This window comes from Marinobacter sp. ANT_B65, assembly GCF_002407605.1.
Classification (GTDB): domain Bacteria; phylum Pseudomonadota; class Gammaproteobacteria; order Pseudomonadales; family Oleiphilaceae; genus Marinobacter.
On sequence record NZ_NXGV01000001.1, the window covers coordinates 572,134 to 628,538 of the forward strand.

Below are 56,405 nucleotides of genomic sequence, written 5' to 3' on the forward strand. Positions count from 1 at the left end.
ACCAGAAACTTACGATGGTTGCGCCTTCGGGTTACAACACGTTGGCGGATGCCAGAGATGCCGGCGTTCCCTCCAGCAACATCATGGAAGTACCAGGCACAACAGAAGCTCTGGCTGCATTGCGTGCAGGTCGTACCGATGCTGTTCCTATTAATGTTCTGGAAGCCAAGCACGCTGCAGATATGGATGAAAATTTCGATATCTCAGACCCTGAGGTTTTCGTGGGCCGTGAGAAGCAGGTTGTTGGTATCGGTTTCCGCCCTGAAGACAGTGCGTTTCGTGAGGCGTTCAACAAAGCCCTGAAAGACTACATGGGCTCTGATGAAATGATGGCAACGGTTACGCCTGATGAGTACATCAAGGCGTTTCTGCCTACAGGACAGACCACCGAAGCTGCCTGCAAGTCTGACTAATCAGGCCCCTGGCCTAATTTGCGCTCATAACCGCACTCAGGAACTGCTGAGTGCGTTCTTTCCGGGGGGCGTCGAGCAGTATTTCCGGCGCTCCCTGCTCCTCAATCTTTCCACGGAAGAAAAAACAAACCCGGTCAGAAATTTCCCGTGCAAAGCCTATCTGGTGAGTCACCATCAGCATAGTCAGGTTGTGTTGGTCGACCAGACTGCGGATCACGCTGGTAACTTCGCTGATAACTTCCGGATCCAGAGCCGACGTTACCTCGTCAAATAACATCACTTTTGGACGCATAGCGAGCGCGCGGGCGATGGCAACCCTTTGCTGCTGCCCACCGGAAAGCCTCGATGGGTGCTGATCGCGCTTACCTGCCATGCCAACCATGTCCAGAAGTTCGAGCGCCCGTTCCCTGGCTTCTTCTTTTGACAGGCCCAGAACATGCACTGGTCCTTCCATGCAGTTGGCAAGTGCTGTCATGTGGGGGAACAGGTTGAAATGCTGAAAACACATGCCGATTTTGGCTCGCATCTGGCGCTGATGAGCCGCATTGGCGCGTACCAGGCGACCGTTTTTCACCATGTGGGTGAGCGGTTCTCCGTCTACATAGATTACACCACTATCGATTGTTTCCAGTGTCATCAGCATGCGCAGAACGGTAGTTTTGCCCGAACCCGAGGGCCCGATTATGGTTACCATCTCGCCTTCTGTGACATCCAGATTCAGCCCGTCGAGTACGGTCAGTTCGCCATATTTTTTGGTCACGTTCTGAAACCGGACCATGGGCACCTTGTCGCCCTCAAGTTTCAGTGGGTATTGGCTCATATCATGTTTCATCTGGTCAGTCCCATTTTGCGGCGCAATGCCTTGTCAAATCGCCGGATGAACCAGGCGGTTGGCAGTGATATAGCAAGAAAAATAAGGCCGACGAGAGTGTAGGGTTCCAGGTAGCGGAAGTTATCGGCGCCAATAGAGTTGGCAGTGTGCATCAGTTCAGCCACCCCGATTACGGACAGCATCGGCGTATCTTTGAGGATGCCAACCAGGTAGTTGCCCATGCCTGCAAGTGCCGGAGGAAGGGCTTGCGGGATGATAATGCGGCGGTAGGTCTGGGAGGTTGACAGGTTGATGGCCCGGGCCGCTTCCCACTGGCCCTTGGGTACGTTTTCAATACCACCCCGATAAACTTCAGAAAGGTACGCAGCATAGTGCAGACCAATGGCGATAAGGCCCGCTGTCCAGGGTGACAGACGCAGGCCAAACTGGGGGCCAACGTAGTAAATGAAGAAGATCTGCAGCAACAGTGGCGTTGAACGCACGAATTCCACCAGTTCGCGCACCACGAAGGTCAGTGTGCGCGAAGGCGTGCGTTGCGCAAGAGCAAACACCAGCCCGAGTATCACGGCTATAACATAGCCGCCACCGGCGGCCAGCATTGTATTACCTGCAGCGACGATCAGGCGGGGCAGAATTTCCCAGGTGAAATCCAGTTTCCAGTCGAGCATGATTCAGGTTCGTCCGATTTTGCGAGCCATGACCCTTTCGAGCCAGCGCATGATGGGTGTCAGCATAAACCGCGCAAAAATATAATAGATAATAAGTGCGGTACCGAACGCCTGAGCTGAAAGGTATGTGTTGTTGTTGATCTGGCGGGTTTCAAACATCAGGTCGGCGACTGAAATCAGGGAGACCAGGGCTGTGCCTTTCAGAATCTCGATCATCAGGTTGCCCCAGGGCGGCAATATAGTGACCAGTGCCTGCGGCAGGATAATCCGTCGCATGCGCTGGGCTGGTGACATATTCAGTGCCTGCGCGGCTTCCCACTGGCCTCTGGGTACAGACTGGATTGCGCCGCGGACCAGCTCGGCACCGTAGGCGCCATAGCAAAGCCCCACCGTAAGAAAGCCTGCGGTGAACTTTTCCAGAGTGAAACCAAAGAGTGGCAGAACAAAGTAAAACCAGTAAAGCTGAACCAGCAGCGACGTGCCGCGAAAAAGCTCTATATAAACGGTAGCGGCAGCGCGTACGGTTTTTGAATGTGCCATTTTCATCAGACCCGAGATGAGTGCTGCGAAAATCGCCACGAGAACTGCCAGTCCGAACTGTCCCAGTGTTATCAGCGTACCGTCGATGAAACGGTCACTGTAGGTTACAAGGAAATCGCGATAGGGCATCGTTATGTGTGGCCTCTGGCCCTCTGCAATAGATCTCCCTATTGTTACATAAATTCGGCAGTAAACGTTACTGCTCTAATGATTCGGCGTCTAAGCTTTTGTGACACTGAAAAAAGCAGGCCCGGAGCTGGTCAGCACTTTGGGTTCAGCCAAAATAATCCTGCATCCATGCAAACAAAGTGTCTGTATTTACATCAGAAATCGCCATCTGTTTAAAATCGTTTCCGGCTTCATCTTCAATGGTTACAAACTGATAGAGCAGAAGCCCCGGCTGCTCGTCGTGGAGAATGAGTGTGATGCGCCTGCGGGTACGTAAACAGTCAAGGGTCATTACGTCAGCAGGAATGCCGGCATCACGCATCCCCCTACGTACTTCTACTATCGGGTTGATGTGCTGGTGGGCCGCCTGGATGCGGGCGTGAGCGTCGCTGGCCATGTCGGACAGGACTTTGAGGGGATCTTCGGACATTCGATTCTGACCAGTCTGAGGGTGAATTGTTGGAGGATGCCTGCCATGGTAGCCCAACCCTGGCCGCTGAAGCGACTTGCAAGGCCTGGCCTGGCTGCTACATGTTACACTGCGTGCCAATAGACTTTTCCCAGCCCGGCAGGATCACAATGAAGAAGACCTTCAAGTTAGACCATCCAAAAATCAAAGTGCCTCGCGTCGTAGATTCGGTCAAGCACGAGATCAGAAAATTCCTCAAAAAAGAACGCAAGAAACCCCTGCCGTCCGGTGCTAAATATTGGGGTTTCGATTGCAAATTCGGGCAGTCTGAAGAAACGGCTGTTGAGGTGGAACTGTCATCGGTAATGGAAAAAATCGATGACCTTGTTGCAAACAACATCATGACCATTTACGTGGAGATTACTGCGAAAGCTGTGACAACTGGTGGAACCTCGCCTGGACAGGAGCACTAGTTATCAACAATAACGATATCTTGCGCCGGGTGCGTTATATCTTCGATTATAGCGATCAGCTTATGGTTTCTATATTCAAACTGGGCGGGCATGAGGGTAGTAAGCCCGAACTGGCTGCCTGGCTGGCGCGTGAAGGAGAGCCCGGGTTTGTATTGTGCCCGGATGAAAAGCTTATCCGCTTTCTGAATGGGCTGATCATAAAGAACCGGGGGGCTAAAAGCCCGGAAATACCGGTGCCGGAAGCGGTACTGACCAACAATGTTGTGCTGCGGAAGCTGAAAATCGCGTTGAACCTGCAGGCGGACGACTTGCTTGAGATCCTTGAACTGAATGGCTTTACTTTAAGCAAGCATGAATTAAGCGCTTTATTCCGACGCCCTGGCCATCAAAACTATCGGGAATGCCTGGACCAATTGCTGCGCAATATCCTTGATGGAATGGAAAAACGCTACAGGAAGCGCTTATAGAGGGGAGCGGAGACTGAGAGCTTTCCGGCAACAACAAGGGTACTCAAGTACCATTGTCCGATGCAGCCGGCTGACTAAAATTGGAAAGACACTCATCCAGAGGGTCGCGCTATGTCCAGATTCTTGCGCATCCAATCAGTAACAGAGGCCTGCCTATGAAGCTCGCAACAGTATCCCACCCATTCGGACTGGACCAGCTCAAAGTAACCGAGGGCAAGGAGCCCGGCGAACCGGGCCCGGACGAGATCCTGGTGCGGATTCACGCCAATTCACTGAACTATCACGACTACGCTGTGGTTGTCGGAGCACTGCCAACCGCAAATAACCGCATCCCCATGGCGGATGGGGCGGGTGTGGTTGAGGCGGTCGGCGAAGGCGTGAGCGAGTTTGCAGTAGGTGATCATGTCGTCTCAACCTTCTTTCCTCATTGGCTTGACGGGCCAGCACCGATTGATAATTTCAGTACCACGCCCGGCGATGGGGTCGATGGCTATGCCCGGGAACGGGTAGTCGGCCCGGCCCGGGGTTTTACCCATGCCCCCAAAGGCTACAGCCATGCAGAAGCGGCGACGCTTACGACTGCCGGGCTTACCGCGTGGCGGGCACTGGTGGTAAACGGTAATCTGAAAGCCGGTGATACGGTTCTTACCCTGGGCACTGGTGGCGTCTCCATTTTTGCCGTGCAGTTTGCAAAGATGATGGGGGCCCGGGTGATTGCTACTTCATCGTCCGATACAAAGCTTGAGCGCCTGAAGGCGTTGGGGGCCAATGAAACCATCAACTACAAAACCACGCCGGCCTGGGGCCAGCGGGTGCTGGAACTGACCGGCGGCCAGGGAGCGGATCACGTTATTGAAGTGGGTGGCCCCGGTACCTTGCCGGAATCCATTGACGCCGTCCGTATTGGTGGCCATATCTCGCTGATTGGTATTCTTACCGGTGTCGCGGGCGATGTTCCCACCCTTAAACTGCTGGCCAAACAGGCCCGCCTGGAAGGTCTGATCGTTGGCAGCAGGGCTCAGCAGCAGGAAATGATTCGCGCCATTGAGGCCAACGATATGCATCCGGTAATTGACAGTTCATTCTCTTTGGACGAAATTGCAGATGCTTTCCGCTATGAAGAATCTGGCGCGCACTTCGGCAAGATTTGTCTGGAGTTTTAGAGGATACGGCCTTTCTCACAGCTTTTCAGATTTCCGGGGCGATAAAATCCGGAACTATGCCCGATGTTGCAATGCAGGCATTCACATCCATGCCTTTGAGCGCTCCGTGCGCTGTCACCAGCATTGTGCTGATGCCGGCGCAGCGTCCGCCGAGAATGTCCGTGTGCAGGGTATCTCCCACCATAAGCAATCTGGAAGCCGGTATGTGAGCCAATTTGCTTCTGGCTGCCTCAAAGGCATTGCTGAAGGGTTTGCCGAAAAACACCGGGGCCAGGCCTGTGGAATCTATGAGGTGGTGAGCATAGTGTCCTGGTTCCAGAGACAGACCGTTCTCACGGGGAGCCACGAGGTCGGGGTTTGCTACCCAGACCTCGCGGGAACGGCGGCGTAAGCTGTCGATCAGGCCATGCTGTAGTTCTTCGGTCCATCCTTCGGAACTCAGCATTAATATGGCATCGGCGCTATCGAGTTTCTCGCGGCTGGCTTGCACAATCTGCCTTGTGATGACAAAGCTACGACAGGGCAGTTGGTCGGCGTGCGCCGATGCAGGGGCCATAACGGCCCATGTTCGCTCCGGTTCGGTTGCAAGAGCGTCGGTCACCAGCATGCGACTGGAAATTAACTGATCCTGTGTGACTGGAAAGCCGAGGTCACGGTATTTCTGCACCAACTGCTGTTGTGGCGCGGTAGCGGCATTGGACAACACCAGGCAGTGCTTGCCCATCGCCTGCAAGTCACGGAAGCGGGCAACTGCCGTAGGTAGGGCCATTTCGCCAGCATTGAGCACACCGAAGGCATCGAAGATAAAACCATCAAAGCGATTTGCAATTGCCTCCAGCGAAGGCACCAGTTCGGGTGTAATGGAGGTAGAAACAGGTACCGGAAGCCGGGGACGAATACGCTGATAGGCATCAAATGCCCAAGGTGTTGAAGGTGATTTCATATGTGGCTTTGGATATGTCATCAGAGCACGGCCTGCCGAACTTTGGCTGACACCCACTCTGAAGCGATCACTGTGGCCAGAATAACAAGGAATATCACGGTTACCTGATTCCATGCCAGCGTGCTCAGGGATGACTGAAGCTGCAGGCCCAGACCTCCTGCGCCTACCAGCCCGAGAATAGTCGACTCGCGGATGTTAATGTCCCAGCGAAAGACCGAAATGCCGCAAAAAGCCGGCAGGATCTGGGGGACAATCCCGTAGTCAATTATCTGTATACCTGAGGCCCCTGTTGCCCGTACGGCTTCCACCTGATTCTCGTCAATCTCCTCAATGGCCTCGTACAACAGCTTGGCGACGAAGCCCACAGAGCGGAGACCAATAGCAATAATCCCGGCCAGAAGCCCCGGGCCTATAATGGCTACCAGCAGCAGCGCCCAGATAAGCGAATTGATTGAGCGTGAGGTCACGATGATCAGCAAGGCCAGGGGGCGCACGAAGTGACGGCTTGGCGTTGTATTACCTGCGGCCAGGAAGGCTACGGGTATCGCGATGATCACACCAATCAGCGTTCCAAGGGTTGCTATGTTCAGTGTGTCCCAAAGCGGCTGCCAAAGATCATTGAGGTAGCCCCAGCGTGGGGGAAGCATACGGCCGCCGATGTCTGATGCCTGTCCTGGTGCGTCCGCTACGAAGGCCCAGATGGTGTTTTCGGTCATAAGGTTCCAGCAGAACACTGTCAGCGCTATCAGCCAGAACCAGCCAATCCAACGCATCAGGTACTGTTTGGAGCTGCGGAATCTCCAGGTCTGTGTATCTGCTCCGGGCATCATTGTACCCACCGTCGGATGTAGGATGAGGAGTATTCCACCACTAGTACAATAGCGATGATGATGATCAGAATGGCTCCAGCCGAATCGTACTCGTAGCGGTCAATGGCTGTATTCAGAGTGGCCCCCACACCGCCTGCACCTACAATGCCGATGACAGAAGATTCCCGGAAATTGATGTCCAGCCGGTACAGGGAAAGCCCGATCAGCCGCGGCATCACCTGGGGCTGGATCGCATAATTGACTACCTGCCACCAACCAGCGCCGGTGGCACGAATGGCTTCGATCTGGGCGCTGTCGCAATCTTCGATTTCTTCTGCCAGCAACTTGGAAAGGAATCCGATGGAAGCGAATGTCAGCGTAAGGAACCCGGCAAACGGCCCGAACCCGAACATGGCAACCAGCAGGATCGCGATAATGATTTCCTGAAATGAGCGCGATACTGTAATGATGCTCCGGCAAAGCATATAGACAGGCGCCGGAGCCAGGTTGCGAGCCGCACCAATGCCGATCGGCACGGAGATGAGTACGCCTGCCACAGTGGAGGTAAGCGTCATGGTCAGGCTCTCAATCAGCCCGGCCTGTATGTCCCGCCAGCGAGAGTTGAAATCCGGAGACAGAAACCCTTGAATGAATCGCCAGCCGCGCTCAAGACCTTCATAAACCCGAAACCAGTCGACCTCCACTGAACTGATCGCCAGAAACAGATAGATGGCGGTGCCAGACAGAATGGTCCAGCGCCAGGCCGGGTTTTTCAGCAGTACCGGGGGGCGCTTCCAGGTTCGGGAAGACGTGACTTCTCCGCTCATGATCGTTCCAGCGCTTGGGTGTTGCTGAACAGAACTTCGTCGTTTTGTGACTCATTGTTCTGTTGCACCTGGTCCCAATCTTCGGCGCCGTAGATGCGGGTCAGTGCGTCGTGGGACAAAGCTGAGGGCGGGCCGTCAAATACCACCTGGCCGGCCTGTAACCCGATGATCCGGTCAGCAAAGTTCTGGGCGAGTACCACATCGTGGATGTTGATGATGGCCGGCAGGTTCATTTCCCTGCAAACGCTCTGGATCAGCCGCATGATCTGGCGGGAGGTTTTCGGATCCAGCGAAGCGGTGGGCTCGTCTGCCAGCAACAGTTCCGGATTCTGCTCCAGGGCCCTGGCAATACCCACACGCTGGCGCTGTCCGCCGGAGAGTTCATCTGCACGCTTGTTGTAGTGCTCGCTAAGCCCCACCCGGTCCAGCAAGCCGAAGGCCTGATCAATGTCAGTCTGCGGATACCGGCGCAGAAAAGACCTCCAGCCGGAGACATAGCCCAGCCGGCCCGACAATACGTTCTCCATTACTGTAAGGCGTTCAACCAGGGCATATTCCTGGAAAATCATACCGATACGCCGGCGGGCTTGACGTAAAGCCCGGCCGTTAAGAGTGGTCAGTTCTGTTTCACCGAGACAGACGCTGCCGGAACTGGGTTCAACCAGGCGGTTGATGCACCGGATCAGGCTGGATTTGCCTGCACCAGAGGGACCAATCAGGCCTACAACCTGACCTGCAGGCACTGAAAAGCTGATATCACTCAGTGCCCGGTCTCCGGTTTTATAGGTTTTTGACAAGGCTTTGAGTTCAAGCACAGTTTGCTGCCATGGCTGATAAAAAAAAGACAGCGGGGCGGCCACATCTTGCGACATGGCCAGCCCGCTGACGAAGGGGTGCGTTCTGAGCCTTTAGCGGCAGTTGTAAACCACGCCGTTGGCATCATCGATCTTGCGAATGACTTCCCAGTGTTCCTTGAACGTTATCGGGATGAACTGAGCTTCACCAGACTTGGAGAACTCCTCTTCCAGGGACGTGCCGTCCCAGTCGAAGGAGAAAAACGCCTGCTGGATCTTTTCCTGCAGTTCTGGTGTCAGATTGTGTGCGACGCCGTATCCGGTAGTGGGGAAGGTCTGGGACTTGTACAGAGATACAATCTGGTCTTCACTGATGACGTCCCGGTTAAGCATCCGGGACATGACAGAGTTGGCGACCGCGGCGGCGTCATAGTCTTTGTTGGCAACGCCGAGAATGGAGTTGTCGTGTTTTCCGGAAAATACCGGAGTAAAATCCCTGTTGGGCACGAGGTCGTAATCCGCTTTCAGGATGGCCGAGGGTGCTTTGAAGCCTGAATTCGAGGTTTCAGAAGTAAAGGCCAGTTCGCGGCCTTGCAGCCCCTCTACATTGGTAATGCCGGAGTCGGGATGGGTAATAATTTCCATCTCGTAGCCGAAAGAGCCATCAGCAGACGCCATAATAGTGAACGGACGGAAGCCGCCACATGCCACGGCTATCGGGTTCGAACCGGTATTGAAACCAGCGATGTGAAGGCGGCCGGCACGCATGGCTTCGATTTGCGCAGCGTTGGACTGAACCGGGAAGAACTGGATTTTTTTGCCGGTTTCCGCAGACAGGTAGTCGAGGAAATCGGACCAGGCTTCAGCGTAGACTGAAGGGTCTTCCACCGGTGTGTAAGCAAAAATCAGGGTGGAAGGGTCGACTTGCTCCGACCTGGCAGGAATGTCTGCAATCAGATCGCCGTCCTGATCCGTATATCGGGAGTCCAGTTTGAATGCGCCCTGCGCGAGCACCGGCGTCATCAGGGCTGCGCATGTCAGTGTTATCAACTTATTCATGTGTTTGTCCTTGGGCCATGAAATCTTCATTAGCCAGATATTAATCAGAGATTGTTATGGTTACGTGACACCGACAAGGGATTGAACCCAAAAGTCTGTGCCACGCAATCTCGTTTAACCTGGAGGGATCGGCTGAACAGATGAATACGACTGAGTGAGACTTCTAAAGCCCCATACAATTGGCATAGTGAGTGGTGGTCGCAGGCCAGTCTGAAAAAATGCCTATTACACCCACTTCCCGAGCTAACACATCAATCACTGTATAAATGTCGCCGTCGTTGTTAATGGCATCGTTGATACTTTGGTAATACCAGCCACCACCTTCATTTAATGGCCCGCTGCGTTCCAATGACCAGCCAATCAAATCAAGGCCTGCTGTCTTGGCGTTGAGTGCATATTCAGACGGAACAATCTTCTGATGGGCGTCCAGATCCAGCATTTTCCAAAGTGCTGGTGCCAGAATGGAAACCCCTTGCTGGGTGAGGCTCTCCATATACGCCATAGATATGTTTTCCGGGTCGTTACTTTTTTCATCCAGAAATACAGCCTGGCGGCCAAACTCAGGCATTTGATTTACCCAGAATACGACATCATCCAACAGGAATGACTGTGGCCATACATCCTCGGGGCTTACTCCTGCAGCGATGTATTCATTGATCATCTGCCGGGCATATTCCTCTTGCGTGTAGTCACCCTCAAAAGGCATTTCGACCACCGGTGTTTTCAGTTCGGGGGTGAACTTAAGGCCTAACTCTTTAATCAGTTCGATGCTTTCGCGATGGCTTAACAGGGTGCCTTCAGTGGCATACAGATTCGTGCGCCAATCGGCGGTGCCGCCAAGATATTCCTGAGGGGTAGTGGCATCTTCATTAAACGCATCCATTTTTCCCCGGAGCGTCTTGAACTCAGCTAGCGTAATGTCACTGGTGCGGCATTCAGCTTCGGCCTTTGTGCCTGCGTTCGGATCTGCGGGCACGAAAGGCTTGGTGCATTTGGCGTTCAGCTCCGGCACGGCCACTATGTTTGTGGTGGTGTGCAGGTCATTCTGAGCGTGGCGGCAGACTAGTTCCCGATCTTTGGTAAAGGCAACATCGCACTCAATAATTCCGGCCCCCATTTTGGCGGCTGCTACATACGATTCGCGGGTATGTTCAGGAAACTGTAATGGCGCGCCCCGGTGGGCAATGGAAAAAGTGGTCGAGGACGGGGGCATGGACTCACAGGCCTGCAGCGCACTCTTCAGTTCACCTTCATCCATATCGTCAACCAGAAAATAAGGTCTGGGTCCAAGCTGAACCAGCGATTGGTTGTTATCGGGAGTACTCGCTTCGGGCACGCTGGCACTGTTATCGCTATCGTTGCAGCCGGATAACATAGTCAGGGTGCCGATGATCAGAGGCAATACAAACGCTATTTTCATAATAGGGCCCTTCTGTTGGATCTCTTGGTTTTGGTTCAGCATCTTTTTAGTCGGCGGGAATGAGGTGGTTTATAAATCTGGAACTGTACAGGCGCTAATATTGCCTGCGCTTAATTAACGTCTGATGACAGTTCACCACCTGGCTCTTTTTTTTGGGCGCAATGTCAGATGCCAAAAATCTCAAGAGAGGTTGCCAGAATTCTGAAGGGAGCTTCGGATTGATCGGGTCAGTCAGGCTTGAATGCTTGATAGCACAGCCTTCAAATATCCAGAACCTTTAAAGGAACGGCAGGGAGAGTGCGGTGGCCACAACGAATCATAGCTCGTAGCTCATGGCCCCCTTTGGCTCCTGAATGAAGTACCCCTGGAAGTTTCGAATACCGTGTTCCCAGAACCAGGATAGTGCTTTGGCGTCCTCTACGCCGGTAACCACAATTTTCTGGCTGGAACTGAGAGCAGCCTTGAGTTGAAGCAATAGGTCCTCCAGCTCCGCAGTATGCTGGGCGCTGGCGCCGAGTGTTGGCTCCAGTTTCACGAAGTCCACGGGGCCCAGTTCTTTCAGAAGCTCCACAGAGGTTGATGCTGAGTCAATGTGCTCCAGAATCAGCCCGCAGCCCATTTTCTGAATCAGGCCTGCGATTTTTCTGGCTCTGGGCACGTCTTTTAATACGGTCGGGCACGAGAGGGCCAGGTAGATGCGGCGCTCGCCCTTGATGCGAGCGTTGCGAATCGCCGTGCTGAGTGTGGTGAGCAGGCGCTCCACATCAGCCATGGGAGAGGATAGTTTTATGCTTATAGAGTGGCTGGCAGACGCCTTGCCTTCCAGATGTGCAAGGTCTTCAATGGCATGTTGGATTACCCAGCGGTCCAGCTCATAAAATGGGCCTCGATCGCTTTGAGCCAGCTCCGGCAGGAACTGCCAGGGCAGGTATACTGCTTTATCCTCGTCCATCAGTCGCACTTGTGCTTCGAAAACCGTGTGGTCGGTTTCCATGTTCACTATGGGCTGGTAATGAAGCTTGAAGGCCTGTGCCGTAACCAGTTCTCTGATACGGTCGTCGAATTTTGATTCGGTTGAACGTACGGTAGCCTGTTGCCATACCAGCTTGTTGCTACCCGACTGCATGGCCTCGCTGCAGGCTTTATCCACCTCCATCAGCGCCTTGTCTTCGTCCATAGTCTGGTTCAGGGTTAGCGCGCCGAGGCTCAGGGTAACCGGGTCAGTGGAATCTTCGAAGGTCCATGCGGGGTTGTTCAGCCTGTGATGGAAGCGCTCAAGGGCACCCTTGCCATCATCAGCGGCAGAAACTGTTACCCGAAACAGGAATTTCCCGCCCCCAAGAGCACAACCCGAATCCTCAACAGCAAGCAGTTCGGCAAAACGTTTTTCCATTCGTGCATTCAGGTTGGCCATGGCCCTGACCCCATATTGCGCCCGCAGGTACTCACGCCGGTCTATGCTTGCCTGAATGAGGTAATGGGTCAGGCCTTCCTGATCGCTCTCGATTCTGGCCAGAAGATCCACGAGCTCTGTCAGGAAGTAGTCCTGGTTCTGCAGACTAAGGGGTTCTTTACGCTGGCTTACCAGGTTGATTCTTGCCGAAATAAGTCTGGCGTTCATCAGATGACGGTGCAGTGAACTCAGGAAAAGTTCATTGTTCAGCGGTTTCTGGAAATAGTCGTTGCCTGCGATACTCTGCTGCTCGAACAGCTCTTTGCTTCCAGGAGAGGCTGACACAAAAAGAATAGGGATGGTCATGTACCGGGCATCCTGCCGAAGCACTTTGGCCAGCTCCATTCCCTGGCAGCCGGGCATGTCGTGGTCCAGCACGATAGCATCTGGCTGGAATTTTTCGATGCGTTCCAGAATGCGTACTGGCTGGCTCAGCCCTTCAACTTCATAGCCTTCTTCGCTTAACATCGACTGGTAATAGGCGAGAAGGTCGGTATCGTCGTCTACCCATAGCACCCTTGGCGGTGTTGAAGCGGTGTTCTCCAGCAACTGTTGAATGCGTTTTTCGAGTACACCCATGTCGATAGGTTTGGTCAGGTAGATGTCGGAGCCGGCTCTTAGCGCTCGCAGCCGGGCCACCATGTCGCTCCTGGAGGACATCATGATCACCGGAGTGTTCTCGCCCGCCCGGGATTTCATTCGCTCCAGCCACCCGACGCCTTCCAGCGGGCCTTGGGGAAAGCTGATGTCCAGTAAAATCAGATGACAGGAATGGCCGTCGGTCCGCTGGGTGTAGGTGTCCGGGTTTTCAAATACTTCAGCGGAATAACCTTGTTGTTCCAGCCAGTTCTTCAGGTGTGCGGCCTGATCCGGATCATCTTCAACCACTGCGATCCGGTAGGCATTGCGCTTCTCCATGACAGATTCCGACACAGTGACTGGCGTATCCTGGCCAGGGATGGTCTGACATGCCGCCTCGATGGCGCGTTCCAGAGCACTGAGGGCTTTATCAACTTCCTGTCGCTCTGTGGCAGAGGCATCAGGTTTTGCCAGTAACGCCTGTAGCTGCTCTTCCAGCGTTCTCGCTGTATCGGTGATGTCAGGAAACTGGAAGGTAGCGCCACTGCCGTTCAGCTTATGAGCGCTTTGGTACATGAACTCCAGGGCTTTGGTGTTCCAGCTGACGTGTACGAGCCGGCTCCAGGAATCTCTGAGTTCTCCCATCCGGTCAGGCAGACCGCTAATGTACCTGCTTCTGAGTTCCTGGAACTTCTGTCCTGAGCTGGTCCCTGACATTCCGCACCTCCTTTACAGTGAGTGGCTCCCGGGGCAAGTTGGGCAGTTATCAGGCGGCCGCATTTTCCCGACAGGAGATTATGAAGCCTATCTTAAATTTCCCCTTTCAGGAAAGTGTCGCAACGCCAGCGAGGTCGCTGGAGAAGCTCAAGTTATTCTTCATGATGTCGATATCATATTGCTGACGAGCCGATCCCAGTATTTGCCCGGGTCGGGATATTGGCTTATATGTCGTTTTCTTATACGCTTCTTTGCTACTAATAATAATGGAGAATTTCCGTGAAGCTTAATCTTTCCTGGCGCCAGAAGTTTCTGTTGCTCATCATCGGGTCATTCACCGGGCTGACCATTGTTGCCGGGGCAATTTTCTGGGGGCTGGAAACAGTTTCATCCTCCTACCAGTCCATTTATGAAGTGTCCCGCTATGAAAACAGCGCCAGTCAGCTTGCCACCAAATGGAACTCTGTAGAAAACGATCTGAATTATCTCTCTGAGGATAACCAGAACGAATTTCTGGCGAAGCTGGATGAGCTCGCATCGGATGCTGAAGCGTTGCGACGTCAGGCCGGGCTGCTGGAAGACCCCGAGAGTATCCGCTTCGCCGAATCCATTCATGCGGATACTGAACGCTATGTGGCAATGCGTCGGGAATGGCTCGAGAAGATGAATGCACTTGGCCTGTCCGACGCCGCGGGGGTTCGCCAGGAACTCGCTAAAGCTATGGTGCAACTCCGGGAGCTGTCATTGAGCCTGGTGGATGATGCTATCCGTGAAATCGGCAGCACCAATAATGCTTACATTACTGCTCGCGACCCTGCCTTGGCAGAGCGCGCAAGCCAGGCCGTTTCGGTGCTGGAGGACATTGTTGTAGAGTTTGACTGGCAGGACAATGTGGTTGGCGAAAGTGTGAGGCAATACCGTGATGTATTCGGTCAGGCTGATGCGATTCTGAAGCAGATCGCAGCCGCTTCAGACGGTGCCACGCAAGCCGGCGACAGCTTGCAGCAGGCTGTTATTGCGCAGAGTGAATCACTGCAGTCCGGCCTTATTGCCCGCACTATACAGAGTGCCGAAAGCGCCGAAGCCTCGGCCAAGATGGTCAGTGTCGGTTCCATTATGCTGTTTGCTCCTTTGCTGGCTCTGGTTTTGTTCCTCACCTCCCGGGCTCTGGTCAGCCAGTTAAACAGGGTGGGTGAGTTGTTGTCGCGGGTGTCGGAGGGTGACCTCAGCAAGAAGTTGTTACTCGGCGACAACCCTAACGATGAATTCAACATTCTGGGCAGAGCCACCAACCAGATGATCGATAACATCGGCACGCTGATGCGGGAGTCCATTGCTGGCACCCGGGATTTGATCGAGGTTCATGGCGAGCTCGAAAAAACCATGGTCCGACTGGCGCAGAACAGTGAAACTGTTGAATCCCAAACCATTCTGGCAGCCACCGCCAGTCAACAAATATCCGTCACCTTGAATGATGTTGCCGAGCGCACTTCGCAGGTGGGTGTTTCTACACAGTCCGCCAACGAGTCGGCACAGTCCGGAGCCCGCGTGGTTGAAGACAGCGTGACCTCCATACGCCAGCTGTCAGGCCTGATTCAGGATACCCACGGCCATGTCAAACTGCTTAACCAGGCCAGCTCCAAGGTTTCTGGCATTATTGGCGTAATCAACAGCCTGGCTGATCAGACTAACCTGCTGGCGCTGAATGCTGCGATTGAAGCAGCCCGGGCCGGAGAAGCCGGACGCGGATTTTCTGTAGTGGCCGACGAAGTGCGCACCCTGGCGCAAAAAACCGTTGCCGCCACCACCAACATTGTCGCCATTATCGATGAACTCAACCTGCAGACCGCCAGCATGGACACCCTGGTGAATAACGGGCTTGAGATTGCCAAAGAAGGTGAGCACCATGCGTCGCAGATTGCGGACGCTATGGGTGGGGTGACCCGTTCCATCAATACCCTTAACTCGGAAATGGATCAGGTTGTTGTTGCCGTTGAGGAGATTTCCGTCACCACAGAAGACATCGCGAAAAAAATGGAGGAGATTCGTGGGCAAAGTGCCGAAACACAAGCTATTGGAACAGAGCTTGGCAGACAGAATCAGCGCTTGTCTGAGCAGGCCAGCGTGATTGCAGAAAGCACACGGCGCTTCAACATCTAGTTTTCACTGACATATTGCTGTTGAGCGGTTCTATGAAGTTTTGTAATTCTGCCGGCGGAGGGCTTTCTCCTTACGCAGCCTACCAAAAGGCATTGGCCTCAGGTTTTAAGGACGATCATGCTCAACGTCAGTCGGCTCTGTGTTTGCAGCGCTGCTATGAGCAGTTGCTGGCGGGGGAGCCGGATATTCAGGGTGTGTATCTCTGGGGGCCGGTGGGGCGGGGCAAAACCTGGCTGATGGACAGCTTTCACCGGGCTTTAACCGTGCCTGCACGAAGGCAGCACTTTCACCATTTTATGCGTTGGGTGCACCGGCGTCTGTTCCAGTTAACCGGGCAGGAAGAACCGCTTTGTCTGCTTGCACAGGAGCTGGCGGACGAGGCCCGGGTGTTGTGCCTGGATGAGCTGTTTGTCAGTGATATTGGCGATGCGGTGTTACTGGGGGGACTGTTCCAGCAACTTTTTGCCCAGGGTCTGGTGCTGGTGGCTACATCCAATCAGGCCCCCGATGACCTGTATAAGGATGGCTTTAATCGCGAGCGCCTGTTGCCGGCAATTGCTGCCCTCAATCAACACATGCGGGTATTGAGTGTTGATGGTGGCCAGGATCACCGGTTGCACCCCGGGGAGCGCCTGCAACGTTATTGGGTTAAGGAACCGCGCGCCCTGGAAGCAGCCTTGAACGAATTGCTCATCGATGGAGAGGTGGCCCATAGTGAGTCCTTTCTGCTGGGGCATCGTGAAATCAAGGTAGTAAGACGCAGTCAGCATGCGCTCTGGTGCCGTTATGACGACCTCTGCGAAGAAAAACTGGCGGCGCAGGATTTTATTGAGTTGTGTGATCGTTTTTCCCATGTTTTTCTAAGCGAGGTGCCCCAGCTCACGGGTGGTGGTCAGCAAACCGCGATCGCTCGTGGTACCGAAGATGGTGTAACCCAGGTGGCAGCTGGCGATCGCCAGTTGCCTGCCTTGACCCATATGGATGACGGAGTGCTCCGGTTCATTGCTCTGGTAGATGAGTGCTATGACCGTGGTATTCCTCTTTACCTTGATGCGGCGGTGCCCCTGGACGAGTTGTACAGAAAGGGTGCATTGGCTTTTCCGTTTCGCCGCACCCTGAGCCGATTGAAGGAAATGCAGCTGCAGCGCTTTGGTCAGTGAGTTGTGTGAGTTGCAACTTGTCAAAAATCTGTAACACACTACATTTAAGGTCATGAATTCCCCGAGATTGCTTCTCGTCGCATACAAGGACAGGCCAGACTATGAGATCGCTCAGTAAATTCAGATACCTGACAATGGTCACTGCTGTAACCGCAGCGTTTTCTGTTTCTGCTCAGGCAGAAACACTCCGGCTGCTTACCTGGGGCGGTTATGCGCCGCAGGATGTGGTTGAACAGTTCGAGAAAGAAACCGGTATTGAGGTCAAGGTAACCCTTTCAAACAACGAAGACATGATTTCAAAACTGCGCGCTACCCGTGGCGCCGGTTTCGATCTGGCTCAGCCAAGCCAGGACCGGATCGTAAGTGCTCAGGCCGATTTCAATATCTATAAGCCGATGGATATGAGCAAGATCAGGACAGCACAGATTATTCCGTCCATGCTGGCTGCGACCGAGAAGAACACTCAGTTTGAAGGCGATGTCTATGGCGTTCCTCACGTGTGGGGAACCAGCGGGCTGATTGTTAACCGTAAGGCTGCAGCCACGGTGAAGGATTATACCGACCTGTGTGATGATTCCCTGAGCGGCTCTGTGTCATATCGTCTCAAGCGGCCAACGCTGATTGGTTTTGCTTTTGCCCTTGGGGAAGACCCCTTTGCAGCCTATAGCGACACAGAGAAATACCAGAGTATTCTGGATAAGGTAGAAGCAAAATTAGTGGGCTGTAAAAGCAATGTTAAAGCCTACTGGTCTGGCGGTGATGCTCTGCTGAACCTGATGCGTTCAGGGGAGGTGTCTGCGGCAATGGCCTGGGACGCAGGTGGCTGGAAGCTTAACTCCGAAAACCCGGATATCACCTTTGTTGCACCAGCGTCCGGTGCTCTGGGCTGGATCGATACCTTTGTCCTGCCTCGTAAAACCAAAGCTGAAGATGCAGCTTACAAGTGGATTAATTTTGTACTGCAGCCGGAAATTGCTGCCCGTATTACTGAATCCGCGGGTAACTTTACGGCCTCAAAGGGTAGCGATGATTTCGTTAATGATACTCTGAAGGCTCAGTTCAAGGAGAGTTTCCCACAAGCCGACCTTGACAATATTAACTGGTACCCTCCTGTTCCAGCCGGTCTGGAAGAAATGGAAGGCAAGGTGCTCGATCGGGTAAAAGCCTCTAAATAAGAATAACCAGGGTTGTACTCTATGTCGGACCAAGCATTCGTTTCGGATGCCAATGCGGAGGTGCAGGACGATCTCGCCTGCACCCTGCTGAGCAAGCATTTTGGTGAGTTTGCCGCTGTCGATAAAGTGTCGTTCAGTATTGCCCGCGGCGCATTTTTTTCCATCCTTGGCCCCTCTGGCTGCGGTAAAACCACGTTGTTGCGAATGCTGGCAGGTTTCCAGAAGCCGGATGCCGGCGATATCCTGATCAAAGGCAATTCAGTACTGCATACGCCTCCGAACAAGCGCCCGGTTAACATGGTATTTCAGCATCTGGCGCTGTTTCCCACTATGACTGTTGCCGGGAACATCGCTTATGGGCTTAAACGCAAAGGTATTCCCAGGCGAGAGCACGAGGCTTTAATCAATGACGTGCTGGATAAGGTTCAACTGCCAGGCTTTGGGGATAAACGCATTGATCAACTCTCCGGTGGGCAGAAGCAGCGGGTAGCAATTGCCCGTTGTCTGGTGCTGAAGCCAGCGGTGTTATTACTGGACGAGCCTCTTGGTGCCCTGGACCTGAAGCTGCGTGAGCAGATGAAAATTGAGCTCAAACGCCTGCAGCGGGAGTTCAACACTACATTTGTGTACATCACTCACGATCAGTCTGAAGCTCTGGTGATGTCAGATCAGGTTGCGGTGATGAATAAAGGCCGGTTTGAACAGGTGGGTACGCCGCAGGAACTCTACTACCAGCCCAAAACGGCCTTTGTGGCGAGCTTTATCGGCGACAGCAACCAGTATGTAGGGCAGGTGGAGGAGCAGGTGGGTGAAACCATCAGTGTTGTGACGGAACAGGGTGTGCGGCTGTTGAGCCGTAGCAGCCAGCCGATGCCAGCAGGTTCGCCCATTACGGTGTTCATCCGCCCGGAAGTGATGCAGATCAGCATGGCGAAGCCGGAGACTGAACAGGATAACTGCCTGCAGGTCACAATTTTGCGCATGTTGTTCGACGGTGCGCGCAGTCAGCTTCAGGTGGAAACGGCCGAAGGCGCTGTTCTCACGGTGGCACTCCCTCAAACGGCGGATTTCCACGCCCTTGAGCCTGGCCGTTCGGTATATGTGAGTTGGCAGGCGAATCAGTGTCTTTGTTTTCCTGTGTCGCCAGAGGCCGTACAATGAGTGCCGAGCCTGGAGGCAGCTTCAACCGGACGCAGTATCGTCTCGGTTTCTGGTTGCTGCTGGCGCCTATTGTCCTCTGGCTTGGTCTGCTGATTATCCTGCCACATATCGATATGGTTCTGGTGTCTCTGCGGGAGCGCGTTGCATCGAGGCAATACGAATTCAGCTTCAGTAACTACACCGCCTTTTTTGCCGAACCCCTGTATTGGAATACCTTTGTCCGCACGGCCGTTATGTCCATTATCGCCACAGTGCTTACGCTGATTATTGCCTTTCCGGTATCGTTTTATATAGCCAAGATGCTGAGCGGCAGGCCTAAGATTGCGCTGTTTATCTTGTGTCTGATTCCTTTCTGGGTGAGCGAACTGGTGCGAACCTACGGCTGGATGATTTTACTGCGGGAAACCGGGCTGGTCAGCGGAGCCTTGCAGTGGCTGGGACTCATCGACCAGCCGGTTGAGCTGCTTTATAACGATGCGGCCATCATGGTGGGGCTTATCTATACCTCCATGTTGTTTATGGTAGTGCCTTTGGTGACCACGCTCGACAGCCTGGATAACAGCCTGATCGAAGCTGGTTACGACCTTGGGGGAAGCAGTTGGCACGTGATGAGGAGCATTGTAATCCCCCATGCCATGCCTGGCATAATGAGCGGTTGCATTGTGGTGTTTATGCTTACGCTAGGGAACTATCTGACGCCGACCTTGCTGGGGGGCAAAGACAGTTTATGGTTTACTGAACAGATCTATACCCAGTTCATTACCCGCTTTAACTGGGAGCAGGGTGCCGCCTTTGGCATTTTGTTGCTGGTGCTATCGTCACTGATTGTCTGGTTAGGTCTGAAAATCACCAAGCAGTCGTTTACACGGGTGATGTCATGATTCCCTCTATATCCAGCAGTCGGTTTTTTCGGGGGGCCTACCTGTGTTATGTGGTACTGTTTTTCATCTTTCTGATCACGCCCCTTGTAGTGGTGGCGGCATTTTCCTTCAATGATTCGCTGTTTCCATCCTTGCCGTGGAATGGTTTTACCCTGGACTGGTACCTCGGCGAGCGTTCGCCCAGGCTCGGTCTGTTCCATGATGACGCCTTGCTCGAAAGTATCGGTATCAGTGTTCAGGTTGCGGTTGTGACAACGCTGGCAAGCCTGGCACTTGCCACCTGCAATGCGTTTCTGTTTGAGAGAGAGCAGTTTCCCGGCAAGAACCTTCTCTATGTGCTCATGCTGATGCCGTTGGTGGTACCGGGTGTGATTCTTGGGGTCTCAATTCTGGTGTTCAGCAGTACTGTGGCTAACTGGTTTGAGGTGCAGTTTGATTATGATATTGAAGCTCTGCGGCCGGGGCTGGTGTTGGTGACACTCGGCCAGTTTGCTTTTATCACCACCATTGCAACTCTGGTGATTTCCGCGCGTTTGAGAAAGTTTGATATTACCCAGGAGGAGGCCGCAATGAACCTTGGCGCCAGTCGGTTGACCGCTGTCGCAACGGTGACTCTGCCATTTCTGAAGCCTGCTCTTTTTGGTGCTGGCATAGTGGCGTTCCTGATGTCGTTTGAAAACTTTAATACGACCCTGATGCTGGTGGGCTCAGACGCACCTCTGACCATAGCCATGTTTGACCGGTTACGGGAAGGCTCTACACCGGTATTGAATGCGGTTTCAGTGTTGCTGATGGCCGGGTCGGCATGCCTGGCTCTGGTCTCTCTCTTTACGCAACGGCTGGAAAAGCAGTGATGTCTTCCCTGAGGCCCGGCGTATGAGCGAGGGCGAGCAGTTTATTAAAACTATCATCGACAGCACGCCGAATATGATGGGTTACTGGGATACGGATTTACGTTGTCGCTATGCTAACAACGCCTTCAGCGACTGGTTCGGGATGCCGCCGGAGAAGATTGTCGGGATCCGGTTTCAGGATCTTGTAAGCCCGCAATTGTTTGCCCTGAATGAGCCTCACCTCCGCGGAGTTCTTGCCGGTGAATCGCAACGATTTGAACGTACTCTGAACAAGGCCGATGGAAGTGTGGGGCACATTATCGGGCACTATATCCCGGATGTTGGTGCCGATGGCAAGGTCAGAGGGTTTTCGATACAGGCCAGTGAAGTAACCGTTCTTAAAGAAACCGAGGCGAAGCTCAAACTGGCCGCGTGTGTTTTTGAGAATACGCTTGATGGTGTTCTGATCTGTGATGTTGACGGGAAGATCCTGTCAGTTAACCCGGGTTTCGTCGCGATAACTGGTTATACGTCTGAGGAAGCCGTTGGGGAAAATCCCCGCATTCTCCGGTCTAACCGCCACGACAAGGCGTTTTATGAAGCCATGTGGAATGAGATAGAAACCCGCGGCCGATGGAAAGGCGAGATATGGAACCGCAGAAAAGATGGAGAGCTTTATCTGCTGCGGATGACTGTCAGCATGGTGCCCGATGATAACGGCGACCCTGTGCGCTATGTTTCAGTATTCAACGACATTACGGCTCTCTGGCGTAAAGATGAACATATCAGGCATCTGGCGTTTCACGATGCCCTGACCAACTTGCCCAATCGTACATTGCTGACGGATCGGATTGATCAGAAACTGTTTAATTCAGCTCGTGAACACAGTCAATTTGCATTGATGTTTCTGGATCTCGACGGATTCAAGCTCGTTAATGACCGGCTTGGTCACCATGTCGGAGACGAGCTTCTGAAAGATGTGGCGAAACGGCTGCTCGTACTGGTGCGCAAGTCCGATACGGTGGCCCGTGTGGGCGGCGATGAATTTATATTCCTCGTTAATAATCCACAGGGGAAAGGTGAAATTGCCGACGTGGCGAACCGTATTGTCAACTCACTCAGTGAACCCACGGAAATTCTTGGTAAAGTGCTTCAGATAGGCGTTTCCATAGGTATTGCCATGTTCCCCTCTGATGGACACACATCTGTTGAACTGATCAGAAATGCAGACGCTGCGATGTACTCCGCCAAAAGCATGGGCAGAAACAATATCAGTTTCTATTCAGCCGGCAGTTCTGCACCCTGACAGGCTAGCTTTCTTCCCGGGAATCCTGCACATATGCCCCGGGGGCAGGCTCAATCACCGGGAGTTTCCCCTTCGCGGTATCACGGGCCTTCACCTCACCACCGCTATATTGCTTAGCCCAGTCTATCCAGTCTGGCCACCAGGAACCTTCAAGCTGCCTGGAGCCTTCCAGCCAGTCATCCGGGCTCAGATTGCTGTCGTCGTTCAGCCGGTAGCCGTATTTTTTCCGGTCAGGCGGATTGATAATGCCAGCGATGTGCCCCGAACCACCGAGTACAAAACGCACCGGGCCGCCCAGGCACCGGGAGCCCTGATAGCATGAGATCCAGGGGGCAATGTGATCCTCTATGGCCGATGCGAAGTAACTCGGCACCTTGATTTTTCCGAGATCAATCGGGGTGCCGGCAAGTTCAATGCCTCCGGGTTCACGCAAACGATTGTGCAGATACATGTTGCGCAGATAGAAACTGTGCATGGCCGCGGGCATTCGGGTAGCGTCTGAGTTCCAGTACAACAGGTCGAAGGGTGCAGTATCGCGGCCCAACAGGTAATTGTTGACGAAAAAGGACCAAATCAGGCTGTTGGCCCGCAGCATATTGAATGCTGTCGCCATAGATGCTCCGTCAAGATAGCCCTGTTTGTTCATGGCTTTCTCAAGTTTACTGACGGCATCCTCGTCAATGAATACCTCCAGGTCACCGACGTCTGAGAAGTCCATCATGCTATTGAGGAATGTTGCACTCTTCACCCTGTCATCGCCCCGGGCCGCGAGCCAGGCCAGGGTGCAGCCGAGCAGGGTGCCGCCAATGCAGTAGCCGACGGTGTTGAGCTCGCGCTCGCCGGTAGCCTGCTCAATGGCATCCATGGCGGCGACAGGCCCCTCCAGCATGTAGTCTTCAAAGCTCTTGTGTGCCATCTCCGGCCCCGGATTAACCCAGGACACCACGAACACTGTGTGGCCGTGTTCCACCCAGTAGCGTATGAACGACTTTTTCTCTCCCAGATCGAGAATGTAGTACTTGTTGATCCAGGGCGGAATAACCAGCAGCGGACGGCGATGCACCGTTTTTGTAGTTGGGCGGTATTGAATGAGCTGCATCAGCTCGTTCTGATAGATTACGTCGCCAGGCGTGTTAGCCAGATTTTCACCGATAGTAAAGGCGTCCGGATCGGACATGCGAAAGGGCACAGGACCCTTGCCCTCATCGAGATCGCGCAGCAGGTTGGCCAGTCCCCGCAGCAGGTTTTTTCCCCTGCTCTGAACGGTTGCCCGCAGTACCTCCGGGTTGCTCAGGATAAAGTTGCTTGGTGCCAGGGCGTCAGTCATCTGACCGGTGAAAAACTGTAATTTTCGCCTGGTGTGGTCGTCCAGGCCGCGCACATCGTTGATGGTGTCCATGACCCATCGATTCGACAGCAGGTAAGCCTGTTTGATGACGTTGAACGCCATGGCCTCACTCCAGATCTGATCACGGAAGCGCCCGTCACATGGATCTGGTTCTGCCACGGAAAGCGGCTTGCTGCGTAAACTACTGGTCAGTACGCCCCACCCGAATCGGGAACTGTCCCTGAGCAGGCGTATCTGGGCAAGGATCAGGGTGTCCGGTTGGGTTACCAGCTTTCCTGCCAGAGAAACAAAGGGTCTGGCCATGCTTTTGATGCTGGCAGGATTGGGGGGGCTGCGACGGAACCTGCGCATAACTGAACGCTTCAGCAGGTTTCTGCCGTGCACGCCAGCGCGCATCAGGGTTTCTGGCACGGTGTCGGGATCGGATTCAGAAGAGGATGTAACTTTAACCGGTTTTTCAGACATGGACACAGTCTCCACTCCGCGCTCACTATGGTCGCGGTCTATCAGAAACGGCGGTAGGCGCATGAACCCAATGCGTCTACCGCGACGCGGTATTACATATACACACCGCCGTTGACGTTAATCTGCTGGCCGGTGATGTAGTCTCCTTCTGCGGCCAGGAATACAACAGCCCGGGCGATTTCCTCCGGTTGTCCAAAACGGCCCATTGGCACTCGTGCAATAATCTGTTCGCGGATATTCTCCGGTACCTGAGCGAGCATCTCGGTCTCTGTAAAACCTGGCGCAATAGCATTGACGGTTATGTTGTGCTTTGCCATTTCCAGTGCAAGGGTCTTGGTAAACGCAATGATGCCGCCCTTGCTGGCTGCGTAGTTTGCCTGCCCGAAGTTGCCGGCCTGGCCGACGAATGAGGTGATGTTGATAATGCGACCGTACTTTTGTTCCATCATGACGTTCAGCACTTCCGAACAGGTTGCGTAGACACTTCCCAGGTTGGTGTCGAGAACAGCGTTCCAGTCGTCATCGGTGAGCTTTCTCATGGACTTGTCGCGGGTGATACCTGCGTTGTTCACCAGGATGTCGATGCGCCCCCACTGTTCATGGACTTTACGTATCAGGTCACGGGCCGCGGGCATCCCGGAAAGGTCTGCCTGGAAGGCCAGTGCCCGGACGCCTGCCGCTTCAAGTTCCTGAACGACCTTGTCTGCGTCGGATTGACGGGAGCAGTAGTTGATTGCAACGTCCGCGCCGCGCTGGGCAAGTTGCAGTGCGATATGCCGACCGATGCCACGAGAGGCGCCGGTGACGATGGCTACCTTGCCTTTGAGGTCTTTCATGACGCTCTCCTTCGAGTGATCTGATCACTGCGATCTGGTTAATTATTATTGTCCATTGAGAGTGCCCCGCCGGCTGTACAGGGGCGGTGCAAAGAGCACTCATAATTCAAGCTAGCAGAGCACCAGAGGTGCTACAAGAAATTAGCTCAAAGCATCCGCTCAGGCTGCGCGGATGAATGCCTTCAATCGGGGGGAAATATCGTTGCGCCAGGCGCTTCCGTTGAAAACACCGTAGTGGCCAACACCAGGCTGCAGGTGATGTGTGCGACGGGAGTCAGGCACATTGAGGCACAGATCGTGGGCTGCATGGGTCTGCCCTGGGCTGGAGATATCGTCCTTTTCACCTTCAATGGTCATCAGCGCGGTATCACGGATGGCCGCTGGATTCACCAGACGCCCCCGGTATTTGAAACAGCCGCGGGCCAGGTGAAATTCCTGAAAGACTTTCTGAATGGTATCCAGGTAATAGGTCGCCGGCAGGTCCATCACAGCCAGATATTCGTCATAGAACTCACGGTGCCGCGAAACCTTTTCGGCCTCATCGTCCCGGATTGACCGGAACAGCCCGCGATATGCATCAACGTGGCGTTTGAAGTTCATGTTCACAAACCCTGTCAGCTGCAGAAATCCGGGATAAACCTTGCGCAAGGCACCCGGGTAGGGGGCTGGTACCGGGTGTACGAGGTTGCGCCTGAACCAGGACAGTTTGTGCTTGGTAGCCAGTTTGCAGGGCTCAGTGGGATCAACGCGCGCGTCTATTGGGCCACTCATGAGTGCCAGAGAACGAGGTGCTGCCGGATGTCCATCCTCTGCCATAATGGCAGTGGCTGCCAGTACAGCTACTACTGGCTGGCAAACAGCCAGTACGTGGGTGTCCGGCCCCAGGTGACTGATAAAGTCGATGACGTAGTCAATGTAATCGTCGAGACCGAAATCGCCCTCTGACAGCGGAACCTGGCAGGCGTCGCGCCAGTCGGTGATGTAAACGTCATGGTCTGGCAGCATTGCTTCTACGGTGCCACGTAACAGTGATGCATAGTGGCCGGACAGAGGCGCGACGATCAGCAGTTTCGGATCATCAGGCCGTGCGACATTGCGCTGGAAGTGTTTTAGCTGTGCAAAGGGTTTACGTTTGACAATGGCTTCGTTTACGTCGACTTGCTCGCCATCGCAAATGGTTGTGTTCAGATTGAAGGCCGGTTTCGGATAGCGACGGGTCAGATCTCCGAATACACTATAGGCGGATGCAATGCTCCGGGCCCCGGGAATTTTGGACAAAGGGCTTCTGGGATGTTGGAGCAGGGTGCTCTGGGCACTTGTCAGTATGCGTATGGGCTTTAACGCGGCGCGACCTATCTCGTGGGCAAAATACATCATTGCATTGTCCTGCTTGAGTTCTGGCTTGAGGCCTTGTCCCGGCGCGCCTGTTGGCGAGCCCGAGCCATTACACTAGCATGTTTTTGGTGAATCGAAATCCTGGGCTGAAAATGTCAGCGCAATGAGCTTTTGGAGACTTTCGCTCTATGCAAACCGCTAACCTTTTTTGGGGCCTGATTTTCAGCTCTGTTGGCATCGGTTATTTTATCTACGGTCGAAGGCAGTCGAGTCTGATCGCCCGCTACTGTGGTATCGCGCTGTTTCTCTATCCGTATCTGGTAACGAATACGCTTGCTCTGGTAGCAATAGGTGTCGTGCTGATGCTCACCCCCAGATTCATTGATCTCTGAGCCCTATGACCACTTATTTCATTCAGGCATTTATCTATCTGCTCGCTGCTGTGGTTGCTGTGCCTCTGGCAAAGCGTTATGGACTGGGCTCCGTGCTGGGCTATCTGGTTGCCGGCGTAGCGATAGGGCCGGTTATGGGCCTTGTGGGCCAGGAGACCAGCACCATTCAGCATTTCGCAGAGTTTGGTGTTGTCATGATGCTGTTTCTGATTGGCATGGAGATCGATCCGAAGAGGCTTTGGGCCAGAAAGGTTCACCTTCTGGGCCTCGGAGGCTTGCAGGTAACCTTGACCGCCGCCGCTGGCATGACGGTGGCCACCTGGTTTGGGCTTCAGTGGCAGACCGCGCTGGCGGTAGGCCTGATCTTCGCGCTGTCGTCTACCGCTATCGTGCTGCAAACCCTGGAAGAGAAGGGCCTGGCGAAGACAGAAGGCGGACGCAATACCTTCTCAGTGTTGTTGTTTCAGGATATTGCGGTTATTCCTATGCTTGCACTGATCCCTCTGCTGGCGTTGCCTGGCCTTAAGGCAGGCTCCGGCCCGGCTGCCAGCCCTGAATCCGGCCTGAGCCTGGTTGATGGTCTGCCAGGATGGGCTCATGCCCTGGTTGTTGTGGGTGCAGTCGCCGCCGTTATTGTTGGTGGTTACTATCTGAGTCGGCCGTTGTTCCGTTATGTGGTGCAATCCAGGTTGCGTGAGATCTTTACTGCTACGGCGTTAATGTTGGTTATCGGTATTGCAGCGCTGATGAGCGTTGTGAATCTCTCGCCCGCCCTGGGAGCTTTTCTGGCAGGTGTGGTGTTGGGCAACAGTGAGTTTCGTCATGAGTTGAAAGCCAGTATTGAGCCCTTCAAGGGCCTGCTGTTGGGGTTGTTTTTTATCACCGTAGGTGCAGGAATCGACTTCGGGGTACTTGTGGCCGAGTGGGGCATCGTTGCTGGGCTGGTTTTAGCGGTGATTGTGATAAAAGCACTGATCTTGCTCATACTGGCGCTGATATTCAGGAATCGTGGAAGCAACGGCTGGTTATTTACCCTTGGGCTTGCACAGGCAGGCGAGTTTGGTTTTGTGCTGCTTGCCTATGGTGTCCAGAGTTCGGTGATTCCGGCAGATATCGCTCAGATTCTCTCGCTGGTTGTTGCGTTGTCCATGTTTCTCACGCCGCTGCTGTTTATTGTTTACGATCGGGTTGTTTTGCCCCGTTACCGACGTTCCACGAACGATGAACGGGAAGCGGACACCATTGATGAGCAGGCACCTGTGATCGTGGCCGGAGTGGGGCGTTTTGGTCAGGTAATCTGTCGGCTGCTGCGGGCCAACGATATTCCTGTTGTGGCTCTCGACCACGAGTTTGAGCAGATTGAAAATCTTCGCAAAATTAACATCAAAAGCTTCTTCGGTGATGCGAGCCGCCCCGGTTTGCTTGAAACCGCGGGTATTGGGCAGGCCCGCCTGCTGGTGGTGGCAATCAATGACAGGGAGCGCGCTGTAGAGATAGTAAAACACGCGAAGAAATTCTTCCCCGGCGTATGGGTATTGGCTCGGGCGTTTGACCGTGGTCATGGCTACCAGCTTCGACAGGCGGGGGCTGACGATGTGATAAGTGAGACTTATCACTCTGCCCTGGAACTCGGCGGTCATGCTCTTACAGCTATAGGTGTTCACCCGATGCGGGCCAGGCAGATGACCTGGGCGTTTGTCGACAATGAGCAGGCCCACAAGGATCAGTTGTTTGAAGCCTGGAAGGAAATCGAGGAAGGTATCAACTTCGGTCCCCGCTATGGTGAGCTTTTCATGAAGCTGGAAGAGGCGTTGAGCAGTGCCATGCACCGGGACTGGGGCGAGCCAAAGCCTGAGGATGTTCCGGTATGGACGCCGCCGGAACACCATTGACCTGGCTGTATAGACTGGCCCGGGATTTATCCGGGCCGGTACATCTTGAATTTCTGTGCTGCATCCACGGTAAAGTAATCAGCTGGGCCCCCACCCCGCATTACCGGTTCTGCCGCAGCCGTATCATAGACTCCATCCTTGAGCAGGTGCTGCGCTATATGCACACCAACTACCTCACCGAAAACCATCCAGGTGTCCACCGTTTTTCCGTCGGCGCCCGCAAGCCGGAGTACTTGCGACACCCTGCACTCCAGAGTTACCGGGCTTTCCGCAACATGCGGTGCCGAGATAATCCGGGATGGCTTTGGTGTAAGGCCTGCGAGGATAAACTCATCAGTTTCAGGCCCGACAGCTGCACAGGTCTGGTTCATGGCGTCGCTGAGCGAGCGGGTAACCAGATTCCAGCAGAACTCCCCCGTCTCTTCTGCATTGCGGACGGAATCTTTGTAGCCAATGCTGGAGAATCCAACGATTGGGGGAGTGTAATTGAAAGCATTGAAGAAGCTGTAAGGTGCGAGGTTGAGGACCCCCTCACGGCTCATGGATGATATCCACCCGATCGGGCGTGGTGCCACCAGAGCGTTGAACGGGTCATGGGCCAGTCCATGACCCTGGGCAGGTTCGTAGAAGTGAATATTTCCTGGCATAAAACGCTCTCGGTTAGTTAGGCGGGCGGGGCGGGGCCACGCTTGTCAGCGTGGCAACCGTTCCCAGACTGTAACCTCAGACAAGGTGTGCTGATGCTTGTGCCGGGTTTCCCGAATTACGAAGGGAACCTTTCTGGGCTCTCCTGTTAACCGGAAGTGCCCGGAGAGGTGGTCCCGCAAGCCATCCAGAGTTGTATAGTTTTCCCCGTCTTTTTTGAAGCCGCCAATCCACTCCTCTTTTGGCGTATGTTCTTCCAGCCAGGTGTAAGGCGAAGCAATAATCAGCAGGCCTCCATCATTAATGCGTTCATGTATGTTGTCGAGGAAGCGCCTTGGCCGGTACAGCCTGTCGATCAGGTTGGCCGCAAGAACCAGGTCGTAACCGGTGAATGTGGGCTTGAGATTGCAGGCGTCGCCCTGATGAAACGAAACTCTGTCTGCGTAGGTGTCGAGACCCAGGCTTTTGAGCGATCGGGTATGGTAGCTGACGAGATCGCCTTCTTCCGTGAGTGAGTATCGAACGGAGCCCCGGTTTGCCATTTCGACACCAAGGTTTATGAAGTTGGCTGAAAAATCGATACCTTCCACCACGTCGAACTGGCGCGCCAGCTCGAAGCTGGATCGGCCACAGGCACATCCCAGATCCAATGCCTTATGTGAGGTCCTTCCTCGCATGGCATCCAGTGCCAGGTCTGCAAGAGCTTTTGAAAAATTCTCAACGCCGAACGAAGAATCACCAAAGTGGAACTCTGCGTATTCGGCGAGAAGCTTGTTGCTTTCATAATAAGCATTGGGTTCGACCGCCTCTGTATCTGAGGTGATATACCGGAACCCTGCGTGCTGGAAAAAATGGCGTCTGAACGCGTAGCGAGCGGACAGGCGGGCTTCGTTGCCGCATGAAATCCATGAGCCGCCTTTGATCAGGTTGTGCTGGCCATCAAAGGTAGGCGCGGTGAAATCGTCGTAAAGCGGATGAACCCTGAAGTTGTCGAACGGGTAGATTGGCGTCTCTGTCCATTGCCAAACGTTGCCCACAACATCAAACCAATCGCCATGCCTGTAATATGTTACCGGGCAGGAAGATGCTCCGTGGTCCAGATGCAGGTTGGCGTTGGCAGGAGAGGGGCCAACCTCTTGTACGCCTGCTTCTGAGCACAACCGATACCATTCATCTTCTGTGGGCATACGAACGGGTTGCCCTGTCTGCTCGCCCTTCCACTCACAAAAGGCTTTCGCTTCGTGGTAGTTCACTTCTGCAGGCCAGTCCCAGGGCATGGGTACTTCTTCAGTCATAAGACGCAGGTGCCAGCCATTATGCCAGCGCCAGAATGTGGGGTGTTTTGCTCCTGCGAAATCGCGCCATGAGCGCCCTTCATTGCTCCAGTACCTGTCCTGCCTGTAGCCCTCAGCCTCAACAAATGACAGGAATTCCTGGTTGCTTACCAGGTACTTGCTGGCCTTGAACTTTTCTACTTCGGCCTGGTGTTCGCCGTATTCGTTATCCCAGCCATAATAAGCATCGCTGTAAGCCTTGCCGATGCGAACTGTACCAGCCGGAACGCTGATCAGGCTGTTGGCTGGCGCCTCCCCTGTTTGTGGGCATGGGCGCCAGTCAGGGTGCGAACGGACTCTGGCAAGATCTTGCTGCCGGATCAGAACCGAGGAGGTTTCAAGATGAATGCGTTCGTGTTCCATGCCCATGATCAGCGGCCACCAAGGGCTCTCCCAGTTAATGGGCATCTCCAGAGGCAGGGTCTCGATCAGTTCAAGCACTATTGCCCGCACCCTGGCACGATAGTCCATTACCTGGGGCACACCGGGCCATTCGTAATGGTCATCGTTCAGATCGTCCCAGCTCATTTCGTCCACACCTATGGCGAAAATTGATTCCATATGTGGATCAACGCGTTCGCGCAGAAGTTTTGCCAGTACGAGTTTGTTAATGAAAAATGTTGCGGTATGGCCCAGGTAGAATATAAGCGGGTGTCGCAGTGGTATGGGCTTTTGATAGAACCCATCGTCATCAACCAGGCAGCTGAACAGGTGAGTGTATGTGTCAAAGGTGTTCAGGAAATACTGAGCTATTTCCTGGCGTTTTTCGCCCGGATTACCAGTGTCCAGCCTGGGCATTCTGTACAGCACAGGTGCATTTGGCCGCGTTTCGGGTGTTTTTTCAGGGGGTTCGGTGCCCTGGATTGGTGAGGTCATGGTCGAACGCGTTCCTTTTCCTGTGTTAGATCAGCTTTTAATACGGTTCTACACCCTGTAGTGGTTCAGCGCTGGGTGTTATTTTACGTGTATGCCAATACTCTGGCCATCACGCAAGCTGAATGCCGGGTGCTCCGTCTGACTGTTTGCAGCACTGTGTATCAAAGCATAGCCTATCGTTGTTCCTTCCTGATTCAAATCATTTGATTGGAATGGAGTTGTTTACCAAAACTACCAAAGGATTGTTGTGATGCCTTCAGCTACAACCGATTTTCGTCCGTGGCCGTCGCTTATTGCTATTGCCATCGGGGTTGCTATCTGGTTAATCCCCACGCCTGAGGGCGTGTCTGCTCAAGGCTGGCTGATGCTGGCTATATTCGTTGCGACGATTGCCGCCATCATTGGCAAGGCGATGCCGATTGGCGCTATTTCGATAGTGGCGATTACAGTGGTAGCCGCCAGTGGTGTTACCAGTGATAACCCAAGCACGGCAATTCGTGATGCCCTGGGTAGTTTCAGCAACTCTCTGATCTGGCTTATAGCTATAGCTATCATGATTTCCCGGGGGCTGATCAAGACCGGGCTTGGAGAACGGATTGGCTATTACTTTATTGCCATGTTTGGCAAGCGAACGATTGGAATCGGTTATGGTCTGGCCCTTTCGGAGCTGGTTATAGCGCCGGTTACGCCCAGCAATACAGCTCGTGGGGGAGCCATTATTCACCCGATCATGCTGTCCATTGCAAAGAGTTTTGGTTGCACGCCGGACGATGGCAATACTAATAAGATCGGCAAGTACCTTGCCTTGGTTAATTACCATGCCAATCCTATTACCTCTGCGATGTTCATTACCGCCACTGCGCCCAATCCGCTAACAGTCAAATTAATTGCTGATGCGACCGGAGCTGCAATCAGTCTTAGCTGGACGACCTGGGCCCTTGCGATGCTCTTGCCCGGCCTCGTTGCTATCGCGTTAATGCCATTGGTGATTTACTTAATGTACCCACCGGAGATCAAATCGACTCCGGATGCGGTGAACTTCGCTCGTGATCGCCTTGAACAGTTGGGAAAACTGACGCGGGACGAAGGCATTATGCTCGGTGTATTTGTTGTTTTGCTATTGTTATGGGCGGATGTGCCGGCATGGATTTTCGGCGCGTCGTTCAAACTGAATGCAACCACGACTGCTTTTGTGGGCTTGTCGATCCTGTTGGTTACGGGTGTATTGAACTGGAAGGATGTGCTGTCCGAAAAAAGTGCCTGGGATACGCTCGTCTGGTTCGGCGCACTGGTGATGATGGCCTCTCAGCTTAACGAGTTGGGCGTTATTGAATGGTTCTCCGGCGCTATCCAGAGCGGCATCGTCAGTACGGGGCTGGCGTGGCCTGCCTCCACTGCACTCCTGATTCTGGTGTTTCTGTATTCCCATTATTTCTTTGCCAGTACCACCGCCCATATTACCGCGATGATGGGAGCCTTTCTGGTGGTTGGCCTCAGCCTGGGTGCTCCGCCCATGGCCTTCGTGCTGATGATGGCTGCCACCTCATCCATTATGATGACTTTAACCCATTACGCCACTGGCACATCGCCAGTTATTTTCGGCTCCGGCTATGTCGGGTTGAGTGAGTGGTGGAAAGCCGGATTTGTAATGAGTCTGGTCAATCTGACCATTTGGGTGGTAGTTGGTGGTCTCTGGTGGAAGTTGCTGGGTTACTGGTAAATTGCCGGAACCGGAACAGCTTTGCCAGAATCAGGTCCGGAAAGGACTGAATGCGTGTGTTGTAGATCATTACGCTCTCGGTATGGCTGCTCCTTAGCAGCGCCAGGTAGTTCTCTGTCTCGCTCATGATGTCCATGAATTTGCTGATCACGGTGTTGTTTTTCAGGTCCGGGTAGCCCTCTATCCGGGCCAGTAGCGTTGTGGTTACCTGTTTTTCAGCACTCAGCAGTTTGTCCACCTGCTCCACAGAATTCATTTCTGCAGGGTTGGCGCTACGCAGACGGGCAATGGCCTGAAGCAGCGCCGTCTCATGAGCCAGTGACGTCTTCACCACCTTCTCAAGGTTGGGCCAAAGATCATGGCGTTGCTGGAGTATGGTGTCGATGTTGGCGCTGGCCCTGTCGACACGGTTTTTCAGGAAAACTATATCGTTGTAGTGCAGAACGCCGAGGTACGCACAGAGTACCAATGGCACGGCGAGAGCAGAAAGCAGGAGGTTGTCCGGGCTGAAACTGCCGTCAGCTGCCAGCAAAACAGTGGCGGAAAAAAGGAACAGGCCGAGGCTCAAGGCTGTGCCGGTCAACCCTCCCGAACCTTGTGAAAGTACGATGTCTTCTTCTTTTTTTGTAGTGATCAGGAAGGGCGAATCACCATCCTTCTGCAGGGCCAGGCGGTCGGGTTGCCTGCGGTCGAGCCCCGCAAACCCAAGGCAATAAACATTGACCAGTGTGTCCAGTAATCTGACGGTATAGCGTTTGTCGTCGCGGATTTCTGAGTGGCGTTTGGGATAGGCTATGCTGGCGCCTTCCGGATAGACCAGTACCCGGCCTTCGTTATCTTCCAGCCAGAAGGGCACTCGTTCTTTCTGGTGTTCTGTGATGTGCCACTTTGCGTCTTTCCCGGAGCCGCGCTTCTCTTCAATGGTGTAATCATAAGCCACGCATTTCTCGTTGCGAAGCGGGTCATGAACCGGCGGGTATGTCTCATCCACGTCTACCATCGCCTTCAGTTCGGCAAGTCCAAAGCTCAGGCCTCTGGTGCTTGAGGTAGGTACAGCTTCAATCAAACGCTTCAGTTTGACAGCGCGTATCGCGACCAGAATGAGTATGATGGCCAGTACCGCACTTACCGCCGAAAGTCCCCGGCTCGTCCACGTATGCTGAAACCTGACTCCCGGCTGACTTTCAACGATTTGTCTCGCCTCTTCTGCAGTACTGGCATCCAGTTCCGGCATTGGCAGGCGCTTTTCCACAAGGGTCCGGTATTTCCACCTGTCAAGCCACCCGCTGGTGCTTTTCTGGATTAGTTGCCGCAAGGCACTGAGGTCTGCAAGTACAAAAGGGGTGATCTCGTCCTTATCCGTATCGGCGTTGAGATGTTGATAGCGGGATTCGTAAAGTGTGGCGATTCCCTGCCATTCCTGGTTCAGTTTGGATACGCCCAGAACAGAGAGTGTCCCCGAGACGGCCAGGCTCATCAACCACACGTACACCCAAAAGCGGTGTATTTTTACGGCGATCAGCAATAGTGCCACGCCGAGAGCCAGCAAGCCTGTGGCAACAGAGATCCGGATGGCAGCGCTGAACAGCCGGCCCCCTCCGTCAATATCCAGAGTGAAGCCTGAAACCAGCGCTGGCAGGCTGAAGGCCTCCAGGCCGGCAAACACCATTTTCCCGATTTCGTGATCATAGCGCCCGATCACCCGCACGTTCTCACCGGGCCTCAGGGCCCATTCCGAGTAGATCTTGTCGCCGCTTCGCGAACTGTAAGTGCGTTCGAGGTTCCATTCAATATCTGCCAGCTCATGGCCCGGTGCGATGGTTGCCCTGCCACTGGAATCTCTTATCAGAAAATCCACGCCACGCTGCCCGGAATCGAGTGTTCGTGTGCGTAAGTCGCCGTCGGAATCCCTGTATTCTTCTTCAAGCTTGTATCTGTAGTAAACGGCTTCGGAGCCGGAGTAGGGTGTGGTCAGAATGCCCAGGGATTTGCCGGTTTCACCGGCGATGACATATGGACCGTTTGTCAGCGCGGCAATGGGTGTTGTTGGCATGCGCTCCATCTGGCGCGCCTGGCTAAGCTCATCAAGCCCGGTTTGCATGAGGTGATACGAACCAGCCAGACAGGCCAGCCCCAGCAGCGCTATAATGATTTGTTTAACACCTAGTCCCATAAAGGCTTTCATGAAATTCCCGATTGTTACTGTTGCTCTGGTATCAGCAGCATTGGTGTTTGTTCTCTGGGATCAGTCCCGTGAACAGCCGCAAGTGGTTGGTGCTGAAAGGTTCACCAACCTGGAGTCCAGCCCCGCTGGTCTTGGTATGGCGGCGGATTGGATTATTACTCAGGTGCCTTCTCTTTGCGAGAAAGCTACAGGCCAGGGAGAAGGCTCTGAAGCCTATGCTACATGTGTCAGTGGGGCTGAGGCGCGCACATCCACTTGCCGGCGGGGGGTGTACGACCGCTTTCCGGATACAGTGTCTTCGGACGCAGTTTTCCGGGACCTTTCGATCACGTTGATTAACTGCCTGGTGCCTGACGCTCTGGGCTAATCCCTGCGTACCTGGGAATACTGCACACTCGAGGTGCTTATGAGTAACGACTTTTTTGCCCACAAGGCTCAGGCATACGAGCAGAGCCCCGATCGCGTCGATAATGTAAGTAACATAGCCAACAGGATCCTTGAAAAAAACAGTCTGGATCCGTCCATGCATTTGCTGGATTTTGGCTCCGGGACGGGATTGCTTCTGGAACGAATTGCACATCATGTAAGCAAGATCACCGCGGTGGATATTTCGCCCGCCATGAACCGGCAGCTTGCGGAGAAACAAGACAGGCTGGCTTGTGAACTGGAGGTTCGGGAGCTGGATCTGGAAAAGCAGACGATGGAGGATCGTTTTGACGGTGTTATATCCTCAATGACCATGCATCATGTGCGCGACGTAGAAGCCATGTTCCGGCGCTTCCATGAGCTGGTGAAACCAGGTGGATTTATTGCCATATCCGATCTGGATAAGGAAGACGGCTCTTTCCATACCGAAGACACAGGGGTATTCCATTGCGGATTTGACCGGAGCGGGATTGCCTCCGCTGCACAGCGCGCCGGCTTTGATAATGTAGAGGTGGTGTCTGCCAGTGTGATCAAGAGGGAAACGGGAAACTACCCGGTGTTTTTGCTGATCGCCTCAAGGTGCTAGCCAGTGGTATTCTAGGCGTTCCTTTCCTTCTCCCCTATCTCTGGATCCCAGTATGTCAGACAAGTTCTTTTTCAAGGGCCGGCAGGATGCGCGCCAGCATCACACGGCCTATGGCGGCTTTCAGACTAACGCCAGCCAGAAAAGTGGTAGCAGAAAATTCCCGTTGAAGCTTGTGGTTACCAGTGAGGCCCGCAAACAGCAGGTTGAAGCTTTGGTAGCAGAAGCCCGGTTGTACGCAGACATCACGCTCGATACTAACGAGGGCGCTGTTGAATCTGTTGCTGAGCTTACGGCCATTCTGAAGAAGGGTGGCACAATCACACAGGCAAAGCTGCCGTCCAGGAACGATCCCTGCAGTTGCGGTAGCGGTCTTAAATTCAAGAAGTGTTGTGCCTAGAGGCTTGGCTATGCTTATTTGTGGTGTTGAACTGAGCGGCAGTGATGCCGTGGTGTGTTTACTGAGCATGGATATGGGGCAGTTTACCTTGCCGGAGACAAGGGTTCGCAAAATTACGCTGAAGAAAAATCACACGCGCGAAGATTTGCTGCAGTTTCAGGCCTCTTTCACAGAGTTTCTGGCCGAACAGGGTGTTAAAAAAGTTGCGATCAAAGAACGCATGCCTAAAGGCAAGTTTGCTGGCGGTGCGATCAGCTTCAAGATGGAAGCCGCTATCCAGCTAATACCGGCGGCAGATGTTGAGGTTGTTCTGTTATCACCGGCAACCATCAAATCGACGCTGGCCTCCAGTCCTATGCCTGTTCCATTTTCTGAGACTGGCCTGAAGGTGTTTCAGGAAACCGCGTTTGTCGCAGCATATGTTGGTCATCTGGCAAAATAGCAGTTGCTGCTCGCCGCCAGATGACCTGAGCGTTTACTGTGCAGTTGTCACATACTTCAGAATTTCAACAACCTGCTCGGGAGTCTGCGCCCACGCCATGGCGGATGCGTCTACTTCCTTCAGCGGGTGGATAATGTCATCGTTGTGCAAAGTGATATAAGGCGTGCCCATAGCCGCACAGAAGCCGGCATCAAACGCAGCGTTCCACTGTTTGTACTTATCGCCAAAGCGGATAATTGCCAGATCACACTGCTCCAGCAGTGTCTTGGTTCGAATACCGTTAACTTTGGATGACTGGTGATCCCGCCAGAATGCTGTTTCCGGTTTGCCCAGCATGTCACCTGCGGCATCGCTGGATTCGTGATCGGTGACGGGCGATGTGAATTCTACAGGCAGCCAGGCGTCTTTCGCCCCGGCCTGAATCTGCTCACGCCAGTCGGTATGGATTTCGCCAGAGAGGTAAACAGTCCAGATCATGGAGTTTTCCTGAATTAGATGGATGGGACAGATTTGAGCTTTGGAACCCTATCACAGCTCGCTGGTTTACAGAATCGCGGCACGTTGAACGTTTTCATCAACAGCCATGATTGCCAGTTCTGCCAGTGTTTCCGGTTGCCCTTTTTTTCGAATATCTGCTTTAGCTCAAGTCACGGCTATTATATCTGCGAAAGCGCAGGGGTAAGCTTGTATTTCCGTCATTTGCGCCGATTATATATAACCATGGAACAATCTTTGACCAGATGCGAGGAGTTCAATGGATTTCAAAGACTATTACGCCGTGCTCGGTGTGAGTGAGTCTGCCTCCCCCGAGGAGATCAAAAAATCCTACAGAAAGCTGGCCCGGAAATATCACCCGGATGTCAGCAAAGAGGATGATGCCGGCGAGAAGTTCAAGGAGCTTGGTGAGGCCTACGAAGTACTGAAAGACCCGGAAAAACGCACTGAATACGACCAGTTGCGCAAGTACGGTCCTCAGGCTGATGGTTCTTTCCAGCCGCCGCCAGGCTGGCAGAGCGAATCCGGATTTGGTGGCGGAGGCTACACAGATGCGGATTCCCGCCAGTTCAGTGATTTTTTTGAACAGATGTTTGGCGGTGGCCAGGCGGGTGGTCGCCATGCTGGCAGTGGTTTCCGGCAGAATGTGCGCATGCGTGGTGAAGATGTTCTCGCCCGGTTGCCATTGTTTCTTGAAGAAGTATTTAATGGATGCGAGAAGCAGGTTTCCTTTGCTGTGCATGAGGCCGACGATCAGGGCCGGATAGTTGCGCGTCAGAAAACCCTGAAAGTGAAAATTCCTGCTGGCATGCGCGAAGGGCAGCATCTGCGTCTGAAAGGCCAGGGCTCTCCCGGTATTGGTGGTGGTGAACCTGGTGATTTGCTGATTGAAGTCGAATTGGCGCCTCATCCTATGTTCAGTGTTGAAGGCAGAGATGTTGTTTTGACCGTTCCGGTAACCCCTTGGGAAGCTGCGCTGGGTGCGACAATCATGGTGCCGACTGTGGGATCAAAAGTGAATGTGAAGGTGCCAAAGGGAACCTCTTCCGGTCGCAAGCTTAGGCTCAAGGGCAAGGGGCTTCCGGGAAAACACCCGGGTGATCAGATAGTCGTTCTCCAGATCGCCATACCTGAGCAGCATTCCGCAGAGGCAGAAAAACTCTACGAACAGCTCGCAGAAGCCGAGAAGAAGTTCGATCCACGCAGCAAACTCCATCTGTGAAGCGGAGAGTAAGGGATGAGTGATAAAGACAGTATTCTGACCGTTGAGGTAATGGACTCCGATGGCAGCACCTTTACCCTTCACGAGGTGTGCGAACGGGGAGAGTGCCACGCGGAGTTTGTAATCAAACTTGTGAATTACGGCATAATTTCACCGGTAGAGCCTTCAGCTGAGGCCCGTCAGTGGCTGTTTGATGTAGCGGCACTTGCCCGCTTACACAAAGCCCGGCGTCTGCAAAGAGACCTGAAAATGAATCTTCCAGGGCTGGCTATGTCTCTGGAACTGCTGGATGAAGTTCAGGAAATGCGCCGGGAAGTGGCGCGACTAAACCATCGGCTGCAGCAGTTGTTGGACTGACTCCTGACCGGGGGAGCCGCTCCCCCGGTTATTTCTTTTCTTCCAGTGCCTGAAGCTCTGCGTATATTTTCTCAGCTTCCTCTGTCAGTGTTCCATAGGTTCTGAGATCACCATTGCGCTGCGCGCTCAGGGCTTTGGCCAGCTTGTCTTCGTAAGCTTTCTGCAGTTTCTTTTTCGGATCACCTTTTAAAAAACCCAACATGTTTCTGCACCTGATTTGCTTGATGGTTCAGTTCTTTACGCTTTCAAATCCATAAAGTTCACAAAAAGTTCATGAACAACGACTGGACATGTTTAATATTTGGGATTATTTTCCCATTTATAAGTTTTGGGAAAATAATCCCAAAAAGTAAGGTGGTCGAAATCGGCTGTCTATTGGGTGCATGAGCGAACCTGGAGAAAAACGATGAAGCGAAATCCCTTATCAGTGGCAATGAAGATGGTCATAACCGGTGCAATGCTTGGCTCCCTTGTGGCCTGCGGTGGTGGTGGTTCGGATGGCTCTCCCGCTACAGCCGGAACGTCCTCCGGCACAAGTGTAGGTGCGGTAACCGGATTTGGCAGTGTTTATGTGAATGGAACCCGGTTTGAAACCAACGGCAGCGTAGACAGTGATGATGGCGTTGGCCGGGAGGATCAGCTTGAAAAAGGCATGATTCTTCACGTCAGGGGCGACTGGGACGGTAGTGGCCAGGGCCGTGCTGATCAGGTCGGTTATGATGATACCCTTCGGGGGCCAGTCTCCGGCATGAGCTGGGACGATGTGGCCCGAACAGGAACCCTCACTATGCTGGGGCAGAGCATCACACTGGATAGCAGAACAGTGTTCCGGGGTGCCACTGCAGACGCAATTAACGGCAACCCCCAAGGCTATCGGGTGCGTGTCAGTGCCTGGCGGCTGGATGATGGCAGCTTCCGGGCAAGCTTTGTAGGTGCCCGTGCCATTGGCCTGAGTTTTGATGACAACAACGAAGTCGAGATCGAAGGGGTTGTCGCTAACCTCGATAGCAGCGCACAAACTTTCACAATCAATGGATACTCCGTTGATTACACCAGTGCAGTGGCAGACGATGATTTCTCTCTCGACAGACTGGCTAATGGAATCGTTGTCGAGGTTGAGGGCTATCTCAATGGCAATACCATCATGGCAGAAGAGGTCGATGATGAAGACGTCTGGTTCGATGACACTGATGACGTTGAGATTTCCGGGATGATCTACAATTTCGATGCTGCCAGTCGCCAGTTTTCCATTAATGGTGTGACAGTTCAGGTTAACGGTGGCACCGGGTTTGATGATCTTCGTGAAAGCGGTCTGGCCGATGGCCTGTTCGTAGAAGCAGAAGGCGACTTCCAAAATGGCATTCTTTTAGCTGAAGAAATCGAGGGACAGGCGTCTGATGCTGAGTTGGGTGGCCGGATTGAATCCATAGACCTGACAAGTGAATCCCTGATCGTTAGCGGTGTTCGTGTTCAGCTCACCGCAAATACCCTTATCGTTGATGATGACGACAGTCGCCGCAGCCGGGCGCAGGACATTCAGAGCCTTCAGGTAGGTGATTACCTGGAGATAGAGGGGCGTCAGCGCAGCACGGAAAACGGGTTCCTTGAAGCCTTGAGCATTGAGCGAGAAGACGACGATGACGATGATAGCTACGAACTTGAAGCTCGTGTGAGTGGGGTCAGTTCGGATTCTATCACCATCATGAACCTCGAAATCCTGCTGAACGGCTATGGAACCTCCGGAGCGCAGGTTGGTGATGGAGTAGAAGTTGAATATCGCCGCAATAGTGGTGGCCAGTTCGAACTGACAGAAGATGTCGATGTTGACGATGACGACTGATTAGCCATCGCCGGGCCGGGTCAGGAAACCCTGGCCCGGCCTTCTGGCTTTTAGCATCGATATGGGAATACAATCCCAAACATGAAAAAGACCAACCCCTTGCACCAAGCGCTGTTTCGCATTCTGCGCCCTTTGGCGAGGCTGCTGTTGCGGAACGGTATTCCTTTCGGGGAGTTCTCCGAGTTGGTAAAGCGTGCCTATGTGGAAGCCGCTCTGGAGGATTTCACCGACGGGCGGCGAAAGCCCACGGATTCCCGTGCCGCCGTGATGACCGGGCTTACTCGAAAGGAGGTGAAGAAGCAGCGGGAAGCTCTGGTCGGGGAACCCACCGGAGCGCACGACAGGCTCCACGCCAACCGCGCGTCCCGTGTGGTTTCCGGATGGGTCCATGATGTCGACTTTCTGGGCTCAGATGGTGAACCGGCCATGCTGGCGTTCGACGGTCCCCTGAGTTTCAGCGAGCTGGTCAAACAGTACAGTGGTGATATGCCTCCCCGCGCCGTGCTGGATGAGCTACTCCGGGTGGGTGTGGTTTCGGTAGATGGAGAGTCAGGAAGGCTGATACTGCGGCAAAGGGCTTATGTCCCTGCTGGGGACAGCGAGGAGATGCTCCGGATTTTTGGGGAAGACGTATCCGATCTCATAGCGACAATTGATCACAATCTGGTCAGAAATGAACTCGGTCGGCCAGCGCTGTTTCAGAGGACTCTGACTTACAACAACATTCCTCCGGAAACGATGGACCGCTGGCGCCAGTATGCAGCTGAGCAGTCTCAGGCAATGCTGGAACAACTGGACAAATGGCTTGGGCCCCATGATCGGGATATATCGGGACAAGAGCCGGGTTGTGACTCAGAGGATTCGGTTCGAACCGGCGTGAGTGTCTTCTTTTTTGAAGATGTGGGTAAAAGCCCTGAAGGAGAATGATCATTATGAGTCCCTTGAGGCAGTCGAACACTGTTTGTCGCTGGGAGCCAACAGAGTTGGCAAGTACCATTCTTTCTGCGGCTGCCCGGCAAGTGATTCGTGCCTGGATCAGTTCTAGAGAATTTCTCGACGATCATCATGATCCCGTCATGTTGATGATGGACACTCAGGCGGCGAATTCGTTTGCCCAACTTGTTCGGTCTGCCAGTCCCGAATTGGCGCCGCTGGCGGTTCTGAACGAATTGCTTAGCAAAGGTGTGGTCGAGCCTCTTGATAACAGCTACCTGTTGCTGAGACGCAGTGTTTACAAACCATCGCAGCCCCGACGTCAGAGTGATCACCGGATCAACCGAATACTCGGAGCTGACGAAGCTATTCCTCGTCGGCGCTTCAACGACATTTATTGAAGAATACCGGCCCCCAATGCCGGACAGGGAGACAGACTCAATGAAACGGCAATTCCGCAATCGCGTGCTCGGACTGGCAGCCGGTACGGTGGCCTTCGGTGTGATTTCTGCGTGTGGAGGTGCCGGTGGTGGCGGCCTGGATATAGCAGACGGCGGAATTCGTGGCACAGGCTCGAGCGTTGGGCCGGTTTCGGGGTTTGGTAGTGTATTTGTTAATGGTGTGAAGTTCAGCACTGATCGCAGCGTTCGCGGCGACGATGGTATCGATCAGGAAGGCCAGCTTGTAGTGGGTATGATCCTGAGGGTTGAAGGGGAGTGGAGAGCCTCGGGACTTGGTGATGCTGAAAGTGTCGAATATGACGATACCCTGCGGGGAATTATGCAGGTTGTGAGCCCCTGGGACCCTATAAGCAAAACCGCGACGATCAGAATCCTGGAACAGACCGTCAGAATTGATTCCCAGACTGTGGTCAAGGGCGCGCAGGTAACTGATCTTTCGGGCGGTGATTTTGTCCGCATGTCTGGATGGAGACTCCCCAATGGAGAGTTTCGTGCCAGCTACCTGGGACTCCGGACACTGGACAACAGCGATGATTTTGATGCTCTGAACGAGGTTGAACTGGAAGGTGTTGTTTCTGACTTCACTGGAACCGGCTTCCGCATAGGATCCCAGGTGGTGAATTATTCTGGTGCGATGCTTGACGGGCTGGCCCCGGCATCGCTTCGGGATGGCGTTGCTGTGGAAGTTGAGGGCTATCTCTCCGGCGGCACTCTCATGGCTCAGGAACTCAGGCCAGACGATGCTCGCCGCTACCGCCCTGCCACGGACAATGACACTGAATTCGTAGGGCCCGTTTCAGCTGCCTACAACCAGGCAACGGGTACATTGACGGTCAATGGTGTGCCCGTTCAGGTTACCAGTGACACAGTGTTTGATGGTCTGACAGGGCCCGGCGACCTTGTTCAGGGAGTGCTGGTGCAAGTTGATGGTCGTTTCGAGAGCGATGGGTCGGTTACTGCTGAAGAAATTGAGTCGCGTGAAGCTGACTCGGAAGTGCAGGGTGGCCCCGCGCAGGAAATAGATTCAAACCTGAGTCAGTTCAAAATCGGAGGCGTTCTTGTACAGGTTACGCCACTGACCATCATTACCGATGATGATGATACCCGACTGTCTTTTGGGGCTCTTGAAGCGAATAGTGAGCTTGAGATTGATGGTATTGAACGGGTGAGCGATAACGGTCAGGTTTTCCTGGAGGCCCTGAAAATCGAGCGGGATGATGATTCACCCGATGATAGTTTCGAATTGGCCGGTCGAGTCTCCGAAATGGTGGGTGATCGCATCCAGGTGCTGGGGGTCGAGTTATCTATTACTACTGACACCGAGTTTGATGCAATTTCACGGGGTGAGCTTCAGGGGCTTGTTGATGAGGGTAAACGGCCGAAAGTCGAAGTTGAATATGGAGTTTCAGGCTCGCGCTACGTCATCGATGAAATCGAGCAAGAAGAAGACAATGACGACTGACTACAAAACCTGTACACAAATACGCCCCTTGTCGGTTCGGGTTTTGCTATACATATGGACACGCTTCGCAGGGACGCTGTAGCCGGGACTGCAGGAAGCATGGCGCATAACCATTAGCGGAGTCCGTATGTCTTTTTGTTTCGTCCGGCGGCTGATCTCAAGCCGCCTCCTTCGGCCAGTGTTCATCGTGCTGGTGGTGACAGGTCTGGTTCAGGTGGGGGTCAGTCAGTGGTTGATTTCCAGCCAGGTTGAGCGACTGGTAGAAACCGCAGGCTCAGCTCTTGAAGCCAATAGTGACCAGATCAGTGACTCCTTCGTCGATACCCGGGAGGATGTTCGCTCCCGCCTTGAAACCATGCGGCAGAAGACCACGAATGAATTATCCACCGAACTGACCCGCCAGCAGACTGCTCAACAGGAACGGGTCGCTGGCAACGTTAAAACCGCGGTTATGGCAGAAGCCCAGGGGCTAGCGGATGTGCTTGCGGCTGTGGCCGCTCCATTGATCTGGGACCGTGATGTGCCTCGTCTTACCGACCTTGTGGAACTGGCAGATGCACGGGAATCGGTTCTGTTCGCTGTCTATTACGACCAGTACGGTGAGCGCCTCACCCGCTATGTGGATCGCTCTGATGACCGGGTGCGCAATCTGATGGAGCAGGGGGAAGGCCGTGGTGCGGTGAATCGTGTTCTGGATGCAGCAAGCCGTGACCCGGATGTGGTGATCATTTCCGCGGATATTGCTCCGCAGGGATCGGCTATAGGCCAGCTGAAACTGGGGTTGTCACTTGGAGGTATTAACCGGGATCTGAACGTGCTGGAAGAGGAATTCAGCGCCACAATAACCGGCAGTATTGACGCGCTCCGGGGCACTCTGAAAGCAGAAACCGAACAGGTGAATCAGCGCCTTCAGCAGCAGCTTGCTGCCATGGACTCAGACACCCGGTCAGGAATTCAGAGCACGGTGGCAGCATTGAATAGGGAGGCTTCCAGTCTGTCGAACAGCCTCAGCCTGCTGTTGATCGGCTCGGTGGTCGTGCTGATCGTGCTGGTGGCACTGGTGCTGGGCAGCAGTCTGCTGCCCCGGGTGTTCAGGCTGAGCTCGGCAATCTGGAATATTGCCGATGGTGAGGCGGATCTGACCCGCCGGGTCTCCATGAAAGGAAACGATGAACTCACAGAGATGGCTCAGGGTGTGAATCGTTTTATCGCCCGTATTCAGGAGCTGGTCTCGGACGTTATGGAATCTGCTGAATCGGCTGCGGGCCAGGCTCAGGCCCAGGGTGACATAAGTCGTTCTGCGGTAGCTGCAGTGAATCGGCAGGAACAGGAAGTGGCCGAGGTGTCGGAAACCATGAGTACCATGTCCCGCAGTATTTCCAGCGTGGCTGATAGTATTCAGGATATTGCCGGCTCGGTTAGCAATGTCAGTTCCGAGAGTGAGGCCACGGCCGGAATTTCCCGGGACGTGCGAAACCGGCTGGAGCAGGTTGTCCTGAACGTGGAGCAGGCAGTGGAAGCTGTCAGCCAGCTGGCAAGTCAGAGTAAGGAAATCGGCTCGGTGCTGTCGGTGATTGGTGCCATAGCTGAGCAGACCAACCTGCTGGCATTGAATGCCGCGATAGAAGCAGCTCGTGCCGGTGAGTCTGGCAGGGGGTTTGCTGTGGTGGCCGATGAGGTGCGTACTCTTGCGAGCCGCACACAGACCTCTACCACAGAGATTCAGTCCATTATTGAGCGCTTGCAGCAAGGCAGCCAGCAAGCGGTCAGTGTGATCGGCGACGTGTCGGGACAGGTTGCCGAATCCTCATCGGAATTCCGTCGGGCTGATGATCATTTTGAACGTATCAATCAGCTGCTAAGCAGTCTGCAGGATCGTGCCCTTGCGATATCCTCTGTGGCTGAAGAGCAGGGGCAGCATGCCAGCGAAGTCAGTGTAAGCGTGAACGATATTGCCGCCTCATCCCGGGAAACCGTGGAAGCGATTGAGCGTTCCGATGAAGCCAGTGGTCAGATTGCCCGGACACTTGCATCCCTGAAACATAAAACGTCACAATTCAGGGCATAAGCGAATCAGGGCGCTTGGAGCAACCGGGTTAATACTGCCCTTTTTATATTGGAACTTCGGAGGGTATAAAGGGTCTCAGGCAACCTGAGCGATGGTGGAAGCCTTCGTCTGCCGAAAATTATCGCATTACATCTGTAAAATAAAAGGGATCATAGAATGGGTGAAGCAAAACGCCGCAACCAGACCGGTGCGCCGCAGCCACGGAAAAACAACTCGCGTAAGCCGGTAGTCATTGGTATCAGTGTGCTGGTTCTGGCCGCCATTGTTCTGGGTGCTTTTTTCCTTACGGCAGCTCCCAAACCAACCTCGAGTGATCTGCCGGTAGCTGCACCTGATGCGGAGGCGTTTCCTGCTCAACTGGATCAGTATGGTGTTTCTGTTGGTGCTGACGATGCCCCTGTGGTTGTGCGGGAGTTTGCGGATTTCCAGTGCCCGGCCTGCGGTACTTTTTCTGAAGCCAGTAAACGTCTGAAACAGGAGTACGTAGAGACGGGGCAAGTTCGGTTTGTGTATTTTGACCTGCCGCTGCGGCAGCACCAGAATGCATTTCCGGCCGCCGAGGCGGCGCGCTGCGCCGGTGACCAGAATGCTTATTGGGAAATGCACGAACGCCTCTTTGATTCGCAGTCTGAANGGAATGGTTCGAACGATCCTGTCAGTACCTTTGCCCGCTATGGCAATGATCTTGGCCTTGATGAGCGCCGCTTCCGCCGTTGTATGACCACAGAGCTGCATCGTGAAGCTGTCGAAGACAGCCGCCGTGTTGCCATGCAACTGAAGGTGGCCAGCACACCTACTGTGCTGGTAGACAATATTCGCCTGACGCGCCCGGGTTGGGGTCAGCTTTCTGCCGTTGTGGAGCGTGAGCTTTCCCGCCTCGGTCAGCCCTGACTTGAACATAAGCCAGAGTGGGTTAGAATCAGCGCCCTCTCTGGCTTAGGCCTTCCAGATAAATAAACCCATGCTCCGGATTTACGATCCGGCCCGCAGGAGAATTCCTATGAGCAACAACATTGTTGTCTGCGCACTTTATAAGTTCGCGGTTCTGAATGATTACAAAACCCTTCGCCAGCCGCTGCTGGATATCATGCTCTCCCAGGGTGTGCGTGGGACACTACTGCTGGCACGGGAAGGTATTAACGGCACGATTGCCGGAAGTCGCGGCGGTATCGATGCAGTACAGGCGTGGCTGGCCAGCGATGAGCGTTTTTCTGGAGTTGATTACAAGGAATCGTTTGTCGATATTCAGCCGTTCAAACGCACCAAAGTGAAGCTCAAGAAAGAAATTGTCACCATGGGCGTTGAGGGCATCGATCCGAAGCGAATCGTTGGTACTTATGTGGAGCCCACCGAGTGGAATGATCTGATTTCGGATCCCGACGTAGTTCTGGTGGACACCCGTAATCAGTACGAAGTAGAAATCGGTACCTTCACACACGCGATTAACCCGGCGACTGATACTTTCCGTGAGTTTCCTGAGTACGTGAAGCAGAACCTTGATCCGGCAAAGCATAAAAAAGTTGCCATGTTTTGTACCGGTGGTATCCGTTGCGAAAAATCAACGGCCTACCTGAAGGAGCAAGGGTTTGAGGAGGTTTATCACCTCAAGGGCGGCATTCTGAAATACCTGGAAGAAGTGCCTGAAGAGCAGAGCCTCTGGAAAGGTGAATGTTTTGTATTTGACGACAGGGTTACGGTCAATCATCGTCTGGAGCGGGGTGGTTACGATCAGTGCCACGCTTGTCGTCGCCCGATCACTGAGGATGACAAGCAACACCCTGATTATCAGCAGGGGGTCAGTTGTCACCGGTGCATTGATTCTCTGAGTGATGAACAGAAAGCGCGCTTTGCAGAGCGGGAGAATCAGATGCGCCTGGCAGCAGCGCGTGGAGAGGCCCATGTGGGCAGTGAAGCAGCCCGGATCATTGCCGAACGCAAAGCGCGCAAGAAATCAGAGCGTGAGCTCCAGGCCGAAAGAAGTCTGAAAGGTGAACGTAAAAGCGCTGCCACCCGTTAATCACTTTGAACAGATTTTAACCAGTTACCAGGGGGTTTTCATGAGGTTCAAGAAGACCATTGCCTGTATTGCCATTGCAGCTTCACCTCTGGTCTACGGCCAGGATGGGGAAGACTGGAAAGGCGAGGCGGAGTTCGGTGTACTTATCACTTCCGGCAATACTGAAGAAACCAACGTCAATGGACGGCTGGGGCTGGTTCATGAGGTGGTGGATTGGCGCAACATTGCGGAGTTCAGTTCCAATTACTCTGAAGCCGAGGATCAGACTACGGCGGAGAAGTATAAAGGCTCGGTGGAAACCAACTATAAGTTTGATGAACGCCAGTACTGGTTTCTGCGTGGCGGTTATGAAAATGACCGGTTTTCCGGATACGATTTTGAGTCCACTGTAACCACTGGTTATGGAAACCGTGTCTGGCAGCGAGGGGAGCGTTCATTTCTTGACCTGTCTGCGGGTGTTGGTTATCGCTACAACAAGCTGGACGTCGTAAATTCCGATGGTGAAGACGCCGAGAAGGAAGCAATCGCCCGTCTGGCGGTCCAGTTCGACTATGCGCTTTCTGATAATGCACTGTTTCACCAGAAGCTGAGCACGGAAATCGGACTGGATGAAAACAATGTGATCAGCCAGTCTGAGACAGCGATCAAGGCAAACATTGTAGGCAACCTTTCAATGAAAGCTGCCTATCGTGTAAAACATGTATCCGATGCACCGGCAGGCACCGATTCAACGGATACAGAGACGGCGATCACCCTGCTATACGGATTCTGAGCACAAACCCTAGACTTTATTTCTGAGCCCCAACTCGTCAGGGTAGGGGGTCAGGTACTGTTGCAGCTTCAGGTAATCCGCTGGCTCCCTGCGCTGAGCCATTCTCAGTAAAGTCATGGGCACAACCAGTGGAACTTCTTCCCGGCCGTAGGCTTCAATCTGCTCCACCAGTACCTTGCGGTCCTCGTCTCCTATAGCGTCTCGCAGGTAACCCATCAGGTGTTGCATAACATTAATGTGCGCGCCCCGGCTTACTTTCTTTGTCATCGCCTCCATAAACGCCTGAATGTAACGGCCGGCAATGGCTTCGAGTGCATCCGCTTTGAGGTCGCCCAGCATGGGGCCTAGCTGTCTGTAGATCTTCTCAGAGTGCGCGAGCAGCTGGAATTTGTGGCGGGTATGGAATCCGATAAGTGCTTTTGCCGTGAGGTTCCCGCCCGCAACGTTCTGGAGCCAGTCGTCATAGGCAAATACACGCTCAATAAAGTTCTCCCGGAGAGCGTCGTCATTCAGCCGGCCCTCTTCCTCAACTGGCATCAATGGGTATGCGCGAATCAGCGCTTCGGCAAACATGCCTTGCCCATCTCGCCGCACCACATTGCCTTCAGGGTTGTGAACTTTGATACGTTCCATACCGCAGCTGGGAGACTTGGCCATCAGAATGTAACCCCGCAGGTCAGACAGGTCGGGCAAGATCCGGTCTGTGAATTCCTGCATGGCATCGGTGTGATCTGCAGAGCCCTTTGTTTCTGTCAGACGGATACCTTCCGGGTACTCCCGCAAATGAATGGCAGGGCGGGGGACACCCAGGCCGGCTTCCAGCTCCGGGCATACAGGACGGAAGTCAAAATGCTGCGACAATACCTGCGTGCAGTATCGTGAATGTTTATGGCCGCCGTCATGGCGAACTTCTTTGCCTAAAAGGCAGGTGCTGATTCCCACTGGAATGCCGCTCACGCTTCTCTCCATTATCAAGACTTGTTCTCACGGTGCTTTTCACAGAGTGCCAGAGTAGTAGCGTAGATCTCGCGTACATCCATGGCAAACTGTTCAACGGAAAAGTCTCTGGCGAATTCCAGTGCCTGCCTGGAAAGCGTGTTGCGCAGGTCATCGTCTTCCAGCAAGCGCTTTACCTGCAGACACCACTGGTCCTGCCTTTCCGGTGTTTTGAAGCCGTTAAACCCCTGGCGTACAACGTCATCAATACCGCTGGAGCGAACGGCGACCACAGGAAGGCCCGCGGCCATGGCTTCCAGAATAACCATGCCTTGAGTTTCTGACTTTGAGGCAAACAGAAAAGCATCCCCCAGCCGGTACCAGACAGCTATTTCCTCAGGCTTTACCGCGCCTACAAGTGTGATATGGGTTTCCAGGTTGAGGTCCCGTACCCTGTTCTGAAGGCGTTCTTTCTGATGTCCTTCGCCAATCATCAGGAAGTGAAAGGGTTTGCTTGTTTCCTGCCTCAGTGCATGAACGGCATCGATCATGAAGTCGATATTTTTCTCGTTTGACAGCCTCGATACACTGATGAAAACGATTTCGTCTGTCAGGTTCAGGGCCGTACGGAGCTCTGAGATTTCATCATCTGTTACTGCCTGAAAGCGCTTGAACTCTATCCCTGTAGGCTGCACGAAGGTAGGCGTTTTTACGCCGATCATCCGGAGGTATTCCTCCGTTGAATAGGTTGGAACTATGACTCCATCGCATTTGTTTGCGAAACGTTTGATCAGGGCGTGGGAAATGAAATTGCGGAAGATCATGCCCGGCAATGGTACAAAATGGGCGTAATGCTCCAGTCTGGTGTGGTATGTGTATATGGCCGGGACTTTGAGTCGGTGCGCCACGAACAGTCCGAGCGAACCCAGCCAGAAGGGGTGGTGCAGGTGAATGATATCGGGATGGAAAGCCCGTACCCGTTTACGGATGCGGTAAAGAAAGATGTTGGCCAGCCGGAATTCCCGTTTTTCGCCCATGGCGAGCAGCGATGGCACCCGGAGTACATGTTCCTCAATTTCTGGCTGGTCCTTGTAGCGTGGCGCCACGATTAAAAGCTTGTCTCCCAGGCTTTCCAGGCCTCGCCGCAGCCGGGCGATGGAAATAGGGACGCCACCAATAAACGGCAGATAGTTATTGGTAAACATGGCGACTCTTAACGGCTGTTCCAGCCAGGGCGTTGGATCAAGGTCGTAGTCCGGGTAGTAATTCTTGCCCACAAAAATAACAGTGTAGAGTCTGATTGCTATGGCTGCGAATACGGCCACAATCAGAATAAAGTTCAGGTAACCCGTATAGAACAGGGAATAGACAAAGAACCAAAGGCTTTCCAGGCGTTTGAGAACCGGGTGCTGGCCAACTTCGAGTCGTTGAAGACTGTGGCTGACCTCGCCCTCCGGGCTCACGCTCACCTGCACATAGTGATAAAAGCTTGTGTCGTCGTTCAGTATGAGTCCACCGGCACCGCCGGTGGTAATGAACATTGTATTTCCCAACTGCTGTTCTGAGTACAGCGAAAGATTGGCTGAGAACACCATGTCGATGCTGTGTTTTTCGACTGCTTGCAACAGGGCGCTTCGGAATGCTGGCGGAGCCAGATAGTCTCCGGGCTGATCGAACAGAGCGTTTTGTCCGGGTTTCAGTGGAGGGTGCCCTATAAACAGAATTCTGGCTTTCGAGGAGTCCTGGCTCAGGAGGTCATCCAGCCACCGGATTTGCCATTGCCAGGGCGTTTTTCCGGTACTGTCCAGGAAGATGAGCCTGCTGCTACCCGCCTGAATACTGAAAAAATGGGGCCCGAAGTGATCGTAAAAGCGGTAGCTGCCGAAGTCTTCGTATTCGTGGGCGCCGAATGTCAGTAAGTAGGGAATGCTCAGGTGGCTGAGTGTTCCGTAAAGGGCGCGGTATTTGTCTTCACCACCGCCACTGACGGCATTCCCCGCAGAAATCAGAAAGTCCATCCCCGACCCGTTCAGCTCCGGAATAATCCGCTCTTCAAAAATGCCGACGGAGTTATTGATGTTACCTACCACCGCGAAACTGAACGGTTCTGTAGCCGATACGTTGTGATGAATCCGTTCAACTTCGCCGGTATGCACACCGGCGAAGTCTTCCATGAAAAAATTCAGATAGGCTTTGTAACTCACCAGCAATATCACGATCAGCAGGCAAAGATAGAACAGTAGCTTTAACGGGTTGCGGAAGTTCATCCTGATTTCCTGCGACTGTTGATCAGCTCTCTTTGCAGCACAACGAGTCCTATGGTCATTCCGAGATAGATGGTAATCAGACGCCAGCTTACGATAACCAGAATCAGATGGTTTCCTGAAAGGATACCGGTGAAAAAGCTGCCGAACACACCTTCGGAAATACCAGAAGCACCGGGTGTCGGAGAGAAATACATGATAAATGTTGTCACAACCAGTAGCCCGACAGATACCAGGTAATCAACCTTGTATCCAAGGCTATAAATAAGCAGGGCGGGAAAGCTGAACAGGCTGAGAAGGAATACAGCAGTGAACAGTACTGACAGAATCACAAACAATGGTCTGCCTTGCAGGTAATCGCTGAAGCTGTGCGAGAAACGCAGCATCTCCCTTCGTGCTTTGAACTGCCAGTGCTGATGGCGTATGTCGCTTATGAAGTGCCACCGGTTAAGTGTTCTGAGCAGGCAGCTGAGCGGGGTTATAAGCCAGCGGGTACGAAACAGAAGGATAATGAAGAAAGCCAGGTATAGCAGAATGAGGATGGCCAGTGCGAAGCCGATGTCGCCGGTAATGCTAATGTCATCAAACGTACTCAGAGTAAGCAGGAAGACCGGCGTAAGGGAGAAAATGAAAAGTACGGCCAGCACCGTTCGGATGGTCGTAGCCGCAGTGGCTCTGCCCACTGGCACACCATGGCGATGCAAATACCATATCTGCGCAAAGCCACCGCCGGTAGCCATAGGGGTAACGTTGGAAAAGAACAGGTTGATAAAAACCAGGCGGAATATAACGAAGAATGGCAGCCGGTGCCCCAATGCCCGGAGGGTATAGTGCAGGCGCAGGCCATCAGAAATAAAATACACCAGCAGCAGGGCAGTAACCGCCAAAAGGGTTTGTGGCGAGACCAGCCGGGTATCGAAACTGATACTGCGACCGGCGAACTGATCATACACGGTATAGAGTCCTGCTGCCGTGAGTGCGACAAAAAGCAGGCTGAACAGTACAAGACGTCGCGCAGAGGTTCGTTGCTGGTAGCTGGTGTCAGTATTGTCAGTCATGGGACGCCCGTCAGAATCAGGTGGGCAGTCTACAGGACATCGGCGGCCATAAACCAACATGCAGGACCATGCCCCGTCTTCTGCTCATACGCCGGTGCGCCCTTGAAATCGGGTAAAAATGCACGCAGATATAGAGCCTGAATTTTTAAAACCAAAAAGGGAAATCCCATGCCCAAGCATTTCGAACAAGCCCCGGGCCTGCATGACGGGCCGGTTCCGGAAACGGAAGGCTACGTATTTAACCAAACCATGCTGCGCATCAAGGATCCGGAGCGCTCCATGGATTTTTATACCCGGGTGATGGGAATGCGGCTGGTTCGCAAGCTGGATTTTCCGGAAATGAAATTCACTCTCTACTTCCTTAGCTACCTGGATGACCGACAGGCGGGCCTTGTGCCAGCGGATGACGCTCACCGGACTACCTACACGTTTGGCCGTGAAGCCATGCTGGAGCTGACCCATAACTGGGGCACAGAGAATGACAGGGATTTTGCGTACCACAGTGGCAACGAAGAGCCCCAGGGGTTTGGCCATATAGGTATCGCAGTGCCTGATGTTTACGCAGCGTGCGAGCGGTTTGAGGACCTGAAGGTTGAATTCGTCAAAAAGCCGGATGACGGTAAAATGAAAGGCCTCGCCTTTATCAAAGACCCTGACGGATACTGGATTGAGATATTGCAGCCGGATATGCTGGAAAAACAGCGTAAGAGTAGCTGATCAGATTGATTCCTGGGTGTCGTCTTTCGGGACGGCATCGGGTTTTCCTCCATAGCGCGAAGCCACAACTACCGCCACGGTGAGTATTAATGCTCCGGCAATACCAACCGGCCCCAGAATCTCCTCCAGAAATATCCAGGCTAGCAAAGCAACGAACAGTGGCTCCAGCGTTATGATAATGCTGGAAAGCGTGGCTGGGGTTGTTTTCATACCTGCAAAGAAGCTCACGTATCCGATGCAAGTGGGAACAATGCCGATAAAGGCCACCATTAGCCAATGCTGGAGCTTGAGCCTGCCAATGCCTTCAAAACCACCGCTGAGTATCACCACGGGCAGAAGAATAAGGGCCGCTGTGAAAAAGCAGATGAATGCTGTAGTAAAGACCGGTGTGTCTTTGGAGCTGTAGCGACTTGTCAGCGTAAACCCTGTATAGACAACTGCTGCGAGGAGCGCCATGAGTATCCCCGCAAGGCGCAGTGTGCCACTGGTATCCATGTCGCTGAGCACAAGCATGGCGGTGCCGATCACGGCGGTGATCAGTGCCATGATGGTCAGCAGCCCGGGCTTTTCTCCCAGTAACGGAGCTGCAAGCAGCGCTACCAGAACCGGAGGCAGGCACAGCGCAATGAGCGTGGCGATACCTGCACCAGTCAGATCCACCGCAAGCAGATAGCTACCCTGATAAATCGCCTGAAAGAATCCAAGCGCAGCCAGTGGGGCGAAGGATTTCAAATCAAGTTGCCTGAGGGGCTTGCCTGGTACTTTGACACCGGGGGTGTCGCCCAGCCGTTGTTCTCTGCGCATCAGAAGCCAGAAAAATGGCAGGGCTACAGCCAGCCTGAGAAAAGCCAGAGTGGTGGCTTGCAGCTCAGTTCCGGTAAACAGAAACTTTGCAACGATCCCCGTGGTCGCCCAGAGCAGGGCTGCCAGGGCGATTAGCAGGGCGCCTCGAATCATTCGATAACCAGTACGATCAGTTCTTTGGGGCCGTGAACACCATATGCCAGAGTCTGTTCAATGTCGGCGGTTTTGGATGGCCCGGAGATTAACAGAGCGTTTGTTGGCATGCCAGACTTCCAGTTCTGGACACGCATTGCCTCATGAAATGTTGTGTAAAGCCCGGAGGCTTCCAGCACAGCAATATGGATAGGAGGGACCAGGCTCATGAGCCGGGGTTCGTCCGGAGTTGGCCAGAGGATCAGTGACCCTGTTTCGGCAATACCTCCGCGGGTGGAGGTGATACTGGCATCAACTTCATTGAACAGGTGAGCCTGCCAGCTGGTGACTGGCTCGTCATAGATCAGCAGTTCCGGCAGATCATCCCGCCCGGAATCACGTAATGCGCGCCCGATCTGGTGTGCCGCGGGAATGAGCAGGTTACGGGCGCCACGGGATGAGAGGATTCCGGAAAGCTGTGGGATCCAGGATTCTGGCGTGCACCGGTGAACTTCCCCATGCACAGATTCTATGATTTTCTGAAACTGTTCAACGCGTTCAGTTACTGATGAAGATGGTCGCTCCAGCACTGAAAAATCACACTCGGGCTGGTGTAGTTTGCCGCCGCTGCGCTCGCTCAGGCGCTGTAAAATGATGTCCCGGGAATTCATTGGCTGCGCTCCTTCATGCGTTCATGGAGTGTCCTGGCAGCAAGTTTTGGTGCCGTCCGGTAGCGCGTCCAGCCGCCAAGATTTCCTGGTTGTAGCCTGCGCAGACGTGATGCCACTTTGGTTCCGAGCCGATAAACGCCCGGACGGGCATGCATCCAGCTCCAGCCCTTCCAGACCATGGCTTCCAGAGTGCCACGTTTTGCGCCGTGGCCACGCACTTTAGCGGGGTTCAGCTTGTCGCCATCTACAGATTCCTGACGCAGGCGAACCAGTAAATCCGGTATCGGAATTTTAACCGGGCACACTTCGCCACAAGCACCGCACAGACTTGAGGCGGTGGGCAAGTGCCGGCCTTCATCCAGACCTATAAGATGGGGCATCAGGATTTTGCCGATAGGGCCTGGGTAGGTGGTGCCATAGGTGTGCCCACCCACGCGGGTATATACAGGGCAATGGTTCATGCAGGCGCCACAGCGAATGCAGCGCAGGGTGTCCAGTAGTTCGTCATCCTGATAGATCGATGATCGGCCGTTGTCTACCAGCACCAGGTGCACTTCTTCCGGGCCATCGAGCTCTTCCGGTTTGCGCGGGCCGGAGATCATGTTGAAGTAGGTGGTGATGTGCTGCCCTGTTGCAGAGCGGGTCAGTAGCGCAAGAAGTGGAGCTACGTCTTCGAGCTTGCCCACTACTTTCTCTATTCCGGTAACCGCAATATGACATTGGGGGACTGTGGTCGTCATGCGCCCGTTGCCTTCGTTCTCTACCAGGCAAAGTGTACCGGTTTCGGCGACCGCAAAATTTACACCTGACACACCCACATCCGCATTCATGAACTTTTCGCGCAACTGATGGCGGGCGCTGGCGGTCAGGTATTCCACATCACTGGAGAGATCGGTGCCGGTTTTCT

Annotated in this window: 54 protein-coding genes (2 of these 54 only partly in view); 29 read left to right on the forward strand and 25 right to left on the reverse strand. The window is 53.7% G+C overall.

Going from position 1 to position 56,405, the window contains the following annotated elements:
- Window positions 1–413, forward strand: the end of a protein-coding gene (locus CPA50_RS02780; protein WP_096780941.1) for a transporter substrate-binding domain-containing protein. The gene continues 436 nt to the left of window position 1, outside the view; only the last 413 of its 849 coding nucleotides appear in the window; its start codon lies beyond the left edge, outside the window; the stop codon is at window positions 411–413.
- A gap of 13 nt (window positions 414–426) precedes the next feature.
- On the opposite strand, the gene ehuA is transcribed toward CPA50_RS02780, so the two are convergent.
- The 4 genes from ehuA to CPA50_RS02800 form a co-directional block, all read right to left on the reverse strand.
- A complete protein-coding gene (ehuA, locus tag CPA50_RS02785; RefSeq protein WP_227519466.1) occupies window positions 427–1,233 on the reverse strand; it encodes an ectoine/hydroxyectoine ABC transporter ATP-binding protein EhuA in 807 nt (268 codons plus the stop codon).
- A gap of 8 nt (window positions 1,234–1,241) precedes the next feature.
- On the reverse strand, window positions 1,242–1,913 hold the full coding sequence (gene ehuD, locus CPA50_RS02790) for an ectoine/hydroxyectoine ABC transporter permease subunit EhuD (RefSeq protein WP_096780943.1): 672 nt from the start codon (window positions 1,911–1,913) through the stop codon (window positions 1,242–1,244).
- Between the two features lie 3 nt (window positions 1,914–1,916).
- Entirely contained in the window at window positions 1,917–2,582 is a 666-nt protein-coding gene (ehuC, locus tag CPA50_RS02795) for an ectoine/hydroxyectoine ABC transporter permease subunit EhuC (protein ID WP_096780944.1), read from the reverse strand.
- A 145-nt stretch (window positions 2,583–2,727) separates the two neighbouring features.
- A complete protein-coding gene (locus tag CPA50_RS02800; RefSeq protein ID WP_096780945.1) occupies window positions 2,728–3,051 on the reverse strand; it encodes a hypothetical protein in 324 nt (107 codons plus the stop codon).
- Between the two features lie 149 nt (window positions 3,052–3,200).
- On the opposite strand from CPA50_RS02800, the gene CPA50_RS02805 reads away from it, so the two are divergent.
- The 3 genes from CPA50_RS02805 (at window position 3,201) to CPA50_RS02815 (ending at window position 5,133) form a co-directional block, all read left to right on the forward strand.
- The gene (locus CPA50_RS02805) at window positions 3,201–3,503 is read left to right on the forward strand and encodes a DUF6172 family protein (RefSeq protein ID WP_096780946.1); all 303 of its coding nucleotides are present in this window, start codon (window positions 3,201–3,203) and stop codon (window positions 3,501–3,503) included.
- A 2-nt stretch (window positions 3,504–3,505) separates the two neighbouring features.
- A complete protein-coding gene (locus CPA50_RS02810) occupies window positions 3,506–3,970 on the forward strand; it encodes a DUF1456 family protein (RefSeq protein ID WP_096780947.1) in 465 nt (154 codons plus the stop codon).
- 155 nt (window positions 3,971–4,125) lie between these two features.
- Window positions 4,126–5,133, forward strand: a complete 1,008-nt coding sequence (locus tag CPA50_RS02815; RefSeq protein ID WP_096780948.1) for a zinc-dependent alcohol dehydrogenase family protein — start codon at window positions 4,126–4,128, stop codon at window positions 5,131–5,133.
- Window positions 5,134–5,158: 25 nt separating this feature from the next.
- Here the strand turns inward: CPA50_RS02815 and CPA50_RS02820 are convergent, their stop codons facing one another.
- The 7 genes from CPA50_RS02820 to CPA50_RS02850 form a co-directional block, all read right to left on the reverse strand.
- Window positions 5,159–6,076: an HAD-IIA family hydrolase gene (locus CPA50_RS02820; RefSeq protein WP_227519467.1), complete on the reverse strand. Its 918-nt coding sequence runs from the start codon at window positions 6,074–6,076 to the stop codon at window positions 5,159–5,161.
- A 20-nt stretch (window positions 6,077–6,096) separates the two neighbouring features.
- Window positions 6,097–6,906, reverse strand: a complete 810-nt coding sequence (phnE, locus tag CPA50_RS02825; RefSeq protein WP_096780950.1) for a phosphonate ABC transporter, permease protein PhnE — start codon at window positions 6,904–6,906, stop codon at window positions 6,097–6,099.
- Window positions 6,903–7,712, reverse strand: coding sequence for a phosphonate ABC transporter, permease protein PhnE (phnE, locus tag CPA50_RS02830; RefSeq protein ID WP_096780951.1), 810 nt, complete (start codon window positions 7,710–7,712; stop codon window positions 6,903–6,905). Before phnE (CPA50_RS02830) ends, phnE (CPA50_RS02825) begins: the two co-directional genes overlap by 4 nt.
- Window positions 7,709–8,527: a phosphonate ABC transporter ATP-binding protein gene (phnC, locus tag CPA50_RS02835; protein WP_096782306.1), complete on the reverse strand. Its 819-nt coding sequence runs from the start codon at window positions 8,525–8,527 to the stop codon at window positions 7,709–7,711. Before phnC ends, phnE (CPA50_RS02830) begins: the two co-directional genes overlap by 4 nt.
- Window positions 8,528–8,620: 93 nt before the next feature.
- Window positions 8,621–9,565, reverse strand: a complete 945-nt coding sequence (gene phnD, locus CPA50_RS02840; protein ID WP_096780952.1) for a phosphate/phosphite/phosphonate ABC transporter substrate-binding protein — start codon at window positions 9,563–9,565, stop codon at window positions 8,621–8,623.
- A 163-nt stretch (window positions 9,566–9,728) separates the two neighbouring features.
- Window positions 9,729–10,985, reverse strand: a complete 1,257-nt coding sequence (locus tag CPA50_RS02845; RefSeq protein WP_096782307.1) for a glycerophosphodiester phosphodiesterase family protein — start codon at window positions 10,983–10,985, stop codon at window positions 9,729–9,731.
- A gap of 316 nt (window positions 10,986–11,301) precedes the next feature.
- Window positions 11,302–13,734, reverse strand: a complete 2,433-nt coding sequence (locus CPA50_RS02850) for a response regulator (protein WP_096780953.1) — start codon at window positions 13,732–13,734, stop codon at window positions 11,302–11,304.
- Between the two features lie 279 nt (window positions 13,735–14,013).
- Between CPA50_RS02850 and CPA50_RS02855 the strand changes: the two genes are divergently transcribed.
- The 7 genes from CPA50_RS02855 to CPA50_RS02885 all read left to right on the forward strand — a co-directional run bounded on the left by CPA50_RS02855 (window position 14,014) and on the right by CPA50_RS02885 (window position 22,410).
- Window positions 14,014–15,894: a methyl-accepting chemotaxis protein gene (locus tag CPA50_RS02855; protein WP_096780954.1), complete on the forward strand. Its 1,881-nt coding sequence runs from the start codon at window positions 14,014–14,016 to the stop codon at window positions 15,892–15,894.
- Window positions 15,895–15,926: 32 nt separating this feature from the next.
- Entirely contained in the window at window positions 15,927–17,054 is a 1,128-nt protein-coding gene (gene zapE / locus CPA50_RS02860) for a cell division protein ZapE (protein WP_096780955.1), read from the forward strand.
- A gap of 101 nt (window positions 17,055–17,155) precedes the next feature.
- Window positions 17,156–18,229, forward strand: a complete 1,074-nt coding sequence (locus tag CPA50_RS02865; protein WP_096780956.1) for an extracellular solute-binding protein — start codon at window positions 17,156–17,158, stop codon at window positions 18,227–18,229.
- A 21-nt stretch (window positions 18,230–18,250) separates the two neighbouring features.
- Window positions 18,251–19,390 carry an ABC transporter ATP-binding protein gene (locus CPA50_RS02870; RefSeq protein ID WP_096780957.1) on the forward strand — a complete coding sequence of 380 codons (1,140 nt, stop codon included), beginning with the start codon at window positions 18,251–18,253 and terminating at the stop codon, window positions 19,388–19,390.
- The gene (locus CPA50_RS02875) at window positions 19,387–20,271 is read left to right on the forward strand and encodes an ABC transporter permease (protein WP_096780958.1); all 885 of its coding nucleotides are present in this window, start codon (window positions 19,387–19,389) and stop codon (window positions 20,269–20,271) included. Before CPA50_RS02870 ends, CPA50_RS02875 begins: the two co-directional genes overlap by 4 nt.
- Window positions 20,268–21,125: an ABC transporter permease gene (locus CPA50_RS02880; protein ID WP_096780959.1), complete on the forward strand. Its 858-nt coding sequence runs from the start codon at window positions 20,268–20,270 to the stop codon at window positions 21,123–21,125. The genes CPA50_RS02875 and CPA50_RS02880 overlap by 4 nt, the downstream gene beginning before the upstream one ends.
- 22 nt (window positions 21,126–21,147) lie before the next feature.
- Window positions 21,148–22,410 (forward strand): sensor domain-containing diguanylate cyclase, encoded by a 1,263-nt coding sequence (locus tag CPA50_RS02885; RefSeq protein ID WP_096780960.1) that lies wholly within the window; start codon window positions 21,148–21,150, stop codon window positions 22,408–22,410.
- 4 nt (window positions 22,411–22,414) lie between these two features.
- Here CPA50_RS02885 and CPA50_RS02890 read toward each other — a convergent pair whose 3' ends face one another.
- From CPA50_RS02890 to CPA50_RS02900, 3 genes are all read right to left on the reverse strand, one after another.
- Window positions 22,415–24,223 carry a PHA/PHB synthase family protein gene (locus tag CPA50_RS02890; protein WP_096780961.1) on the reverse strand — a complete coding sequence of 603 codons (1,809 nt, stop codon included), beginning with the start codon at window positions 24,221–24,223 and terminating at the stop codon, window positions 22,415–22,417.
- Between the two features lie 92 nt (window positions 24,224–24,315).
- Window positions 24,316–25,059, reverse strand: coding sequence for a 3-oxoacyl-[acyl-carrier-protein] reductase (fabG, locus tag CPA50_RS02895; protein ID WP_096780962.1), 744 nt, complete (start codon window positions 25,057–25,059; stop codon window positions 24,316–24,318).
- Window positions 25,060–25,218: 159 nt separating this feature from the next.
- Window positions 25,219–26,436, reverse strand: a complete 1,218-nt coding sequence (locus CPA50_RS02900; protein WP_096780963.1) for a polyhydroxyalkanoate depolymerase — start codon at window positions 26,434–26,436, stop codon at window positions 25,219–25,221.
- A gap of 146 nt (window positions 26,437–26,582) precedes the next feature.
- On the opposite strand from CPA50_RS02900, the gene CPA50_RS02905 reads away from it, so the two are divergent.
- Together CPA50_RS02905 and CPA50_RS02910 are read left to right on the forward strand one after the other, a co-directional pair.
- Window positions 26,583–26,786 carry a hypothetical protein gene (locus CPA50_RS02905; RefSeq protein WP_096780964.1) on the forward strand — a complete coding sequence of 68 codons (204 nt, stop codon included), beginning with the start codon at window positions 26,583–26,585 and terminating at the stop codon, window positions 26,784–26,786.
- Between the two features lie 5 nt (window positions 26,787–26,791).
- Window positions 26,792–28,678 carry a monovalent cation:proton antiporter-2 (CPA2) family protein gene (locus CPA50_RS02910; RefSeq protein WP_096780965.1) on the forward strand — a complete coding sequence of 629 codons (1,887 nt, stop codon included), beginning with the start codon at window positions 26,792–26,794 and terminating at the stop codon, window positions 28,676–28,678.
- Window positions 28,679–28,704: 26 nt separating this feature from the next.
- On the opposite strand, the gene CPA50_RS02915 is transcribed toward CPA50_RS02910, so the two are convergent.
- Window positions 28,705–29,325, reverse strand: a complete 621-nt coding sequence (locus CPA50_RS02915; RefSeq protein WP_096780966.1) for a flavin reductase family protein — start codon at window positions 29,323–29,325, stop codon at window positions 28,705–28,707.
- A gap of 45 nt (window positions 29,326–29,370) precedes the next feature.
- Window positions 29,371–31,533: a 5-histidylcysteine sulfoxide synthase gene (gene ovoA, locus CPA50_RS02920; RefSeq protein WP_179397143.1), complete on the reverse strand. Its 2,163-nt coding sequence runs from the start codon at window positions 31,531–31,533 to the stop codon at window positions 29,371–29,373.
- A gap of 250 nt (window positions 31,534–31,783) precedes the next feature.
- On the opposite strand from ovoA, the gene CPA50_RS02925 reads away from it, so the two are divergent.
- Window positions 31,784–33,253, forward strand: coding sequence for a DASS family sodium-coupled anion symporter (locus CPA50_RS02925; RefSeq protein WP_096780967.1), 1,470 nt, complete (start codon window positions 31,784–31,786; stop codon window positions 33,251–33,253).
- On the opposite strand, the gene CPA50_RS02930 is transcribed toward CPA50_RS02925, so the two are convergent.
- Window positions 33,192–35,438, reverse strand: a complete 2,247-nt coding sequence (locus CPA50_RS02930; protein WP_227519468.1) for a LemA family protein — start codon at window positions 35,436–35,438, stop codon at window positions 33,192–33,194. The genes CPA50_RS02925 and CPA50_RS02930 overlap by 62 nt on opposite strands.
- On the opposite strand from CPA50_RS02930, the gene CPA50_RS02935 reads away from it, so the two are divergent.
- Genes CPA50_RS02935 through CPA50_RS02950 form a run of 4 tightly spaced genes read left to right on the forward strand, consistent with a single transcriptional unit; the run spans window position 35,437 to window position 37,289 of the window.
- On the forward strand, window positions 35,437–35,805 hold the full coding sequence (locus CPA50_RS02935; protein WP_096780968.1) for a hypothetical protein: 369 nt from the start codon (window positions 35,437–35,439) through the stop codon (window positions 35,803–35,805). The genes CPA50_RS02930 and CPA50_RS02935 overlap by 2 nt on opposite strands.
- Window positions 35,806–35,844: 39 nt before the next feature.
- The gene (locus CPA50_RS02940; RefSeq protein ID WP_096780969.1) at window positions 35,845–36,450 is read left to right on the forward strand and encodes a class I SAM-dependent methyltransferase; all 606 of its coding nucleotides are present in this window, start codon (window positions 35,845–35,847) and stop codon (window positions 36,448–36,450) included.
- A 52-nt stretch (window positions 36,451–36,502) separates the two neighbouring features.
- The gene (locus CPA50_RS02945; protein ID WP_096780970.1) at window positions 36,503–36,847 is read left to right on the forward strand and encodes a PBPRA1643 family SWIM/SEC-C metal-binding motif protein; all 345 of its coding nucleotides are present in this window, start codon (window positions 36,503–36,505) and stop codon (window positions 36,845–36,847) included.
- Window positions 36,848–36,857: 10 nt separating this feature from the next.
- Window positions 36,858–37,289, forward strand: a complete 432-nt coding sequence (locus CPA50_RS02950; RefSeq protein ID WP_096780971.1) for a DUF3010 family protein — start codon at window positions 36,858–36,860, stop codon at window positions 37,287–37,289.
- A gap of 33 nt (window positions 37,290–37,322) precedes the next feature.
- On the opposite strand, the gene CPA50_RS02955 is transcribed toward CPA50_RS02950, so the two are convergent.
- A complete protein-coding gene (locus CPA50_RS02955; RefSeq protein WP_096780972.1) occupies window positions 37,323–37,766 on the reverse strand; it encodes a YtoQ family protein in 444 nt (147 codons plus the stop codon).
- Window positions 37,767–38,043: 277 nt separating this feature from the next.
- Between CPA50_RS02955 and CPA50_RS02960 the strand changes: the two genes are divergently transcribed.
- Both CPA50_RS02960 and CPA50_RS02965 read left to right on the forward strand, forming a co-directional pair.
- A complete protein-coding gene (locus tag CPA50_RS02960; RefSeq protein ID WP_096780973.1) occupies window positions 38,044–39,006 on the forward strand; it encodes a DnaJ C-terminal domain-containing protein in 963 nt (320 codons plus the stop codon).
- Window positions 39,007–39,021: 15 nt separating this feature from the next.
- A complete protein-coding gene (locus tag CPA50_RS02965) occupies window positions 39,022–39,363 on the forward strand; it encodes a chaperone modulator CbpM (protein WP_096780974.1) in 342 nt (113 codons plus the stop codon).
- Between the two features lie 28 nt (window positions 39,364–39,391).
- Here CPA50_RS02965 and CPA50_RS19315 read toward each other — a convergent pair whose 3' ends face one another.
- Complete coding sequence (locus CPA50_RS19315; protein ID WP_143750718.1) at window positions 39,392–39,565, reverse strand: DUF6435 family protein; 174 nt, start codon at window positions 39,563–39,565, stop codon at window positions 39,392–39,394.
- A gap of 204 nt (window positions 39,566–39,769) precedes the next feature.
- Between CPA50_RS19315 and CPA50_RS02970 the strand changes: the two genes are divergently transcribed.
- The 8 genes from CPA50_RS02970 (at window position 39,770) to CPA50_RS03005 (ending at window position 48,916) form a co-directional block, all read left to right on the forward strand.
- A complete protein-coding gene (locus CPA50_RS02970; RefSeq protein ID WP_096780975.1) occupies window positions 39,770–41,203 on the forward strand; it encodes a DUF5666 domain-containing protein in 1,434 nt (477 codons plus the stop codon).
- 81 nt (window positions 41,204–41,284) lie between these two features.
- Complete coding sequence (locus CPA50_RS02975) at window positions 41,285–42,130, forward strand: DUF6502 family protein (protein WP_096780976.1); 846 nt, start codon at window positions 41,285–41,287, stop codon at window positions 42,128–42,130.
- A gap of 5 nt (window positions 42,131–42,135) precedes the next feature.
- On the forward strand, window positions 42,136–42,537 hold the full coding sequence (locus tag CPA50_RS02980; protein ID WP_143750719.1) for a hypothetical protein: 402 nt from the start codon (window positions 42,136–42,138) through the stop codon (window positions 42,535–42,537).
- A gap of 40 nt (window positions 42,538–42,577) precedes the next feature.
- Window positions 42,578–44,059 carry a DUF5666 domain-containing protein gene (locus tag CPA50_RS02985; protein WP_096780978.1) on the forward strand — a complete coding sequence of 494 codons (1,482 nt, stop codon included), beginning with the start codon at window positions 42,578–42,580 and terminating at the stop codon, window positions 44,057–44,059.
- A gap of 127 nt (window positions 44,060–44,186) precedes the next feature.
- Window positions 44,187–46,127 (forward strand): methyl-accepting chemotaxis protein, encoded by a 1,941-nt coding sequence (locus CPA50_RS02990; protein ID WP_096780979.1) that lies wholly within the window; start codon window positions 44,187–44,189, stop codon window positions 46,125–46,127.
- 156 nt (window positions 46,128–46,283) lie between these two features.
- Window positions 46,284–47,018, forward strand: coding sequence for a DsbA family protein (locus tag CPA50_RS02995; RefSeq protein ID WP_096780980.1), 735 nt, complete (start codon window positions 46,284–46,286; stop codon window positions 47,016–47,018).
- Window positions 47,019–47,127: 109 nt separating this feature from the next.
- On the forward strand, window positions 47,128–48,144 hold the full coding sequence (locus CPA50_RS03000; protein WP_096780981.1) for a rhodanese-related sulfurtransferase: 1,017 nt from the start codon (window positions 47,128–47,130) through the stop codon (window positions 48,142–48,144).
- Window positions 48,145–48,184: 40 nt separating this feature from the next.
- Complete coding sequence (locus tag CPA50_RS03005) at window positions 48,185–48,916, forward strand: YdiY family protein (RefSeq protein WP_096780982.1); 732 nt, start codon at window positions 48,185–48,187, stop codon at window positions 48,914–48,916.
- Between the two features lie 9 nt (window positions 48,917–48,925).
- Here the strand turns inward: CPA50_RS03005 and CPA50_RS03010 are convergent, their stop codons facing one another.
- From CPA50_RS03010 to CPA50_RS03020, 3 genes are read right to left on the reverse strand one after another with little or no spacing between them, the layout of a single operon-like run.
- A complete protein-coding gene (locus tag CPA50_RS03010; protein ID WP_096780983.1) occupies window positions 48,926–49,873 on the reverse strand; it encodes a YbgA family protein in 948 nt (315 codons plus the stop codon).
- Between the two features lie 14 nt (window positions 49,874–49,887).
- On the reverse strand, window positions 49,888–52,119 hold the full coding sequence (locus CPA50_RS03015; protein WP_096780984.1) for a glycosyltransferase: 2,232 nt from the start codon (window positions 52,117–52,119) through the stop codon (window positions 49,888–49,890).
- Window positions 52,116–53,174 carry a lysylphosphatidylglycerol synthase transmembrane domain-containing protein gene (locus CPA50_RS03020; protein ID WP_096780985.1) on the reverse strand — a complete coding sequence of 353 codons (1,059 nt, stop codon included), beginning with the start codon at window positions 53,172–53,174 and terminating at the stop codon, window positions 52,116–52,118. The genes CPA50_RS03015 and CPA50_RS03020 overlap by 4 nt, the downstream gene beginning before the upstream one ends.
- A 168-nt stretch (window positions 53,175–53,342) precedes the next feature.
- Between CPA50_RS03020 and gloA the strand changes: the two genes are divergently transcribed.
- Window positions 53,343–53,891, forward strand: a complete 549-nt coding sequence (gene gloA / locus CPA50_RS03025) for a lactoylglutathione lyase (RefSeq protein ID WP_096780986.1) — start codon at window positions 53,343–53,345, stop codon at window positions 53,889–53,891.
- Here gloA and CPA50_RS03030 read toward each other — a convergent pair whose 3' ends face one another.
- The 3 genes in view from CPA50_RS03030 to CPA50_RS03040 are tightly spaced (each overlapping or abutting the next) and all read right to left on the reverse strand, a layout consistent with a single transcriptional unit that may run on beyond the window.
- The gene (locus CPA50_RS03030) at window positions 53,892–54,848 is read right to left on the reverse strand and encodes a DMT family transporter (protein ID WP_096780987.1); all 957 of its coding nucleotides are present in this window, start codon (window positions 54,846–54,848) and stop codon (window positions 53,892–53,894) included.
- A complete protein-coding gene (locus tag CPA50_RS03035) occupies window positions 54,845–55,498 on the reverse strand; it encodes a LutC/YkgG family protein (protein WP_096780988.1) in 654 nt (217 codons plus the stop codon). Before CPA50_RS03035 ends, CPA50_RS03030 begins: the two co-directional genes overlap by 4 nt.
- On the reverse strand, window positions 55,495–56,405 hold the 3' portion of the coding sequence (locus tag CPA50_RS03040; protein WP_096780989.1) for a LutB/LldF family L-lactate oxidation iron-sulfur protein. The gene runs 517 nt beyond the window's last position; 911 of the gene's 1,428 nt are visible here — the last part of the coding sequence; the start codon falls outside the window, past its right edge; its stop codon occupies window positions 55,495–55,497. Before CPA50_RS03040 ends, CPA50_RS03035 begins: the two co-directional genes overlap by 4 nt.

Excerpts from the sequence above, each read along its gene's own strand:
- ehuA (WP_227519466.1), bottom strand. The coding sequence starts at position 1,233 with ATGAGCCAATACCCACTGAAACTTGAGGGCGACAAGGTGCCCATGGTC.
- ehuD (WP_096780943.1), bottom strand. The coding sequence starts at position 1,913 with ATGCTCGACTGGAAACTGGATTTCACCTGGGAAATTCTGCCCCGCCTG.
- ehuC (WP_096780944.1), bottom strand. The coding sequence starts at position 2,582 with ATGCCCTATCGCGATTTCCTTGTAACCTACAGTGACCGTTTCATCGAC.
- CPA50_RS02800 (WP_096780945.1), bottom strand. The coding sequence starts at position 3,051 with ATGTCCGAAGATCCCCTCAAAGTCCTGTCCGACATGGCCAGCGACGCT.
- CPA50_RS02805 (WP_096780946.1), top strand. The coding sequence starts at position 3,201 with ATGAAGAAGACCTTCAAGTTAGACCATCCAAAAATCAAAGTGCCTCGC.
- CPA50_RS02815 (WP_096780948.1), top strand. The coding sequence starts at position 4,126 with ATGAAGCTCGCAACAGTATCCCACCCATTCGGACTGGACCAGCTCAAA.
- CPA50_RS02820 (WP_227519467.1), bottom strand. The coding sequence starts at position 6,076 with ATGAAATCACCTTCAACACCTTGGGCATTTGATGCCTATCAGCGTATT.
- phnE (WP_096780950.1), bottom strand. The coding sequence starts at position 6,906 with ATGATGCCCGGAGCAGATACACAGACCTGGAGATTCCGCAGCTCCAAA.
- phnE (WP_096780951.1), bottom strand. The coding sequence starts at position 7,712 with ATGAGCGGAGAAGTCACGTCTTCCCGAACCTGGAAGCGCCCCCCGGTA.
- phnD (WP_096780952.1), bottom strand. The coding sequence starts at position 9,565 with ATGAATAAGTTGATAACACTGACATGCGCAGCCCTGATGACGCCGGTG.
- CPA50_RS02845 (WP_096782307.1), bottom strand. The coding sequence starts at position 10,985 with ATGAAAATAGCGTTTGTATTGCCTCTGATCATCGGCACCCTGACTATG.
- CPA50_RS02850 (WP_096780953.1), bottom strand. The coding sequence starts at position 13,734 with ATGTCAGGGACCAGCTCAGGACAGAAGTTCCAGGAACTCAGAAGCAGG.
- zapE (WP_096780955.1), top strand. The coding sequence starts at position 15,927 with ATGAAGTTTTGTAATTCTGCCGGCGGAGGGCTTTCTCCTTACGCAGCC.
- CPA50_RS02865 (WP_096780956.1), top strand. The coding sequence starts at position 17,156 with ATGAGATCGCTCAGTAAATTCAGATACCTGACAATGGTCACTGCTGTA.
- CPA50_RS02870 (WP_096780957.1), top strand. The coding sequence starts at position 18,251 with ATGTCGGACCAAGCATTCGTTTCGGATGCCAATGCGGAGGTGCAGGAC.
- CPA50_RS02875 (WP_096780958.1), top strand. The coding sequence starts at position 19,387 with ATGAGTGCCGAGCCTGGAGGCAGCTTCAACCGGACGCAGTATCGTCTC.
- CPA50_RS02880 (WP_096780959.1), top strand. The coding sequence starts at position 20,268 with ATGATTCCCTCTATATCCAGCAGTCGGTTTTTTCGGGGGGCCTACCTG.
- CPA50_RS02885 (WP_096780960.1), top strand. The coding sequence starts at position 21,148 with ATGAGCGAGGGCGAGCAGTTTATTAAAACTATCATCGACAGCACGCCG.
- CPA50_RS02890 (WP_096780961.1), bottom strand. The coding sequence starts at position 24,223 with ATGTCTGAAAAACCGGTTAAAGTTACATCCTCTTCTGAATCCGATCCC.
- fabG (WP_096780962.1), bottom strand. The coding sequence starts at position 25,059 with ATGAAAGACCTCAAAGGCAAGGTAGCCATCGTCACCGGCGCCTCTCGT.
- CPA50_RS02900 (WP_096780963.1), bottom strand. The coding sequence starts at position 26,436 with ATGATGTATTTTGCCCACGAGATAGGTCGCGCCGCGTTAAAGCCCATA.
- CPA50_RS02905 (WP_096780964.1), top strand. The coding sequence starts at position 26,583 with ATGCAAACCGCTAACCTTTTTTGGGGCCTGATTTTCAGCTCTGTTGGC.
- CPA50_RS02910 (WP_096780965.1), top strand. The coding sequence starts at position 26,792 with ATGACCACTTATTTCATTCAGGCATTTATCTATCTGCTCGCTGCTGTG.
- CPA50_RS02915 (WP_096780966.1), bottom strand. The coding sequence starts at position 29,325 with ATGCCAGGAAATATTCACTTCTACGAACCTGCCCAGGGTCATGGACTG.
- ovoA (WP_179397143.1), bottom strand. The coding sequence starts at position 31,533 with ATGACCTCACCAATCCAGGGCACCGAACCCCCTGAAAAAACACCCGAA.
- CPA50_RS02925 (WP_096780967.1), top strand. The coding sequence starts at position 31,784 with ATGCCTTCAGCTACAACCGATTTTCGTCCGTGGCCGTCGCTTATTGCT.
- CPA50_RS02935 (WP_096780968.1), top strand. The coding sequence starts at position 35,437 with ATGAAATTCCCGATTGTTACTGTTGCTCTGGTATCAGCAGCATTGGTG.
- CPA50_RS02930 (WP_227519468.1), bottom strand. The coding sequence starts at position 35,438 with ATGAAAGCCTTTATGGGACTAGGTGTTAAACAAATCATTATAGCGCTG.
- CPA50_RS02940 (WP_096780969.1), top strand. The coding sequence starts at position 35,845 with ATGAGTAACGACTTTTTTGCCCACAAGGCTCAGGCATACGAGCAGAGC.
- CPA50_RS02945 (WP_096780970.1), top strand. The coding sequence starts at position 36,503 with ATGTCAGACAAGTTCTTTTTCAAGGGCCGGCAGGATGCGCGCCAGCAT.
- CPA50_RS02950 (WP_096780971.1), top strand. The coding sequence starts at position 36,858 with ATGCTTATTTGTGGTGTTGAACTGAGCGGCAGTGATGCCGTGGTGTGT.
- CPA50_RS02955 (WP_096780972.1), bottom strand. The coding sequence starts at position 37,766 with ATGATCTGGACTGTTTACCTCTCTGGCGAAATCCATACCGACTGGCGT.
- CPA50_RS02960 (WP_096780973.1), top strand. The coding sequence starts at position 38,044 with ATGGATTTCAAAGACTATTACGCCGTGCTCGGTGTGAGTGAGTCTGCC.
- CPA50_RS02965 (WP_096780974.1), top strand. The coding sequence starts at position 39,022 with ATGAGTGATAAAGACAGTATTCTGACCGTTGAGGTAATGGACTCCGAT.
- CPA50_RS19315 (WP_143750718.1), bottom strand. The coding sequence starts at position 39,565 with ATGTTGGGTTTTTTAAAAGGTGATCCGAAAAAGAAACTGCAGAAAGCT.
- CPA50_RS02970 (WP_096780975.1), top strand. The coding sequence starts at position 39,770 with ATGAAGCGAAATCCCTTATCAGTGGCAATGAAGATGGTCATAACCGGT.
- CPA50_RS02975 (WP_096780976.1), top strand. The coding sequence starts at position 41,285 with ATGAAAAAGACCAACCCCTTGCACCAAGCGCTGTTTCGCATTCTGCGC.
- CPA50_RS02980 (WP_143750719.1), top strand. The coding sequence starts at position 42,136 with ATGAGTCCCTTGAGGCAGTCGAACACTGTTTGTCGCTGGGAGCCAACA.
- CPA50_RS02985 (WP_096780978.1), top strand. The coding sequence starts at position 42,578 with ATGAAACGGCAATTCCGCAATCGCGTGCTCGGACTGGCAGCCGGTACG.
- CPA50_RS02990 (WP_096780979.1), top strand. The coding sequence starts at position 44,187 with ATGTCTTTTTGTTTCGTCCGGCGGCTGATCTCAAGCCGCCTCCTTCGG.
- CPA50_RS03000 (WP_096780981.1), top strand. The coding sequence starts at position 47,128 with ATGAGCAACAACATTGTTGTCTGCGCACTTTATAAGTTCGCGGTTCTG.
- CPA50_RS03005 (WP_096780982.1), top strand. The coding sequence starts at position 48,185 with ATGAGGTTCAAGAAGACCATTGCCTGTATTGCCATTGCAGCTTCACCT.
- CPA50_RS03015 (WP_096780984.1), bottom strand. The coding sequence starts at position 52,119 with ATGAACTTCCGCAACCCGTTAAAGCTACTGTTCTATCTTTGCCTGCTG.
- CPA50_RS03020 (WP_096780985.1), bottom strand. The coding sequence starts at position 53,174 with ATGACTGACAATACTGACACCAGCTACCAGCAACGAACCTCTGCGCGA.
- gloA (WP_096780986.1), top strand. The coding sequence starts at position 53,343 with ATGCCCAAGCATTTCGAACAAGCCCCGGGCCTGCATGACGGGCCGGTT.
- CPA50_RS03030 (WP_096780987.1), bottom strand. The coding sequence starts at position 54,848 with ATGATTCGAGGCGCCCTGCTAATCGCCCTGGCAGCCCTGCTCTGGGCG.
- CPA50_RS03035 (WP_096780988.1), bottom strand. The coding sequence starts at position 55,498 with ATGAATTCCCGGGACATCATTTTACAGCGCCTGAGCGAGCGCAGCGGC.